Source organism: Paenibacillus popilliae ATCC 14706, assembly GCF_000315235.1.
Lineage (GTDB): Bacteria > Bacillota > Bacilli > Paenibacillales > Paenibacillaceae > Paenibacillus_B > Paenibacillus_B popilliae.
The window spans coordinates 1-46,069 of sequence record NZ_BALG01000024.1 but is presented as its reverse complement, the minus strand read 5'-3'; the positions used below and the strand labels follow the sequence as shown (position 1 = coordinate 46,069).

The 46,069-nt window shown below is 50.3% G+C and carries 42 protein-coding genes, 9 tRNA genes and 1 pseudogene; 7 read left to right on the top strand and 45 right to left on the bottom strand.

What is annotated here, in order from left to right:
• Positions 1-200: 200 nt before the first annotated feature.
• From pdxK to PPOP_RS02785, 4 genes are all read right to left on the bottom strand, one after another.
• Positions 201-1,025, bottom strand: a complete 825-nt coding sequence (gene pdxK, locus PPOP_RS02800) for a pyridoxine/pyridoxal/pyridoxamine kinase (protein ID WP_006284519.1) — start codon at positions 1,023-1,025, stop codon at positions 201-203.
• Positions 1,026-1,168: 143 nt separating this feature from the next.
• Positions 1,169-2,026, bottom strand: coding sequence for a DUF4097 family beta strand repeat-containing protein (locus PPOP_RS02795; RefSeq protein WP_006284518.1), 858 nt, complete (start codon positions 2,024-2,026; stop codon positions 1,169-1,171).
• The gene (locus PPOP_RS02790; protein WP_006284517.1) at positions 2,027-2,710 is read right to left on the bottom strand and encodes a DUF1700 domain-containing protein; all 684 of its coding nucleotides are present in this window, start codon (positions 2,708-2,710) and stop codon (positions 2,027-2,029) included.
• Positions 2,711-2,760: 50 nt separating this feature from the next.
• Positions 2,761-3,102 (bottom strand): PadR family transcriptional regulator, encoded by a 342-nt coding sequence (locus tag PPOP_RS02785; protein WP_422730610.1) that lies wholly within the window; start codon positions 3,100-3,102, stop codon positions 2,761-2,763.
• A 540-nt stretch (positions 3,103-3,642) separates the two neighbouring features.
• On the opposite strand from PPOP_RS02785, the gene PPOP_RS02780 reads away from it, so the two are divergent.
• On the top strand, positions 3,643-7,689 hold the full coding sequence (locus PPOP_RS02780) for a coiled-coil domain-containing protein (protein ID WP_006284514.1): 4,047 nt from the start codon (positions 3,643-3,645) through the stop codon (positions 7,687-7,689).
• A 351-nt stretch (positions 7,690-8,040) separates the two neighbouring features.
• On the opposite strand, the gene eno is transcribed toward PPOP_RS02780, so the two are convergent.
• The 7 genes and pseudogenes from eno to PPOP_RS19920 all read right to left on the bottom strand — a co-directional run.
• Positions 8,041-9,327 carry a phosphopyruvate hydratase gene (eno, locus tag PPOP_RS02775; protein ID WP_006284513.1) on the bottom strand — a complete coding sequence of 429 codons (1,287 nt, stop codon included), beginning with the start codon at positions 9,325-9,327 and terminating at the stop codon, positions 8,041-8,043.
• A 60-nt stretch (positions 9,328-9,387) separates the two neighbouring features.
• Entirely contained in the window at positions 9,388-10,929 is a 1,542-nt protein-coding gene (gene gpmI, locus PPOP_RS02770) for a 2,3-bisphosphoglycerate-independent phosphoglycerate mutase (protein ID WP_006284512.1), read from the bottom strand.
• A 1-nt stretch (position 10,930) separates the two neighbouring features.
• Complete coding sequence (tpiA, locus tag PPOP_RS02765) at positions 10,931-11,683, bottom strand: triose-phosphate isomerase (protein WP_006284511.1); 753 nt, start codon at positions 11,681-11,683, stop codon at positions 10,931-10,933.
• A gap of 60 nt (positions 11,684-11,743) precedes the next feature.
• Positions 11,744-12,925, bottom strand: coding sequence for a phosphoglycerate kinase (locus tag PPOP_RS02760; protein WP_006284510.1), 1,182 nt, complete (start codon positions 12,923-12,925; stop codon positions 11,744-11,746).
• Positions 12,926-13,178: 253 nt separating this feature from the next.
• The gene (gene gap / locus PPOP_RS02755) at positions 13,179-14,183 is read right to left on the bottom strand and encodes a type I glyceraldehyde-3-phosphate dehydrogenase (protein WP_006284509.1); all 1,005 of its coding nucleotides are present in this window, start codon (positions 14,181-14,183) and stop codon (positions 13,179-13,181) included.
• A gap of 35 nt (positions 14,184-14,218) precedes the next feature.
• The gene (locus tag PPOP_RS02750) at positions 14,219-15,274 is read right to left on the bottom strand and encodes a sugar-binding transcriptional regulator (RefSeq protein ID WP_006284508.1); all 1,056 of its coding nucleotides are present in this window, start codon (positions 15,272-15,274) and stop codon (positions 14,219-14,221) included.
• Positions 15,275-15,674: 400 nt separating this feature from the next.
• A pseudogene (locus PPOP_RS19920) lies at positions 15,675-15,971 on the bottom strand (transposase); the annotation flags it as partial.
• A 114-nt stretch (positions 15,972-16,085) separates the two neighbouring features.
• On the opposite strand from PPOP_RS19920, the gene PPOP_RS21605 reads away from it, so the two are divergent.
• From PPOP_RS21605 to clpP, 6 genes are all read left to right on the top strand, one after another.
• Positions 16,086-16,274, top strand: coding sequence for a hypothetical protein (locus PPOP_RS21605; RefSeq protein ID WP_006284506.1), 189 nt, complete (start codon positions 16,086-16,088; stop codon positions 16,272-16,274).
• A gap of 91 nt (positions 16,275-16,365) precedes the next feature.
• The gene (locus tag PPOP_RS02745) at positions 16,366-16,665 is read left to right on the top strand and encodes a hypothetical protein (RefSeq protein WP_042227178.1); all 300 of its coding nucleotides are present in this window, start codon (positions 16,366-16,368) and stop codon (positions 16,663-16,665) included.
• A gap of 591 nt (positions 16,666-17,256) precedes the next feature.
• A complete protein-coding gene (locus tag PPOP_RS22500; protein WP_006284503.1) occupies positions 17,257-17,427 on the top strand; it encodes a hypothetical protein in 171 nt (56 codons plus the stop codon).
• Between the two features lie 82 nt (positions 17,428-17,509).
• Positions 17,510-17,935, top strand: a complete 426-nt coding sequence (locus PPOP_RS02735; protein ID WP_006284502.1) for a S41 family peptidase — start codon at positions 17,510-17,512, stop codon at positions 17,933-17,935.
• A 291-nt stretch (positions 17,936-18,226) separates the two neighbouring features.
• Positions 18,227-18,301, top strand: a tRNA-Arg gene (locus PPOP_RS02730).
• A gap of 459 nt (positions 18,302-18,760) precedes the next feature.
• Positions 18,761-19,339 carry an ATP-dependent Clp endopeptidase proteolytic subunit ClpP gene (gene clpP, locus PPOP_RS02725; protein WP_006284500.1) on the top strand — a complete coding sequence of 193 codons (579 nt, stop codon included), beginning with the start codon at positions 18,761-18,763 and terminating at the stop codon, positions 19,337-19,339.
• A gap of 936 nt (positions 19,340-20,275) precedes the next feature.
• Here clpP and PPOP_RS02720 read toward each other — a convergent pair.
• From PPOP_RS02720 to PPOP_RS02565, 34 genes are all read right to left on the bottom strand, one after another.
• The gene (locus PPOP_RS02720; RefSeq protein WP_006284498.1) at positions 20,276-21,319 is read right to left on the bottom strand and encodes an ABC transporter substrate-binding protein; all 1,044 of its coding nucleotides are present in this window, start codon (positions 21,317-21,319) and stop codon (positions 20,276-20,278) included.
• Positions 21,320-21,384: 65 nt separating this feature from the next.
• Complete coding sequence (locus PPOP_RS02715; RefSeq protein WP_006284497.1) at positions 21,385-22,203, bottom strand: ABC transporter permease; 819 nt, start codon at positions 22,201-22,203, stop codon at positions 21,385-21,387.
• A complete protein-coding gene (locus PPOP_RS02710; protein WP_006284496.1) occupies positions 22,200-23,051 on the bottom strand; it encodes an ABC transporter permease in 852 nt (283 codons plus the stop codon). Before PPOP_RS02710 ends, PPOP_RS02715 begins: the two co-directional genes overlap by 4 nt.
• Entirely contained in the window at positions 23,048-24,019 is a 972-nt protein-coding gene (locus tag PPOP_RS02705; RefSeq protein ID WP_006284495.1) for an ABC transporter ATP-binding protein, read from the bottom strand. The genes PPOP_RS02710 and PPOP_RS02705 overlap by 4 nt, the downstream gene beginning before the upstream one ends.
• A 126-nt stretch (positions 24,020-24,145) precedes the next feature.
• Positions 24,146-24,307, bottom strand: coding sequence for a hypothetical protein (locus PPOP_RS22495; protein WP_159101803.1), 162 nt, complete (start codon positions 24,305-24,307; stop codon positions 24,146-24,148).
• A 102-nt stretch (positions 24,308-24,409) separates the two neighbouring features.
• Complete coding sequence (locus PPOP_RS02700) at positions 24,410-25,186, bottom strand: SIMPL domain-containing protein (protein WP_006284494.1); 777 nt, start codon at positions 25,184-25,186, stop codon at positions 24,410-24,412.
• Positions 25,187-25,630: 444 nt separating this feature from the next.
• Positions 25,631-25,897, bottom strand: a complete 267-nt coding sequence (locus PPOP_RS02695) for an HPr family phosphocarrier protein (protein ID WP_006284492.1) — start codon at positions 25,895-25,897, stop codon at positions 25,631-25,633.
• A 116-nt stretch (positions 25,898-26,013) separates the two neighbouring features.
• On the bottom strand, positions 26,014-26,946 hold the full coding sequence (whiA, locus tag PPOP_RS02690; RefSeq protein ID WP_006284491.1) for a DNA-binding protein WhiA: 933 nt from the start codon (positions 26,944-26,946) through the stop codon (positions 26,014-26,016).
• A 7-nt stretch (positions 26,947-26,953) separates the two neighbouring features.
• A complete protein-coding gene (locus PPOP_RS02685) occupies positions 26,954-27,895 on the bottom strand; it encodes a gluconeogenesis factor YvcK family protein (protein WP_042227183.1) in 942 nt (313 codons plus the stop codon).
• A 58-nt stretch (positions 27,896-27,953) separates the two neighbouring features.
• A complete protein-coding gene (gene rapZ, locus PPOP_RS02680; RefSeq protein ID WP_006284488.1) occupies positions 27,954-28,850 on the bottom strand; it encodes an RNase adapter RapZ in 897 nt (298 codons plus the stop codon).
• 28 nt (positions 28,851-28,878) lie between these two features.
• Positions 28,879-29,829, bottom strand: a complete 951-nt coding sequence (locus tag PPOP_RS02675) for an ROK family glucokinase (protein ID WP_006284487.1) — start codon at positions 29,827-29,829, stop codon at positions 28,879-28,881.
• A 272-nt stretch (positions 29,830-30,101) separates the two neighbouring features.
• Positions 30,102-30,770, bottom strand: a complete 669-nt coding sequence (locus tag PPOP_RS02670; protein WP_006284486.1) for an ABC transporter ATP-binding protein — start codon at positions 30,768-30,770, stop codon at positions 30,102-30,104.
• A gap of 11 nt (positions 30,771-30,781) precedes the next feature.
• Positions 30,782-32,074 (bottom strand): hypothetical protein, encoded by a 1,293-nt coding sequence (locus PPOP_RS02665; RefSeq protein WP_006284485.1) that lies wholly within the window; start codon positions 32,072-32,074, stop codon positions 30,782-30,784.
• Positions 32,071-33,033 carry a hypothetical protein gene (locus tag PPOP_RS02660; RefSeq protein ID WP_042227171.1) on the bottom strand — a complete coding sequence of 321 codons (963 nt, stop codon included), beginning with the start codon at positions 33,031-33,033 and terminating at the stop codon, positions 32,071-32,073. The genes PPOP_RS02665 and PPOP_RS02660 overlap by 4 nt, the downstream gene beginning before the upstream one ends.
• Positions 33,034-33,128: 95 nt before the next feature.
• Positions 33,129-33,617: a hypothetical protein gene (locus PPOP_RS19265; RefSeq protein WP_006284484.1), complete on the bottom strand. Its 489-nt coding sequence runs from the start codon at positions 33,615-33,617 to the stop codon at positions 33,129-33,131.
• Positions 33,618-34,052: 435 nt separating this feature from the next.
• A complete protein-coding gene (gene trxB / locus PPOP_RS02650) occupies positions 34,053-35,015 on the bottom strand; it encodes a thioredoxin-disulfide reductase (RefSeq protein ID WP_006284483.1) in 963 nt (320 codons plus the stop codon).
• 47 nt (positions 35,016-35,062) lie between these two features.
• Positions 35,063-36,988 (bottom strand): tetratricopeptide repeat protein, encoded by a 1,926-nt coding sequence (locus tag PPOP_RS02645; protein WP_006284482.1) that lies wholly within the window; start codon positions 36,986-36,988, stop codon positions 35,063-35,065.
• 98 nt (positions 36,989-37,086) lie between these two features.
• Complete coding sequence (locus tag PPOP_RS23260; protein ID WP_006284481.1) at positions 37,087-37,338, bottom strand: hypothetical protein; 252 nt, start codon at positions 37,336-37,338, stop codon at positions 37,087-37,089.
• Between the two features lie 94 nt (positions 37,339-37,432).
• On the bottom strand, positions 37,433-38,686 hold the full coding sequence (locus tag PPOP_RS02635; RefSeq protein WP_042227169.1) for a polysaccharide deacetylase family protein: 1,254 nt from the start codon (positions 38,684-38,686) through the stop codon (positions 37,433-37,435).
• Between the two features lie 174 nt (positions 38,687-38,860).
• Positions 38,861-39,385, bottom strand: coding sequence for an acyltransferase (locus PPOP_RS02630; RefSeq protein ID WP_042227167.1), 525 nt, complete (start codon positions 39,383-39,385; stop codon positions 38,861-38,863).
• Positions 39,382-40,032, bottom strand: coding sequence for a pyrophosphatase PpaX (gene ppaX / locus PPOP_RS02625; protein WP_006284478.1), 651 nt, complete (start codon positions 40,030-40,032; stop codon positions 39,382-39,384). Before ppaX ends, PPOP_RS02630 begins: the two co-directional genes overlap by 4 nt.
• Positions 40,033-40,036: 4 nt before the next feature.
• Entirely contained in the window at positions 40,037-41,137 is a 1,101-nt protein-coding gene (gene lgt, locus PPOP_RS02620; RefSeq protein ID WP_006284477.1) for a prolipoprotein diacylglyceryl transferase, read from the bottom strand.
• Between the two features lie 35 nt (positions 41,138-41,172).
• A complete protein-coding gene (gene hprK, locus PPOP_RS02615) occupies positions 41,173-42,111 on the bottom strand; it encodes an HPr(Ser) kinase/phosphatase (protein WP_006284476.1) in 939 nt (312 codons plus the stop codon).
• Between the two features lie 373 nt (positions 42,112-42,484).
• Positions 42,485-43,606: an ABC transporter ATP-binding protein gene (locus PPOP_RS02610; RefSeq protein WP_006284475.1), complete on the bottom strand. Its 1,122-nt coding sequence runs from the start codon at positions 43,604-43,606 to the stop codon at positions 42,485-42,487.
• Positions 43,607-43,709: 103 nt separating this feature from the next.
• Positions 43,710-44,816, bottom strand: coding sequence for a PucR family transcriptional regulator (locus PPOP_RS02605; protein ID WP_042227164.1), 1,107 nt, complete (start codon positions 44,814-44,816; stop codon positions 43,710-43,712).
• Between the two features lie 30 nt (positions 44,817-44,846).
• Positions 44,847-44,975, bottom strand: a complete 129-nt coding sequence (locus PPOP_RS25025) for a hypothetical protein (RefSeq protein ID WP_267879047.1) — start codon at positions 44,973-44,975, stop codon at positions 44,847-44,849.
• A 160-nt stretch (positions 44,976-45,135) separates the two neighbouring features.
• Positions 45,136-45,211 (bottom strand) — tRNA-Lys (locus tag PPOP_RS02600).
• A gap of 7 nt (positions 45,212-45,218) precedes the next feature.
• Positions 45,219-45,304 (bottom strand) — tRNA-Tyr (locus tag PPOP_RS02595).
• A gap of 10 nt (positions 45,305-45,314) precedes the next feature.
• Positions 45,315-45,390, bottom strand: a tRNA-Phe gene (locus PPOP_RS02590).
• A gap of 69 nt (positions 45,391-45,459) precedes the next feature.
• Positions 45,460-45,536: transfer RNA gene (locus PPOP_RS02585), tRNA-Asp, on the bottom strand.
• 9 nt (positions 45,537-45,545) lie between these two features.
• Positions 45,546-45,621 (bottom strand) — tRNA-Thr (locus PPOP_RS02580).
• 6 nt (positions 45,622-45,627) lie between these two features.
• Positions 45,628-45,703, bottom strand: a tRNA-Val gene (locus PPOP_RS02575).
• A gap of 9 nt (positions 45,704-45,712) precedes the next feature.
• Positions 45,713-45,789: transfer RNA gene (locus PPOP_RS02570), tRNA-Met, on the bottom strand.
• Positions 45,790-45,814: 25 nt separating this feature from the next.
• Positions 45,815-45,903, bottom strand: a tRNA-Ser gene (locus PPOP_RS02565).
• Positions 45,904-46,069: the final 166 nt, after the last annotated feature.

Sequence of the window (46,069 nt, the reverse complement as noted above, 5' to 3'; positions counted from 1 at the left end):
ATGAACATCCGTGGAAAGCTACGCTCAACGCTTCTAAGCGTAACACAAAACGCAGTACCTTCCAAGATGCGATGTACTCGCAGCACAACAGCTACAGAGGCCCCCTGGTGAAGGTGGCCTCCATTCGAACAAGTGACATTTTCATAGCACAGTTAGGGTGACATTTTCACAGATGATTGACAGAACCTTAACCGGCTTCCTTACTCCTGCTCCCCGTGCTCAATCTGACGCAGCGCATTATGCCGAACCGGACCGACATACTGGTTTAGGCGGAACGAATGGCGGATCGCCTCCGTAATGAACCGCTTCGCCGTATGGACGCTGTCGCGGATCGAATGCCCCTTTGCCATCTCGGCGGCAATCGCGGCCGAATACGTGCAGCCGGCGCCATGCGTGAAGGTAGTATCAATAACTTTCGCCTCAAGCAGCTCGAACTCCGAGCCATCATAGAGCACATCGACCGAGGTCGCCAGGCCAATCTTGGCGCCGCCCTTCACGAGCACGTACTTGGCACCCTTTTCATAGATCAGAGCCGCCGCCTGCTTCATCTCGTCCAGCGTACGGATCGGAGCCATGCCCGCCAATTGCGAGGCTTCGAACAGATTCGGCGTAACGATGGTCGCCTTCGGCACGAGAATGTCGCGCAGCGCGTCATTCGTTTCCGGATGAAGAGCTTCATCCGCTCCTTTGCAAACCATGACCGGATCTACGACCAGGTTCGGAACATTATGCTTCTCCATCGTCCGCGCAGCCAATTCAATGATATCAATCGAGCCCAGCATTCCCGTCTTCATACCTTGAATGCCTACGCTTAGAATCGTCTTCAACTGTTCTTCTATCGTAGATAGCTCGATCGGGAAGACGCGGTGCGCCCAAGAATCGTTCGGGTCCATCGCGACAATGGTCGTAATCGCGGTCATTCCGTATACGCCGCGCTCCTGGAACGTCTTCAAATCGGCTTGAATGCCTGCGCCCCCGCTAGAATCAGAGCCTGCCAATGTAAGTACTTTCTGAATCGGTTTCATCGTATTGCCCCTTTTCATGCCGCAAAGCAAAATGAATTCAATATAAAGGTTGTTCAAAAAATCGACATTTAACCGCAGCCGACCGCGGATATCTTGAACATTCGCTTATAACCGATTATAATCACATCTCTCGAGATCACAAGCTATTTTTCGACAATGGTAATCTTCCCAAGATCCGTTCGGGCCCGAATCATCATGTCGCTTTTCATTTTCGAATCCGGGGCTTCAATATCTCCCAGATTCGTACGCAGATCATATACACCGTTAAACTGAGGCGAAACCGAGATTTGAATGGCGCCGAGATTACTGCTGGCCGTTATCGGGTGCGGTTCCTTCTGATCGATGATAATTTTTCCGGCATCGGTCTTGGCCATGACGGATTGAGTCGTATGCAGCAGCTTGACTTTGCCCAGAGAGGAGCTCACGTCTACCATCGCATCCACATCCTCCGCCAGCACTGAGCCGGCATCCGAGGACAGCGTCACTCGATTCCCCTGTAGTTCCTTCACAATCACTTCCCCGAGATTGCTGTTCACCTCCAGTTCATCTACCCGGCCGCCGGTCATCTTAAATGTCCCCATAGCTATATTGGCTTTCAGGCGCTCCAGCGCCTGTGTCTCCGTCGCATGAATCGTGATGTCATGGTTCTGCTTCTGCGAGTTGACGCCGAAAAGCCGAATCCATCGCTCCGGTTCCTTGCTTCGATAGTCGAGCACAAGCGTACCATTGTTCACCTCCGTCCCGCCCAGGTTGGATATCACCTGATCCGGAGCCTGACCGTTGATCTCGATCGTGTTCCCCCCGTCGAACACCCAATTGACCTGAATATCGCCGAGGTCTCCTTCCAGCTCGATCCGCTTCAATTCGGTTCCGGCATCGATCGTATATTGATAATGCGGGTGCTGAGAAGTGGTCAGCGTCTCGGTCCCGAATGTAAATAGACCTAATACTCCGGCGGCAATGCAGCCTATTCCGACCATGTTCAAAATAGTTTTATTCATCTATCTTCTCTCCTTTCCTGCAACCCATCGGAAATAATTGCAATTTAGACGGCCATAGGCGCGGAACAACATACCTAGGCCTTGAATCATGAAAATCCCGATACCCAACATGATGAACATGATGGACATTTCCGCTCCGTAGAAGGCTCCCCCGAAGGCCAGCTTAAACGGATACAACAGCGGAGCGATCAACAGAGCGAACGTGACGCCAGCCAGGCCAACGCATAATCCCCATCCGCCAATAAGAAGCGGAACGGCGAAAAAACAAGAGAAGATAGCGCCGATAATGCTGATCGCGCTTCTCGATGGAGGGCCGTACCCATCCCTGTGAGGCATATCATACATCGGCGGCGGCATAGGCGGCGTTCCGTGCGGCATCCCGTGGGGGCCATAGCCTGCGCCCTGCATGTCCGGCCCCCGATGCATATCAGGCCGGAAGGTACCCGATGGCTGGTCCATTCCACCTTCGTTCCTTTCGGTTGCTCCCCCATCCCGAGTCCCTAGCAGCTCGACCGCCAACTCTTCCGGATCGCCAAGCTCCCGTGCAATCTCCTCTTCCGTCCGCCCTTGCTGCTCGCCAAATGCGAAATGCGCGCTGTACTCTTCCAAAATCTCGTCTCTCTCTTCGGCCGGGAGCGACATCAGTCCATACTTCAGCTTCAATAAAAAATACTCTTTATGCAATCCTTCTCACCTCTGCAATCAAATGTATTATTTTCTTACACCGAATGAATTTAGACGTTCCCTTCCGCTTCTGTACGAACGATCTCCCCGTTGTCCTCGTTATCCGGCTCCTGATCTCCATCAGCAGCCGTCTCCAACAGCCTTTGCACGCCGCCTACGAATTTCTCCCATTCGCTGACCAGCTCCATCATGTATGCCTTGCCCGCAGGGGTCAGCTTGTAATATTTGCGCGGCGGTCCTTCCGTCGACTCCTGTAGGTAGGTCGTGCAATGCCCATCCGCCACCATGCGGCGAAGTACAGGGTACAACGCCCCTTCCGCCACCTCCACATGCTTCGATATGTGCTGCGCCAGCTCGAAGCCATACCGATCGCGCTGATTGATCAGCACCATTACGCACAAGCCGAGCACGCCTTTTTTGAACTGAATGATTTCCTTCACTATCGTTCACCTGCCTTTATACCGCATACCGATGTTGTAAACAACAATCAGTATTATTTATTGATTAGTAGTTAATATACATTATATCTGCATTATTGGCCACCCGCAAGAGTTTACTGGTAAAACTAGTCCCAGATCCAGCTTATGCCTGAACTTTGCCGTAGTTATACTCTTTTCGATCCTTGGTATTCCATTCTACCCGAGCCTCGGCAGCTCAAGCGCTTCCCCTTGCTCGGATCAAGAGAAAAGCTTAGCCCAATCCAGCTTTTCTTCGACAATCTTGTTGCCGTTGAATTCGAACCCATGGGTCGCTAGAAGCGGAGCGCCATGGCAAGACTTGCCTGAACATTACGGCTCAGGGAAAATGGTATAACTCTCAGTAAATATTAGTAAAAGGTATTTTTCGACAAGAAAGAATTAATTCGGGGGTTGTAAAACTGATCATTATCATTAATATTAACATTGTAAGAATAATTTGGAGGAGGTAAATTTATGAAGAGGAAGATGTATTTAAAAAAAATTAGTAATACCAGTCTTATTGTATTAATAAGTTGCAATTTATTAGCTGTAGAAATCTGTTCTCCTTCTCTTTTGTATGCAAAAGGACAAACACCTGCTGCAGAGCTCAGTTCCCTATTAACCATAGGGGAAAAACAATTACAAGCAGTACAGCAAGAAAAACAAATGAAACTAGAAGAACAACAAAAAAAATTAATAGAAGAAGAGAAGAGGCTAGCTACAGAAATACAACAGGTGAAAGTACTTTATGAACAAGTGATGAAAGAAATAAGGGAAAATAGTACTGGGTATAATGTAGGAAAAATTAATGATATGAATCTATTAGGGCAAATCCTGCACGGGAAGAAACCTAGAGGCCGAGGAGCGGATAGGCGGGTAAAACAGCAAATACAAGCCATCCGTGAAGGCCAAAAACAAGTGCAGGCCATCAAGAACAGCATAGCCGATATTACCGCCCACTATAATCAGCAAATTACTTCGTTAGAGCAGCAGCAAGCTCAACATCAAGCTCAGCGGAAAACCCTGCACAACAATCAACAAGAGCTGCTGCAAGTTGAAAACAAAGCTGCACAAGCAGATGGTCAAGCGAAGCAACAACTTCTAGCATTCTATCAACAGAAAATACAACGCATCACAAATGCCTTACACACGATGATACAAGACTTGGAATCAAGCATGGCGATGATTTCGTCTGAAATAAGTACACCAGCAAATGACCATGTAAAAACAATGGTATCTACCCTACATGCGATAACCAATTATAAAAATATGGAACAAATCTCCTCTAGGTTAGAAGTTCTATTGGGTCACTTGCCACCTGAAATAAAAGAAGATGGAAGTACTGATTTCCTGCAGCCATTCCAAGCGAAACAACATGATTTACATACCCAAATGAATACAATAGTTACCCAACTAGCGTCGATCAACCAAAAACATGTTGAACCCCTGTTGCAGTTCTTCCAACAATCTCGATTAGAGGAGTTAGACATAGAGGAGTTAGCCGTACTTGAAAATCAATTACTAGCGATGATGAGGCAGCAAAATGCCGACATCGTGGCAGAAATTCAGCAGCAATTCAAAAGAGCAGACGAACGGGAACAAGAGGCCTATAACCAGATCGAGCATAGTGCTCGTGATCGTGTAGAACAACAAAGGCTGGATGGGAAAGTTTTACTAACAGATTTGTGGGCAAGCTGGTCAGAAGAGGGAGAGGAACGTGAAGCTGCAGAGCGGCGTGCCGAAGCGAAGACGAAACAACTGATTCAAGTCCTTAAAAACCGACAAAGGCTCCCTTATCACAGCCTGTGGCAGGCCATTCAGCCGGAACAAGGAACAACGATGCCATCCACGCAGAAAACAGAAAATAACCAAGCAAAACAACGGCTATATACCACCGTGGAGCAAGCTTCCCACTATGCAAGTATGGTTAATGGTTTGGGACAACAGTTGAAAATGATGATGGATGGGGTAGAAGGGGAGCATGCCAGAAAAATAGCCAATGAACCTACCTTTGCTAAACTTTTCACCAAGCTTGGAAACACGTTAGCCGAATCGCTCCAGCATCCTAGTCAACTCGTCAAATCGATATACGAAGGCAATAAACAAGCGGTGCAAGCCGTGGAGAATAGCTTGCAGGCCAGCTTGTTCGGCCCCGGGGAAGCGGAAACGAATGCGCATATCCGACAGCAAGTGGACAAGCAACAAGTGCTGCGAACGATGGTGTTGTTGGCGAAATTGATAGAGCATATCGATTCGGAAATAACGATTTCGGATTTGGTAGCTCAAGCGCAACTGCTTACCACGTTGGAGCGAGCAGCTTGGACAGAGGAAGGGCGTGCCACATATTGGAGTAATCTAGAGGCAGCAGCGGAGAACGTGCTCCAGGTCAAGCAAGCCAAAGAGAACATAACCGGGCAACGGCAAGCTTTACAACACCTATTTTTACCTATGGTTGAAATGATCGAGCATAACTTATTTGACAGTCCGGGGTGGCAAGCACAGATATTAGATAAACTGAAATACGTTCAGTTTACTGTGCTAGCCATTGAGCCGATTGGAAGTTTTGTGCCAATCAGTCCACAAGATGCAACGACCTTAGTTTTCAAGGGAATGAGTAAAGGAGCAGGCATTATATCAAGAACGGCCACCCAGCTTGAAATGATAAAGGACAGCGCGGTTGGGGCAGAAGAGACAGCGGTGAAACAAATCAGCGAGGAGATCGAAGAAGAAAGTGCGGTTGAAGAAACGGAGATACAAGTTTGCAGACCGTGCGGTATTGGAGGTCGAGCAAAACGCTCAGCAGTAGAATGCTGTGAAATGGATCCCCAACCGGGGACAAGCACGACAAGTGAACCGTCAGAGTTAGATGACAATATTCCAGCCCCGCCAACAGAAGAAGAAATCGCAGTGATGGAAGGGAGAGAACAACCGCCGCAACCGGGGACGAGTGATAACACACGTACACCTTCGCAGTTCAAGCCTAACGGTGAAGGTGTACGGTCAATAAGTGAACAATTAGATGTCAATAACATTAGTGCAAACGATAACAACAGTTTATCTAAAAAACCAACCCAATTAAGTCCGTGGTTTCCGACAGAAGAAGAAATATCACAATTTCCAACTGAAGGTAGTCCGCTTATTTTGAATGCGAGAGAAAGACGTAAATTAATTCATGTCCCGTTTAAAGAGGGGAACACGGTTCTTGGTGAACTATCCTTTAGTGAAAATTATTGTGAAATTTTAATATCGGGTTTAACCGAGGCAGATGCAAGTAGACTGCCTATAATATATGGTTTAGAAAATGCTAACTTACTCCGAACAAATTCACTTACGGAAAATCATTTTTTTAAATATAGAAATGAAGCAGGTGCCGTGTTACCTGTGGAGACAATGCATATCTCTGTTCATCCAAATCGATTTGCTCCTGTTATTCGTCGTGTAGGCCAGAAGTTTACACTTCAGTGGGATGAGTTGCAAGAGATGGGGATTGTAACGAAAACGGTAATCGGCAAGGTGTTGTCTCTTGGAGATCAACCCAATTCTTTTGTTCAAATTGGTGTGCCCTTATCTACAACAATCGAAGAATTTAGAGAATTGCCATTGAATATTTTTGTACGTATGGATGGTGAAGATCAAGGCACGTATAAACCGATTCAATATGTATATACAGACGAAATACAACAGAATAACCCCGTGGATGTCAATGAATCACCGCAGGAAACTGCGGTCGTGGTTGGACAAAAATTATCGTTTTCTTTACCAGAAGGTTCGATAGAAGGAATGGTAGAACATATTGATACCGTATTACGTTATCCCATTGTATTTATCCATGTTCCCGTATCTCCGGAACACGTACAATCTAAGAAACAACAATTGCAAGCCGTGTTTCAAGAACAGTGTCTCGATATACCAATGGAGTGGAAAGGACAACGGATAAATGCACCTGTCGTTTTTCGCATCGGAGATGAAGTTATCGGAGGGAGAATAGGCAATGTTGACGTTGAATGGGAAGAAGTTACTCATTGGCGACCCGTATCTTTGAGTGCGGAAAATGCGAAACAAGTTGTAAAATCTACCATAGAGGGAATTCAGGCACATCCTGAACGCTTAGGTTCAACAATAGAAATGCTAGACTTGTTCCCTTTCGATTTACAGGCAAAATCATTGCAAAAGTTGATTAAAGCACAGGTAGTCCCACAGCAGCAGCTAAAAAAGTTACACACAAAATTAGAAGATATTATGGTAAATACCGTGTTACCGAACATAACGAAAGAACTGGTTGACACTATCGTGCTAAACCATGCGATTTATGACTATAGTCCCTATCAAATTGGAAGTTCCGAAGAATATATAGTGAAACAAGCTGTTGAATTGGTTAAAAAATCGATAACGGAACTACTGCAAAATGATATAGCGACGTTTGGACTTTCTTTACACGAGAAAGTCAGAAAAGAAATGGATCCCGTTGTTATGGAAGTTGCCCGTGAAGCGTCGTATTATTACCACGAGATGAAAGAATAGCCCTGTTCAGATCCAATACGTTCCACCGCTGTCCCGTGCAACACGACCCCAGAGCCGTGCTGCATGGGCGTTCGCGATCGGCTGAGCCATCACATCACGTCGCGTGTAACGATCTCCATAATTAAGACACAATTCGTTCCCCGATGTAAAAATGGATATAGCGAACGATCCTTGGCGTAGCGCACGGGGGTTTTCGAATTCATTCAAATAAATGCATTCATACTGAGCGAGCGGAAGAATCGCTCTGTTCGGCTGTTGTCGGTTGCCCGGCCCTTGCACGCCCGCACAAAAAAAAACCGGACCCCTATTGGAGTCCGGTTCAATTAGACCTGCCGTTTGAATTGGCTCGTCTTATTTTTTCAGGTTGTAGAATGACTTCAGGCCATCGTAGCGGGCTGTTGTGCCCAGGTTATCTTCAATGCGGAGCAACTGATTGTACTTCGCTACGCGGTCCGTACGAGAAGGTGCCCCCGTCTTGATTTGTCCTGCATTCGTTGCCACGGCGATGTCGGCAATCGTGCTGTCTTCGGACTCGCCGGATCGGTGAGAGATAACCGCCGTGTAGCCTGCGCGCTTCGCCATTTCGATCGCGTCGAACGTTTCGGTCAGCGTACCGATCTGGTTCACTTTGATCAAGATGGAGTTGCCGATGCCTTTCTCGATACCCGTAGCCAGACGCTCGGTGTTCGTTACGAACAGGTCGTCACCAACGAGCTGCGCTTTGCCGCCCAGCTTGTCAGTGAGCAGTTTCCAGCCGTCCCAATCGTCTTCGGCGCAGCCATCTTCTATGGTAAGGATTGGATACTTGTCTACCCAGGACGCGAGCAAATCTACAAACTCAGCGGAAGTGAACGATTTTCCTTCGCCTTCCAGCGTATATTTTCCGTCTTTGTAGAACTCGGTGGAAGCGACGTCCATGCCGAGGAATACGTCTTGGCCCGGCTTGTAGCCTGCTTTTTCGATGGCTTCGATGATGGTCGTGATCGCTTCTTCGTTGGAGCTCAGGTTCGGAGCGAAGCCGCCTTCGTCGCCTACAGCGGTGTTCAGGCCTTTGGATTTCAATACCGATTTCAGGTTATGGAAAATTTCTGCACCCATGCGAAGGGCTTCTTTGAAGTTCGGAGCGCCTACCGGCAGAACCATGAACTCTTGCACATCAACGTTGTTGTCTGCATGCGCGCCTCCGTTCACGATGTTCATCATCGGCACAGGCAACTGCTTCGCATTGAATCCGCCCAGGTAAGTGTAGAGAGGCATGTCAAGCGCGTGTGCCGCCGCGCGGGCTACCGCCATCGATACAGCCAGGATCGCGTTAGCACCTAGCTTGCCTTTGTTCGGCGTGCCGTCCAGTTCGATCATAGTGCGGTCGATCAAGACTTGATCGAGCGCGTCCATGCCGATAATTTCAGGAGCGATAATTTCGTTTACGTTTTTCACGGCATTTTCTACGCCTTTGCCGAGGTAACGGCCTTTGTCGCCGTCGCGAAGCTCAACCGCTTCATGGGCGCCTGTCGATGCGCCGGATGGCACGATCGCATGGCCGAAGCCGCCGGACTCTAGCTTTACTTCGACTTCTATTGTTGGGTTGCCACGGGAATCAAGCACTTCGCGTGCGTATACGTCCATTATCATCGTCATGGGATACATCTCCTTTATCATTCATTCTCATATTCTTAGCTTTCACAATAGCTGTATTGATTATTTCTTGTCAATTAACGAAGTCCCGGTCATTTCTTCCGGCTTCGGAAGCTGCATCAGATCGAGAATTGTCGGCGCAATATCGGCCAGAATGCCGCCTTCGCGCAATTCGACGTTCTTGTCGGTAACGATGAACGGCACCGGATTCGTCGTATGCGCCGTGAACGGACGACCTTCCTCGTCGAACACCATATCGGCATTGCCGTGATCTGCCGTGATGAGGCAGACACCGCCCTTGGCCAGTACCGCTTCGACGACGCGGCCCATGCATTCATCCGTCGCCTCGACCGCCTTGATCGTCGGCTCAAGCTTGCCGCTGTGCCCCACCATATCCGGGTTGGCGAAGTTCAGAATAATCGTGTCGTGCACATCCGATTCAATCTCGCGCACAGCCGCTTCCGCAACCTCATACGCGCTCATTTCCGGCTTCAAGTCGTATGTCGCGACCTTAGGCGAAGCGATCAGAACGCGCTTCTCGCCTGGAAGCTCGACGTCGCGGCCGCCGCTGAAGAAGAATGTCACGTGCGGGTACTTCTCCGTCTCGGCGATGCGAAGCTGCTTCTTGTCATGCTGGACAAGCACTTCGCCAAGCGTGTTATCAAGCTCCTTGGGCTTGTACGCCACGAATCCTCCGACGGTCTCAGCAAACAGCGTCAAGCAGACGAAGTACAGGCTTTTCGGGAAATGAGCTCCCCGGTCGAAGCCGCGGAAATCTTCGTTCGTGAACACCTGGGACAATTGAATCGCCCGGTCCGGGCGGAAGTTCGAGAATATGACCGCGTCATTATCGCGCACGAGGCCGACCGGTTCATTGTTCTCGTCGACGATCACCGACGGCAAGACGAATTCGTCAAATACGGACTGCTCATACGATTCCTTCACCGCCTGCAGCGGATCGCGGTATCTCGGCCCGTCGCCGTATACCATCGCGCGGTATGACTTCTCCGTCCGCTCCCAGCGCTTGTCGCGATCCATCGCATAGTATCGGCCTTGCACCGTTGCGATGCGGCCGACGCCAAGCTCGTCGACTTTCGCCTGCAGGCGCTCGATATAACCAATCGCACTGTCCGGTGCGACATCGCGGCCATCGAGGAAGGCATGAATATAGACCTTCGTTAGGCCGGACTTCGCGGCCAATTCCAGCATGGCGAGCGTATGATCGATATGGCTGTGTACACCGCCGTCCGACAGCAGGCCGTACAGATGAAGCGCCGTGCCATTCGCTTTCGCATGGCTGACGGCCCCGAGCAGCGTGTCGTTCTCGAAGAATTCTCCTTCGCGGATCGATTTCGTAATCCGGGTCAGATCTTGATAGACGATACGACCCGCCCCGATGTTCAGATGGCCGACCTCGGAGTTGCCCATCTGGCCTCCTGGCAGACCGACCGCTTCACCGCAGGCAGTAAGGGTCGTATGCGGGTACGTATTCATATAACGATCGTAATTCGGCTTCTTCGCCTGCGCGACGGCATTGCCTTCCGTCACGTCGCGCAATCCGAAGCCGTCCATAATAATCAGAGCTACAGGTCTAGGTGCAGACATCTTACTTCGCCCCTTCCACCAGTTGAATGTACGAACCCGGCTGCAAGCTGGCGCCGCCTACCAATGCGCCGTCAATATCGCTCGCTGCCATATATTCACGAACATTCTCTGGCTTCACGCTTCCACCGTACTGGATGCGGACCGTTTGCGCCACTTCCTCATTATATAAGCCAGCGACGACGCTGCGGATGTAGCTGATCGAATCATTCGCATCTTGAGCCGTCGAAGATTTGCCCGTGCCGATCGCCCAGATTGGCTCATAAGCGATGACCATGCTCTTCGCCTGCTCGGGGGACAGGCCTTGGAATGCCGCTTCCGTCTGTACTTTGCACACGTCATTCGTCTTGCCGGCTTCGCGCTCTTCCAGCGACTCGCCGACGCAGACGATAGGCGTCAGGCCATGCCGGAATGCGGCATGCATTTTTTTGTTCACCATCTCGTCTGTCTCTACGAAGTACGCGCGGCGCTCGGAGTGGCCGATAATGACATATTCTACGCCGAGGTCTTTCAGCATCGCACCGCTGATCTCCCCGGTGAATGCGCCGGAATCTTCAAAATGAAGGTTCTGCGCGCCAATCTTAATGGATGTGCCCTTCGCCGCCTCCGCCAAAGCCGGCAAGTTCGTGAACGGTGCGCAGATGACGCTTTCTACGCCTTCTACTTCCGCCTTCCCTTTCACTTCTTGAATGAAAGCGACGGCTTCCGGAACCGTTTTGAACATTTTCCAGTTCCCTGCAATAATCGGTTGTCTCATGCAAGCTCAACTCCTTCTGCACAGCAGAAGCGACGAGAATGCCGCTGCCGCTTCACTTCTTTACTTATCGTTCAATGCCACTACGCCAGGCAATTGCTTGCCCTCCATGAATTCGAGGGACGCGCCGCCGCCGGTCGAGATATGATCCATCTTGTCTTTCAGCTGGAATTTCTCTACCGCTGCCGCGGAATCGCCTCCGCCGATGACCGTATAGCCTTCGGTCTCTGCACATGCTTGGGCGACCGCGCGCGTTCCGTGAGAGAACGGTTCGATCTCGAACACGCCCATTGGTCCGTTCCATACGATCAACTTGGAGTTTCTGATGACATCCACATAAATCTCGTTCGTCTTCGGCCCAATATCGATGCCTTCCCAATCCGCCGGAATCCCGTCAATGGAAACCACCTTCGTATTGGCATTGGCGCTGAACTCATCGGCTACGACGACATCGACCGGCAGATAGAATTTCTTGCCGAGCTGCTTCGCCTTCTCGATGAAGCCGAGTGCGACATCCAGCTTCTCGTTGTCGCACAGCGATCGGCCGATCTCATATCCTTGCGCCTTGAAGAATGTATAAGCTAGACCGCCGCCGATAATGACGTTATCCGAGATTTCCAGCATTTTGTTGATGACGTCGATTTTGTCTTTGACTTTGGATCCGCCGATAATCGAAGTGAACGGACGTTCCGGCTTGGACAACGCTTTGCCCAATACCGACAATTCCTTCTCCATCAGCAGGCCGGATACGGCTGGCAGATGATGTGCGATGCCTTCGGTCGAGGCATGCGCCCGGTGCGCCGCACCGAATGCGTCGTTCACATACACGTCCGCAAGAGCCGCGAACGCCTTCGCCAGTTCCGGGTCGTTCTTCTCTTCGCCTTTGTGGAAGCGAACATTCTCGAGTACAACAATGTCGCCGTCGTTCATGCGGTTGATCTCCGCTTGCACCTGCTCGCCGATCGATTCGTCCAGCTTCTTCACCGGCTTGCCGAGCAGCTCGTTCAGACGGTTCGCCGCAGGCGTCAGACGCATCGACTCGACCACCTCGCCTTTCGGACGTCCCAGGTGGCTCGCCAAAATAATCTTGGCGCCTTGCTCCGCCAAAAACTGAATCGTAGGCAATGTCTCGCGAATCCGGGTATCATCGGTAATCTTGCCGTCTTCCAGCGGCACGTTGAAGTCTACCCGCACAAATACGCGCTTGCCTTTTACATCGATGTCACGCACGCTTTTCTTGTTCATCTCGCGTTCCTCCTATCACTCACATGAACGGGCCTCTCTTCGAGAAACTTGCGTTCATCGGCTCCATACGCTTCTGTTCTCTGTCCGGTATACGGAGCTGCAACGGCAGCTACGCTCTGCACATCTGTCGTTTCCATCTTTTTTCAAGTATAATCGGGCTCTATCTATTTCTCGATATGCCATACGCACACGTATGCATGGATCAAAGAGGAGCCCTTGCGGTTACTCCTCTTTGATTGTCAATGCTATGCGATTACAGGCCTTTTTTTGCGATAAAAGATACCAGGTCGACAACGCGGTTGGAGTATCCCCACTCATTGTCATACCAGGATACGACTTTTACCATATTGTCGCCTACAACCATCGTCGACAGCGAATCGATTGTGGAAGAAGCCGGATCGCCATTGTAATCGCTGGATACGAGCGGCTCTTCGGAATAGTTCATGATGCCTTTCAGCGGGCCGTTTGCCGCTTCTTTGAGGGCAGCATTAACTTCTTCAACCGTTACGTTTTTGGACAGTTCAACGACCAGATCCGTTACGGATACGTTAGGCGTAGGAACGCGCATAGCCATACCGTTCAATTTGCCTTTCAGTTCAGGCAATACCAAGCTGACTGCTTTTGCAGCGCCCGTAGTAGAAGGAATGATGCTTTCGGCAGCTGCGCGAGCACGACGCAGGTCTTTGTGCGGCAGGTCAAGCACATTTTGGTCATTGGTATAAGAGTGTACGGTCGTCATCATGCCCTTCACGATGCCGAACTTGTCGTTCACTACTTTAGCGAATGGAGCCAAGCAGTTCGTTGTGCAGGAAGCGTTCGAAATGATGTTGTGGTTAGCAGCATCGTATTTATCTTCGTTAACGCCCATTACGATCGTGATATCTTCGTTCGTAGCCGGTGCGGAGATGATAACTTTCTTCGCGCCGCCTTTCAAGTGCATTTCAGCTTTTTCTTTCGCTGTAAAGATACCTGTCGATTCAACGACGATTTCGACGCCATTAGCGCCCCATGGCAGGTTTTCAGGGTTGCGCTCAGCGAAGACTTTCACTTCTTTGCCGTTAACGATAAGCGCACCTTCTTTGGCCTCTACCGTAGCGTCCAGTTTGCCGTGAGTCGTATCATATTTCAACAGATGAGCCAGTGTTTTGACGTCTGTCAGATCGTTGATTGCGACAATTTCGACTTCCGGATTGCCCAGAGATGCACGGAACACATTACGACCAATTCGACCAAAGCCGTTAATACCCACTTTCACCATGATGATTCCTCCCATTTCCTAAGTAGATTAGATTTTTATTGCTCAAGACGGCCCGTAGGCACATCGAGACCACTATGCTTCAATACTTCAACCGCCGCCGCTTCATCGATGACCAGAATGTCTTCATGTCCGTGGCGCAGCACGGCGGCAATGGCTTCTCCCTTGCTCTTCCCGCCTGCGACGGCGATCACCACCTCGGTACGCGTAATGTCCTCCAAGCGCAGGCCCAGAGACAACATCGTATGTACGACGCGACCATCCCGGTCGAAGTAATACCCCAGCGCTTCGGCAACAGCTCCCTTGCGCTTCAATTCTTCCCGCGTAGCTTCGTCCACCTTCCGGCGCTCAGCCATCACTTGGGCGACTCCGATGCCATGCAAGACAATGCGCGCTTGCCGGATTACCCGCACAATCTCCTGAATATTGGGCTCTTGCTTCAACGATTGGTACGCTTCTTCGCTCAACTGATCGGGTACATGAAGCAACCGGTATTGAGCTCCTGCGCGCTTGGCCATTGTCGAGGCAATCGTATTCGCCTGATACTCCAGGCTCTCTCCTAGCCCTCCTCGGGCCGGTACGAACCAGTTGCCCTTCCATGGTGTGGCGCTCGTTAATTGATCTGCCACCGCAGCCAATGTGGAGCCGCCGGTCACCGCGACCACATCTTCCTTGCCCATGACGCTGCTGAGAGCGCTGCATGCTGCCGTGCCTAGTTCATCCTTCACGGCGGGCGATACATCCGAATCGCCGGGCACGACGATGACCTGACTCAGTCCGAAGGCTTGACGGATGCTCTCCTCTAGATGGCGCATGCCGAGCAGTTCACCCATCAAGGGCTCCAATTGGCGGACAAGCTGCCTGCCTTCCTCGCTGATGCGCATGCCCATGCTATCGATCTCGATCAGGCCTTGCGCCTTCAGCAGATCCGTCTCCGCCCGCAGTACGCGCTCGGTCATCTGCAACGATGTGGCGAGCGTTCTCCTGCCAATACATTCAGACAACAGGATCTGATGCAGAATGGTGTAACGCTTCTTCAACAATTCGATGAGTTCGGGTAGCAGTCGCTTCTGCAATTGTAACCAATCACGCATTTCTCTCCACTCCTGCTCCGTAACCAATCATTGGACCAAAAAAGTCCCATTGTAACGATTTATGTCCCACCATTATTCTATCGAACAATCGAACAACTTGCAAGTATCCAGTCTCTATAATGGGCAAGGAAAGCGCAACTTATTCATTGTATTGCCCAGCAGACGGCCGATTATATTTTTCGCCTATCCTTTCCTTGCCCATTTGCAGCGCCTTTTTACCTTATTTTAACAAGACAAGGTCTAAATCCGGCGGAAACCGCATAGTTTTTTTGGGGGCAGTGTCAAGAGAATATTAAAAAAATATCCAAACTTTCTATTTTATTTCATGGGTATATATGGTATAATCGAAGTGTTACAACGTTTCATAAATTTTGAAAAAAGGAGGAGAAAATCAATGAGATTTAAAAAAATTACGTAGCTGGCGATGGTAGCTTTCGATCATGTTTGTCGTACAGATGAGCTTGCGGATCTCTGGTGGATACTTGAATAACGTAGCGAGTTCATTCCAGTTGGTACGCCATGAACGGATAATTAGTGGGTATTTGGGGGTCCACGTCTCTTCAAAGCGCTCAAGCTCTACAAGGGCCATTTCTTCTGTCGCGGCCTTGTAGATGGGCTTCAGGTCTGCCGTTGCTTTCTTGAGATCCTTATAGGACGCATAGCGCGTCGAATTGCGGATTTGGTGAATGATGCATTGCGATTAGAAATAACCATTTTTCCGTACGTGATCACCATTCCGCTTTGCAAATGGGTCAACAGTATGCTCATGGATGAAATATCCTATCATAATAATTGAATGGAGGAAAAGACAATGAAATCGAAAAAATTACTTACTGTAAGTTTAGCAGTTGCTTTAATGATGGTTATGTCACAATCAGCTTTTGCCACTAAAGTTACGATTACTGAAAAGGGTACTACAATTGATACAACTAATAATGGGAGTGGTCATAATAGAACCGAATATACATGTTATAGTAAATGTAAATTTATAGAGCCGTAAAATATTTTTGTGATTATTAGGTTTTTAGTGTCGGTTTTAAGGAACTAAAGGTTAAGTTGTTACAAACCATTGGATAGGGGTGGAAATTAAAGTGAAAATAAAAAAAATACTTGCTGTAAGCTTAGCAGTTGCTTCAGTGATGGTTATGTCACAATCAGCTCTTGCTACGAAGAGTGAGGTTGACGCGGTCGCTACAATTGATTGCAAAGATATTGTTATTGATAAAGGCGACGGGGTTACCGTTATTGATAAAGACGGTAAAGTTACTATCACTGATAAAGACGGTAAAGTTACTACCATTGATAAAGCTAGTAAAAGCACAGAAACTGATAAACCTAATTGTACACCGCGTAAAATTATCGTTAATTTTAAGAAATTAATTATATATTGATTGAGAAAAAACATTCCTTGCGGGCGCGCCATTAGCATCTATAATGATGCCTTTGATATGAAGCAACATATTTATGAAAAGGCTACAGATATTCAGGACATCTTGAACCGAACCTTCCGAAAGGGTGGCTGGGGATAGATGTTCTTTCGTATTCTTGAAAAAGGAAAGACGACCGAGGTGGTAATATCCCCTCGTGGTAGACATACTCTTCACCGCCTTATACAGCTCGACGTCGAGGCTGGAGATCACCGCCATATACAAGCCATAATCAAGGCATTCAAATATTCTATCGAATAATCGAGCAACTTGCAAGTATTCAGCCTCTATCATGGGCAAGGAAAAGACAACTTATTCATTGTATTGCCCAGCAGACGGCCGATTATATTCTTCGCCTATCCTATCCCTGCCCTTTTGTGGCACCTTTTCGACAAGATAAGGTCTAAAACCGGCGGAAACCGCATAGTTTTTTTGGGGGATAGTGTCAAGGGGATATCAAAAAATATCCAAGCCTTCTATTTTAATTCATGGATAAATATGGTATAATGTAATCACTGAAATGTTTCACAATTATTGAAGAAAGGAAGAGCGAAGATGAAATTTAAAAAGCTAATCACTTTGAGTTTAGTTGCGGTTTCAATTATGACTCCAACACAAGCAGCATTTGCTACCAAAGTTACAGTGGATACACGTAATAATGGCAAGGGCGGTGGTCAAGTTACAAAAGTCTATTGTCCAAAGACTTGTGAGATTCATATTAAGTAAAAAATGATGACCTTAGAAAACAGTTATATTTCTAAGGTCATCTCCTTACTCTTTAATCTTAAGGAAAGCGAGGAGAAGTCAAGTGAGAATTACAAAATTACTTACTTCGAGTCTGGTTATTGGATTAATGGCGGTGGTAACACAAGCATCATTTGCTAGTAACATAAAAGCTGATCACGTCCAAAGTACGAAAACCAATAAAGATTCAATTATTTGTGCTTGTGGCGATGATCCCAAAGAAATAACTATTGTAAAAAATGGAGTTGTCGTTGGAGAAGAAACTGAGGAATATAAAGAACTGCTTAAAGGCTGCGAAAAAGATATTATTGCCGCAGATAAAAGCTTAAAGGCTCTCGCAAAAGAATTAGGGGATGGGGATTTAGCAAAAGAATTAAAAGATTTAGTAAAAGAAAAAGTCATAGTTGATACACGTAATAATGGTGGTGGTCAAGTTACAACAATTAATTGTCCAAAGACTTCAAAGACTTGTTGTGTTACTATTGAGTAAGAATAAGATGAGGGTCTGTCAATAACTTTGTGTAAACTCATTTATACGCACCTCCCCCCTCAGGGGAGGTGGCCCCTCACGGCAGATGCTGGCCGCTGCGTTGCGAAATCACTTACCGGTGCATTGAAAAACATAGCGAGGTCCATCCCCGTTGGTGCTACATCGCGCCCCATAAGCTGTCACCTCTGATACACAAGTGACATTTTTACAGACAACTGAAAAATTTATTCATTTTTGTGCTTGCATTTCGGCGTTCAATCCCCTATAATAAATTTTGTGTCTTCTGATTGTGCGCCCGTGGTCCAATGGATATGACGTAGGCCTCCGGAGCCTGAGATCAAGGTTCGATTCCTTGCGGGCGCGCCATTAGCATCTACAATGATGCCTTTGATTCGAAGCAGCATATTTATGAATAGCCTACAGACATTCAGGACATCTTGAACCGCTCCTTCCGCATAGGGGCCGGGGATAGATGTTTTTTCGTCTTCTCGAAAAAAGGAAAGATTACCGAGTGGGTAATATCCCTTCATGGTAGACATAATCTCGATGACATCCCCCGACGTCGCACACCGTTCACACCTCGATCGTCCGGATACGTTCACTTTTTTGAGCCTTCTGTCCACCCTGCAAAAAAATGATACACACTTCCATCGGAATCGTTGCTCAAAAAAGCCGAACACAAAACAGTTTGACCATCTTTGACTTTTGACTAATAATCCGATATGATAAAGATACGGTTCTTGTCATTCCCGGCACATGCATATCGTGTTTAAGGGCCATGAATTGGTTAATATTTAATGTTATTGATGCTAAGGAGGGATTATCGTGAGTTACGTTCCTATAGTTGTCGAGCAGACGAATCGAGGCGAACGGTCGTACGACATTTATTCCAGATTGCTGAAGGACCGCATTATTTTTCTCGGCTCCCAAGTGAACGATATGGTAGCCAATTCGATCATCGCTCAAATGCTGTTCCTGCAGGCCGATGATCCGGACAAAGATATTCACCTGTATATCAACAGCCCCGGCGGCTCCATTACCGCAGGGATGGCCATTTACGATACGATGCAACATATCAAGCCGGATGTATCGACGATCTGCGTCGGCATGGCGGCGTCGATGGGTGCCTTCCTCCTGAATGCCGGATCGAAGGGCAAGCGGTTCGCGCTGCCGAACAGCGAGATAATGATTCACCAGCCACTGGGCGGTGCCGAAGGGCAAGCGTCCGATATCGAGATTCGCGCCCGCCGTATTCTGAAGTTGCGCGATAAGCTGAATCATATTTTGGCAGAGCGCACGGGCCAGCCGCTCGAACGGATCGAGAGAGACACCGACCGCGATTACTTCATGTCGGCCGAAGAGGCGCTTGAATACGGCCTCGTCGATAAAGTGCTTCACAAGTAATTCCGTCATCGTGCTATATCATCTTGAGATCAACAAGCTGCTCGTATCGCGCCTGCGCATACGGCAGCTTTTTCTATGTCGCCATGTTGAATTGGCGCTCGCTTTTATCGCATGATAAAATGATGAGCCAGAAGAGAAGTCGCAGCTAAGACGATTCCGCAGAAGAGGAGACGGGGGCTTGCCAACGGGAAGAGACATAACACGTGCAGCGGGTGTATCGCCGACGTCCGTACCTGCAGTAGCGCCCCCCTCGCTCGGCCCCGGCGACTCCGTATCGGCCACGTTCATGTTCGAAAAGAGTTGAAATACTTGATAGCCGGACTGATCGTTCACAGCGACCAAGGTTTCCCGTACACGTCTCATGCCTACCACGACATGCTCCCTACGGCTGGCGCCCAAATCAGCATGTACAGAAGGTGTCGACCTCATTGTAGCATACCGGGCATGAAGCCGATCCTTTTTCAAAAAAAAGAGCCGCATCGCAAGCGGCGCGGCCTATATTATGTTCTAGGGGTAAACTGTAACACATGAGAAAGATGAAACGGATTTCCTTATTCAACGGATGAAATCCGGCTGTCCAAGATTCAATCGATGCAGGGCAACCCTCCTTTGCAAGAACTCATCTGTCATTAGGTCCAAAATCAGAATACAATGGATATATTAAAGAAAACTGAACCGATCCTTAAATTTAGTTAAAAATGATCACGGCGCCAAAAATAAACGGAACCCCGGAGGCATTGAACCGTGGCCCGACAATGCGCGCCAACTGCAGCGTCTCCCGAATTCATTCCAGCTCCGTCCTCCGCCGATTCATCGGTTCCGCGCTTCAGATTGGCAAACTCGAGAAGATCGCGAATCGGGTAGTGCTATAGAAATGGGCTTCAAATTGTGTAACTATGTTCGATTGGATTGGATTGGATATACCGGCTTAAGGCATTACCGGCCGCTCTTCAGTTCAGTCCACAGGCGGTCGTACAATTGAATCGACTTGCCGACATCAAGCAGCCACTCCGTGCGCCCGAGCTCTTCATCCGTCAGATTGATCATCGGATTGTTCAAATATTCCTCGCTGTGGAATTCCTTCGCCTTCGTAACCGGGTTGCTGTAGCCGATGGACTCATAGTTGTTCGCACTGTTCTCCGGATCAAGCATGAAGTTGATGAACTTCTCAGCCAGTTCCTTGTTCTTGGCTCCCTTAGGGATGGCGTAGGTGTCCGCGAAAATCGTGCTGCCTTCCTGCGGAACGACATATGCAACATCCGGGTTCTCCGCCGCGATGAAGGCCGCGTCACCGGACCATACCGTCCCGATCCAGCCCTCTTCCTGGATCATCTTCTGCTTGATGTTGTCCGTATCGAACGCTACTACGTTCGGCACCAGCTTGCGCAGATCGTCCGCTGCCGCATTGATGTCGGCCTCGTTATCCGTGCTATTCGACTTGCCCGCTTTTTTAAGCGCTACCCCGATAATCTCGCGATTGTCGTCCAGCAGCAGAACCTTGCCCTTGTACTCGTCATTCCATAGATCAGCCCAACTTGTTGGGGCCTCGGCAATCTGCTTCTTATTATAGGCAATACCGGTTACGCCCCATGTATAAATGATGGAATGCTCGCTGTCCGGGTCATATTCTGGATTTTGGAAACGGCTTACTACGTATTGGAAGTTCGGAATGTTGTCCTTGTTGATCGTCTCAAGCAAATCCTGCTTCATCATGCTGGCCACCATATAATCCGATGGCTGTATGAGATCATAGTTCGCTCCGCCGGCCTTGATCTTGGCCAGAAGCTCCTCATTGTTCGCGAACACCGCCATATTTACCTTGACGTTATTCTCCGATTCGAATTTCTCAATCATCTCTGGATTGAAATTATCCGCCCAAGTGTACAAATTCAACGTGTCTTTGCTGGAAGAGCATCCGGCCAACACGGAGATGGTCAGCATTCCCGCCAATACGACAGCGAACCATTTCATTTTTTTCAATTCTTTCTACCCCTCTCTGATCCGTAGGATCCCATGGTTAAAGAAAATATCATGAAGCTGTTTGTTCAAAACGGCAGCATCGAGCTTTTCTTCTCGCCGTTGCCGCGGTTCAGCATCCACTGCGCCAGCACAATCAGACCGACGCTTAGCAAAATGAGCAGCGTGCATAACGCATTAATTTCCGGCGATATGCCGCGCTTGACCGAGCCGTAAATATAGATCGGCAGCGTCGTCGAGTTCGGCCCCGCCACGAAAAAGCTGATCAGGAAGTCGTCGATCGACAGCGTAAAGGCAATCAGCGCCCCCGCGATAATCCCCGGCCAAATCGACGGCAAGGTGATGTAGCGGAACGTCTGCCACGGCGTGGCTCCCAGATCCGAGGCAGCCTCTTCCAACTGTCCTCCCATATTCGCGAGCCGCGAGGAGACGATGACATATACATACGAGATGCTGAACGTAATATGCGCGATAATGACCGTCGTCTTGCCGAGCGGCATATTCAGTTGGCTGAACAGCACGAGCAACGATAGCCCCATAATGATGTCCGGCACGATGATTGGCAAGTAGAGCAGGCCGGCGATTCCTTTTTTTGCCCGGCTGAGTATACGCCGCATCGCAAGCGCTGCCATCGTGCCAAATACCGTGGACAACACGGTCGATACGAGCGCGATAATGACGCTGTTGCTCAGTGCCTCCATCACCTGCCGATTTTGGAACAATGATCCGTACCATGTGAAGGTAAATCCGCTCCAGCTTGCATTCAACCGTGAATCATTAAATGAAAAAACCATAATCAATAGGATCGGAATGTAAATGAACAGAAGCAGCAGGATCGAGTGGCACGCCAACAGTGGATGCTGCTTCGTTGCGGATGCTGTCTTCATGCCCTCGCCTCCTTCGATGCCTCATACTTGGAACGGAGTGCCCACTGGAACAATCCGATTATAATCAAGGCGCTGATGACGAACACCACCGACAAGGCAGAGCCGAACGGCCAGTTCCGCGCGCCGAGGAACTGGTTCTGAATAATATTGCTCAGCATCTGCGCCTTGGCCCCACCCAAAATATCGGTGACGACGAACATTCCTGTCGTCGTGACGAAAACCAGCACGCTTCCGGTCATAATCCCCGACTTCGTCTGCGGCAGCGTAATATGCCAGAACGCGCTCCAGCGGCCTGCACCGAGATCGCTGGCCGCTTCCAGCAGCCGCTTATCCATTTGCTCCAGAGCGACATAAATGGGCAGCACGATGAACGGGATGAACGTGTACACCATCCCAAGCAGCACCGCGCCTTTGGTATACAGCATCTGGAGTGGTTCTTGAATCCATCCGATATCCAGCAACACCTGGTTCACGATGCCCTGCGTCCGTAGCAGCAGCACCCAGGCATAGGCGCGGATTAAGAAATTGATCCAGAACGGAACCGTAATGAGAATGAGCCACATCTTCTGCCGCCCCAGGCTCGCTTGGGCAATGTAATAGGCCAGCGGATAACCGAGCAGCAGACAGATCGCTGTCGTCACAATCGAGAGCCATAGCGTATCCCGGTAAATGCCCAAATAGAGCGGGTCAAAAAAACGGGCATAATGTTCAAGCGTAAACGTAAATATGACATTGCCCAACTCGTCTCGTTGCATGAAGGATACGGCCAACACCGCGATCATCGGCACGACGAGAAATATCATCAGCCACAACACGACCGGTGCAATGATGCCGAAGGAGCGTCTCATAGGCCGATAATCACCTCGTCTCCCGCGCTCCAGTGAACGCCGACACGCTGTCCGGTTTGCCATGGACGGGTGTCCGTAAAATCAAGCACAGCCGTCACCGTTGTCTGTTCATTTTCCATATGAACAATCAATTTATGAATATTCCCCAAATAGACAATATCCTGTATAATTCCTGCCCTGCACGCCCCTTCTGGATCTTCCGATATGCGAATCTTCTCTGGACGAACGGTGAACATGTTCTCTTCATGGAACACATTATTCTCCCCGACGAACGTAGCTGCAAACAACGTCTCCGGGCGTTCATAAATTTCCTTAGGCGATCCAACCTGTTCGATGCGCCCGTTGTTCATGATGACGATTCGGTCTGACATCATCATCGCTTCTTCCTGATCGTGGGTGACATAGACAAACGTAATCCCCAAGTTCCGCTGCAGTTGCTTCAATTCTCCCTGCAGATTTTTGCGAAGCTGCAAGTCAAGCGCGCCGAGCGGCTCATCCAGTAGCAACACCCTCGGCTTGTTGGCGATCGCCCGCGCAATGGCGACACGCTGCTGCTGTCCGCCGGATAACTGATGCGGATACCGCGCAGCGAGCGGAGTCAGCTGTGTGAGCCGAATCGCTTCGGCAATGCGCTCACGCTGTTCCGCTTGCTGAATTTTTTTCATTTTCAAGCCGAATTGAATATTTTGCTCCACCGTCATATGAGGGAACAGAGCGTAATGCTGGAATACGAGATTCAAATCCCGTTTGTTCGGAGGCAATTGCGTCACATTCACGCCGTCCAATCGAATCTCGCCTACCGTAGGCAGCTCGAAGCCGGCAATCATACGCAAAATCGTGGTCTTGCCACAACCACTTGGGCCGAGCAGCGTTAGAAATTCTCCCTCATCAATCGTGAGTGACAAAGGATGTACTACGGGTTGCCCGGCAAAGTGCTTCTCCACATGTACCAGTTGTATCAAGAGCATCAACCCCTTATATCGTCAGCCTATCCATGGGATACGGCAAGCCGCACCGGTCAGGACGACACCGCCGCGAATATCGGATAATTATGCGATAAGAATGCATGTGCGCATACCTTGTTCCCTTATCCATTAAGCAAAAAAAGCCATATCCCTTGGTATGGCTTCCCGTTCGTTCACGTTGGCGTTTTTGCATATCCAATATACATCGTTTTGCTTGGTGATACAACTATTTTTACGTAATTTCGACAATTGCATACATTCATCTTCAATGGATTGACTCATTTCCTCCATCTACAGGGCTCCCACCCACATTTTTGTAACCTCACGCGAAAGCCCCACGCCCGTCCGCGAATCGTCGCGGTATCAGGAAGGGGCCTTCCGTCTCTTATGATCTTATTTCATTTCGAACAGAACCTGCACTTGCGCCCGTAGCTTGACCTGGCCGCCTTGAGGAGCGGAACCGGCTGCTTCAGCGGCGGAAGTGTTCAGTATCGATAGCTTCTCGCTCATGACCCGCATCGGTTGCCAATCGACGCCAGATTCCACAATCGCAAGCGCGGGTCCGAATTGGCGATTGGCTGCCTTGGCCAGCACGCCGGCCTTGCTTGCCGCATGCTTCACAGCCTTTTCAAGCACCTCGGACTCAAAAGCGTCGCGCTTCTCGATATCGAATTGAATCTGCTGCACGCGCGTCGCATCGGCTCCGGTCACGGTGTCCACCAGATTGCCCAGCTTCTCGAGGTCACGGTACGTCACGCGAACGGCGTGGCGGGCTTCGTAACCGACGACCTTCGGTTCGCTGTTCTCCGAATACTTATATACCGGGTTGACGGAAAAATTAGTTGTTTTCACTTGGGGATCCGTAATTCCATATTTCAGCAGCCCCTGCTTCGCCTTATCGAATGCCGCGGCATTCAGCTTTTGGGCTTGCGCCGCCGTATCCGCCTTCGATTCTGTAACAATATCGACATAAGCAATATCCGGCGTAACCTCCAATTCTCCTTGTCCCACGACCGCAATTGTGTTTTTATCCATGGTCGGAGCCTCCCCTGCGGCCTGTGCCGACTGCGGAGCCGCGGCTCCCCATACGCCGAACAGCAGTGCGCCGATGACGACGGTTGCCACCGCCGTCCGCCGCCACTTCCGTCCATGTGAGTTCACATTTATCATCCAATCCCCTCCAACGCTCATATGTTTAGATAATCAACTTGCTTACGTTTTAAAACGAGGGGATGACCAAATAGGTTGCACCAACACATGAATTATTTTCCGGTAGCCTGGATGTCCTTCATGGGGGTGCCGCTTTCAATCGACCAATTTAATGTTTTCTATTGTCATTTGATGTAACTTGTGTTATATTCTAGTTGTAAATGTTCTATTTATTAAAGGATGGCGAGTGATGCCGCATCCGGAGCAAGGTGAAGGGTACCGCTGATGTATACAGCCTATGGCAATCCTTGGCTGTATATGGTACAGGACCTGTGCGTAATGCTCAGGTCCTGCCTTGATTCCGGGCTCGCCGGACACTCGGTATGGAGATGGACGGCAGCCACAGCCGCTGCTTTTGTATCATTTGCCTTCTACCGGGGAGATGCATCCGGCATGCAGGTCCAGTTAGTTTTCCAACTCTTCCTTGCTGATTAAGGAGACTAAAGCGCTTACAGCCTCTTCTGCGTCCGCACCATCCGCCGTGATGGTAATAGACGTACCTGAGCCGATTGCAAGACTCATGATCCCCATAATGCTTTTCGCATTTACCTTTTTATCTTCCTTTTCCACGAAGATATCCGAAGAATATTTATTCGCTTCTTGAACGAACAAGGCTGCCGGTCGTGCATGCAATCCTGTCTTCAAACGTACCACAACTGGTTGTTGAGCCATGCCGGATCATACCCCCTACATTTCCTATATAGTTTACTATTTAATTCACGTTTACGCTTTTTTCCTCGGTTTATCACATTATAGCATTTTAAACGATGGTACACTAGGAACAAAATTCATCCGTTTCTTATTCTTTCGGCCATTTCATCAATTTTCCGCAGCCGGTGATTGACTCCGGACTTGCTGACCTTCCCCTTGAGCATCTCACCGACTTCCTTCAGATTTAGATCGGGATGAGCCAAGCGCACCTGCGCCACTTCGCGGAGCTTGTCCGGGATCTGTTCTAGTCCAATCTCCTTCTCAATCAGGCGGATATTCTCGATCTGGCGCACGGCCGCGCCAATCGTCTTGTTCAGATTCGCTGTCTCGCAGTTGACAATCCGGTTCACGGAGTTCCGCATATCCCGCATGATGCGAACGTCTTCGAACTTGAACAACGCCTGATGTGCCCCAATGATATTGAGGAACTCAATAATCTTCTCGCCTTCTTTAATGTACAGCACGAACCCTTTTTTGCGTTCAATGAACCGGGCATTGAGCCGGAATTGATTGGCCAATTTAACAATAGCCTTGCAATGCTCTTCGTACATCGATGAAATCTCGAGATGGTAAGAGGATCCCTCCGGATTGTTAACCGATCCGCCAGCAAGAAACGCCCCCCGCAAATAAGCCCGTTTACAGCAATTGTTCGCGATAATCCGCCTATCTATTCCATCGGTGAACTGGAACCCTTCGGATACGATATGCAGATCATGCAAAATCTCTTGTACCTGGGAAGGAATACGTACGATATACACATTATTTTTCTTCAAGCGCATTTTTTTGCGCACCAGCAGTTCCGTATGCACCTGATAAAACTTCTTGATAAACGTGTATATCCGGCGGGCAATCGCCGCGTTCTCCGTCGAAACATCCAGAATGACCTTGCGGTTCGAAGAGAGCTGGACGGAGCCGTTCATACGCATTAACGCCGCCAGCTCTGCCCGTTCACAGCATGCATCGGACTCAATAAACGTCAATTCCTTTTTCGTCTGCGCTGCAAAGGACATTCTCCGCTCACCTCTTTCGTAACATCCAATTCTCCACCAGCTGATAAATGTGATGGCTCAGCTTTTCCGCATCATGTCGCAAATACGTGCGGAACAATACAAGGGAATCGGCGATCACCTTGTAACCTCTATTCGTCACTTCATCCAAATCCAAATGCACTGCACGGGCCCCCTGCTCGGCGTAAAGGTCCTGCACTTGAGGCGGTATCTCTCCGTCATTGACGATGACATAATCGAATAGATGCTTGCCTACATGCTGCTGGATGGCTTCGAGATGATCACTAACCTTGTAATTATCCGTCTCTCCCGGCTGTGTCATGACGTTGCAGACGAAGATTTTGATGGCGTCCGACTCCTTGACCGCCAGTGCGAGCTTCGGTACAAGCAGCGTCGGGATAATACTCGTATATAGACTTCCCGGGCCGATCAGGATCGCATCCGCCTCCTGCAGCGCCTGCACGGCCTCAGGAAGCGCCTCCACCTGCTCCGTCTCGAGGAAGACCCGCTTGATGCGCTGGCCCGCCTGCGGTATTGCAGACTCGCCCTCCACGATGGTGCCGTCAGTCATCTCCGCATTTAGCACAATCGCCTGGTTAGCAGCCGGCAGCACGCGCCCACGAACGGCCAGCACCCTGCTCAATTCACGGATGCCCGCGACGAAGTCGCCCGTAATATCCGTCATGGCCGCCAGGATAAGATTCCCAAGGCTGTGCCCGGCCAATCCGGTTCCATTCGGGAAACGGTATTTCAGCATCTCCGACAACGAGGGCTCCACATCCGCCAACGCCGTCAAGACGTTGCGAATATCCCCCGGGGGCGGCATTTGCAGTTCCTGGCGCAAAATACCGGAACTTCCACCATCATCGGCGACCGTGACGATAGCCGTGATATCCAACGGCTTCTCCTTCAGGCCGCGCAGCATGACAGATAGACCGGTTCCGCCACCCATAACGACGATGCGCGCCAGCCCGCGCTCTTCTCCTGTCCGCACTTCAGTATCCCCCCCATCAATGCCGATCGCGTTCGGAATCCCGATGGCTTACGCGAACAACCTCCGTCTCGCTGGAACCGATCGTGCGGCCCAAATATTCCGCGACGGCTACGGAACGATGCTTCCCGCCAGTACAGCCGATGCCGATGACGACCTGGCTCTTCCCTTCTTTGCGGTATTGAGGAAGCAAAAATTGAAGCAAATCGAGCAACTTGCTCAGAAAGGTCTGCGTCTCCGGCCATTTCATGACATAGTCATAGACTTCGATAGCTTGACCGGTATGCGGGCGCAACTGCTCCACATAATGAGGATTCGGCAGAAACCGCACGTCGAAAATGAGATCCGCATCGATCGGAACCCCATATTTGAAGCCGAATGAGGTAACGTTAACCGACATGCGATTCTGATCGGCCTGCGTAAATCTCGAGACGATGCGTTCTTTGAGCTGCGCCGGTTTGAGACTGCTCGTGTCAACCACCTGATTGGCCCAGCCCTTCAAATCCTCCAGCAGCTTGCGCTCCATTTTGATGCCTTCCAGCGGCATGCCGTTCGGCTTCAATGGATGGCGGCGCCGGCTCTCCTTGTAGCGTTGGACGAGGACTTCATCCGTTGCATCCAAGAACAAAATTTCACAATTAATTGTATAATGTTCTCTAATATAATTCAAAGACTCCGATAACGCCGTGAAAAACTCTCGCCCGCGCAAATCGATGACGAGCGCGACCTTTCCGATCCTCCCTTTGGATTGCTCAATCAGCTCCGCAAATTTGGGAATCAGAACGGGCGGCAAGTTATCTACGCAAAAAAATCCGAGATCCTCTAGGCTTTGTACTGCGAGAGTCTTGCCGGCGCCGGACATCCCCGTAATAATGACTAATTTAGCAAGCGCTGCCGTTTCTGTTGAATCGATCATCGTTCGTCATCTCCCTTACCAATGCCGATTACGAACGCAAGAACAATCCAGCCGCACCAATCATACCAGCATCATTGCCTAGCTCAGCTGGCACGATCAATACGCCGCGCGTAACCGGTTCAGGTGATAGCTTCTTGAACGTTTCACGGATTTGCTCGAATAAGAACTCGCCCGCCTTCGACAAGCCGCCGCCGATAATAAACCGCTCTGGATTCAAGGTGACCGCCACCGCAGCCATCGATTTGCCCAAGTAGAAGGCTGCGCGCGCGATAATGCGGACGGCAACCTCGTCTCCGGCCTTCGCCGCATCGAACACATCCTTCGCCACGATGTCCTCCAGCAGCGACAGGGACGTGCGATCGCCGCGCTCTACCGCATCCTTCGCCATGCGGATGATGCCGGTTGCGGAGGATACCGTCTCCAGGCAGCCCATCTTGCCGCAGCCGCATTGAATCGCTTCCAGATCCGGAATGACGGCGATATGGCCCAACTCTCCGGCCAACCCGGAAAATCCTTGCACAATCTTCCCATTGATGATAATGCCACCGCCGACGCCAGTTCCCAGCGTATAGCAGACGCAATTGTCGATGCCTTTGCCCGCACCGCTCCACGCTTCTCCCAAGGCGGCCACGTTGGCATCATTGTCAATCTTGACCGGCTTGCCTAACCGTGCTTCCAATATGGCGCGAATCGGCACATCCTTGAAGCCTACATTGGGCGCCAACAAGATAACGCCTTCCTTCACATTCGTAAACCCAGCGACCCCTGCACCAATTCCAGCCACCTGGCTCCAATCGTAAGAAGATTCCTCTACGATTCGGCGAATATAGTTCTCGATGTTGTCTATGACGGTATCGTGTCCCTTGGCAACTTCAGTCGGACCTTCAAACGTTTGCAGCAGCCGGCCTTCCGTATCACAAAGGCCGACCTTGATAGCCGTTCCGCCCAAATCGACACCCACGTAGATTTGCTCAGACATGCGTCATCCACCTTTATACTTGTAATCATATCCTTGATCGTATGTTACTTCAGTACCCACTATACGCGAACGGTGTAAACAGGTCAAGGCGTGCGCGGCCAGCCCGCAGGAGCGATCAAGGCTCTTCCCAGGCCGACTCCACACGAGCGCGGCTGCTCCTTCCGCCAGATCAAATACGGAGCCCGCAGGCTCCGTCCAGGTTGAAGAGAATACTATTTTTCTCCCTGTATCGTTGTCACAATTCAGTAATGCTTCCCACTATATTCACACGATTAACCCACATTCTTCAAGCTCTTCTGGTGAAGCTCATAAATATGCTGACAGCGGCTTGACACATTATCATCATGGGTAACGATCACCATTGTCATTCCTATTTGATGAAGTGAATCAAATACGCTCAATATAGACTCTTCGGTTGTCTCATCCAATGATCCAGTAGGTTCATCAGCTAATAGTATTGACGGATTTTTTACGATGGCTCGGGCTATGGCAACGCGCTGACATTCTCCGCCTGATAGTGAAGCGATATGTTTTTTTGCATGTATTTCCATATTTAGATTATACAAAACTTCGTCAACTCTATTTTTTATTTCTCCTCTAGACACGCCGAGATATTGAAGCGGCAGCGCAATATTTTCAAAAACATTCCGATCATCGAGTAAATGAAATTTTTGCGTTATGTATGCAATATGATTCCTGCGATATTCAGCCATCTGACTTGTTGAAAACTTGGAAATATTCGTTCCGTTAAAAAACATATCCCCTTCTTCGAAGGGAAGCAGGCCGGCTAAAATATTAAGTAACGTTGATTTTCCACAGCCACTTTTTCCTCTAATCGCTACAGATTGCCCCTCATTGACAACAAAATTTACATTTTCTAATAGGATCGTGAATCGCTTCCCGTCGATAAAACCTTTTTTTATCCCTGCAAGTTCAAGCATTGATTTCCTCCTTATTCCCCTGCATTGATTTCTTTCGTCAGTGGGCGGAACCAAAGATTGATTGCCGGCACGAGGCAAATGATTATGCTTACAAAAATACATAGGAATAGCATAATAAATTGCGTCATACCGCTTCCGATTTTAAGGATTTTATTTAGTATAATGAAACTAGTTATATATGCAGCCACCACGACCATCAAGATTTCGAGCCATTGCCTCTTTATCAAATCCACCTTCGTGGCCCCGTTCATATAATGAATGGCGAGAGCAGAGAGTCGCTTTTTTTGTTGTAATAGCAGCATCATGATAATAATCATTAGGTGTAATAACGCGGTAGAGAGAAATACCGTGAGAACCAACCCTCTATTTTCTTGGAGTATGGTCATTACTCCCCTGTATTTTAAGAAATGCGGATTGAAGCGAATAAAGGAATAACTCCCGATCGCCGACTTTCGCGCAATGGTATCGACCCGTTGCATCATCGATGATCCGCTGGCGGGGGAGCCGTCAGTTACGATGTACCCATTAATCATGGCAAAATAGCTAATTTTCTGAAATGACTCATCTCGTTTGGAAAGAGGCTTACGATCATACTCCTGATGAGGAAGCAGGATATGTTCGTCCAAATAAAATTCTGGATCACCATTATAGTAAATCTTACTGTTTGCTTGTAAAAAACCAATCACCTTGATCGTAAACGGTTTAAAATAATAGTCGATGACGATCTCATCGCCAACCTGGAATATATGTCGATAGGAGGCCCCTAACAAGGCGGGTAATGTATCCCCCTCGCCCGCCTGAACATCTTGCTCGCGCCAAGATGCCCCTTCCGCTATGGTTAATCCAAAAAAGTCGAAAGCTTGCTTATTCATTTGAAATGATTTCACAGCGGTAAAGGTTTCATCCCCTATTTGTTGCTGACGTTTCTTGTGCCCTTGTTCGTATCCTTCATTAAAGTGTTCGGGTAACCCCGTATCCTTGACTAGGATATGATGACTGTCCATCGCGAGGTATTGAAATTCGCGTGTATGGGTTAAGTCATGGTAGAAATTTTTTAAGCGCTTGAGGTAGCCTGGTTGGCTTGTAAAGTGCTCAAACTGTGTGCCATCATAATAACCATCAAGTAAGTGATAGATGGACTTTCCTTGATACTTGTCTTGCAGACCATTGCTTTCATAGTGTAGCTGTACGACAAAAGCAAGAAAGGTGCCCATAATGATAAAAAAAAGGCTAAGTTGTAAATAAATAAACAGGGTCATGATTTTATGATGTTTTACATAGAATTTCAGTTCATTCCAGTTCATTTGCTGATTGCACCTCCTGTAGGAGAAGTCGACTTGATTAATAAGCTGGTTACCGTACAGGCGCTAATCAGAAACAGAAGCATGATCCAGAGGAGTTGATGCGAAAATAAGCCGGAACCAAGCAGCGAAATGACCAAGTAAAGAATTGCCCCCGGAACTGTAATAAACACCAATATTTTATAGAACATAGCTGTAGAAATCGTAAACGTCGAGATGCCCAGAATAAATAGAATATGCAACTTCTTCCGTTCTGACTCATACCAAAACCGGATAAAGGCGAACGTACTCAGGAGTAAAAGGAGGTAAAACTCAAAAAGCAATAACCGGTAGAGAAAAGGGAGATTCGCCGTTCGCGCTAACCCTTTGTGGCTACTTTCCATTCGTGTAACCGCAGGTTTTTGGGCGATCACACTTTCGGTGACTTCAGTAACCGTTGCTTTGCGCTCACTGTCGATAATAATACGCATGTCAGGCAATCTAGGGATGTCGTTAGGTTGATAGAGCAAAATCAAATAGTCAATCGGACTTGCGAAGGGCGCGCCTATCATTCCGACGACTTCATAATCTTCTCCATGAAACGATACGTGCTTTATCCCGTTACTAACTCTAATCGTGTCTGCCATTTCCCTGCCTACAACCGCTACCGGCTTCGTTTCTTCCGCCCCAAAAAAACGGCCCGATTCCATAGGAGGAGACCATTCACTATGATGATCGATAAAAAAACGGTAGCTATCATTATATTCAAGAAAAAGCCGGTAGCCCGCTGGTGAAAACGGCGTGTTGACCCAATCGCTAGCACCGTGATCAACCAGTACTTGATGATGAGTTGTATACAATCGATTGGATATTTCATTGAACTTTTCCTGCTTATCGACATATAGCAGAAAAAAATAATATACGATATAAAGCAATAAAAACAGGAGCATGAAAATGATATCTTTGCGCCTCAGTGTATGCATCTGACTTCCTCATTTCTACGAAATAAAGCCTATCGTAGAGGCTGCTTTGCTCTTGTTAGCAAGATGAAGCAGCCTCCCCACCATCGATTTCCTGCCTATCGATCCTTGCACTGGTTTCCGCTGCCCTCGTTCCCCCAATAGGTACGCGCTTCCGTGTTTTCAAACAATTTGGGAGTGTACCAGGGGGATTGTGCCGTTGTAAAGCCAATTCCCCATTTTCTGCCACTCGTTGTAAGCATATGTCCTTCGGTATCTTCCATTCGAGCCGTTGTATAATGACAAGTATCTTTCCATGTCGTTTCCCCATATGCGGCATATTCGAAATCACCGCCGTGTGAGAATTCTCGAGTTAGACGTTTACCTTCATGCTTACTTGGAGAATTTGCCCCTCTTTTCATTCTGGTAGAAGAACTTGATAAAGCATGCGTCCAGCCATTTGGGGCATGGATATAATATCCTTCGGACTCACTCCAGCCGCCTGAAACCTTCTGCTGTGAAGACGAGGCAAATCCGGGAACTGCGGTAACCATAACAAATGCACTTAAAACGGTTGCTCCTAACATGAATTTCATCCTCTTGTTCATACCATTACCTCCCTAGTTTCGAAATAAAGAACTTAGCTACAGGGTAGATGCAGGGTAGCTATGCTCGCTCCTTTCCCCTTGGATTTTTTTTGTTACCCATATTATACCATAATAAACACACAGTAAAAGAGTGGATTGATAAAATATTTCTATTTATTGAAATAATTTTTAAGTTACTTTGAAACTAATGCTAACAGTGGGCTGGAATATATTAGAGAGCAAACTCGAGAAATAGGTGCGTACACGTATCCATTAGAAAGAGACCGTCCTGAAAGAACGGTCCCCAATTGAAGGTAAACTCCTGGGAAGTACTGCAGCCGCAGGAGTTCTTATTGTTTATTATCCCTATTTTAAATACGAAAATGAAAGTATACTTTTATCCGTACCGGGCATACCTGGCTCCCGACTCCCGGTATGCCCGTCACCACGGAACGGTTACCCCAACGTCACGCTCCAGTCATGCACCATGCTGCCTTCTAGAAATTTCTCACAATCAAGCGCTGCCTGACAGCCGGAGCCGGCTGCAGTAATCGCTTGGCGGTATTTCATGTCCTGTACGTCGCCGGCCGCGAAAATGCCCGGGACGCTCGTCTCCGTCGTGCCCGGCTTCACGATAACGTAGCCGTTCTCGTTCAGCTCGACCTTGCCGCGCAGGAAATCGGTATTTGGCTGATGCCCGATCGCGACGAACAGGCCGTCCGCCTCGATGTCTTCCACTTCCCCCGTCTCGTTGTTGCGCACTTTGAGGCCGGTAACGCCCATGCCCGATGCCAGCACCTCGAGCGGCGTCCGGTTCAGAGCCCAGGAGATCTTCTCGTTCTCGCGCGCCCGGTCCTGCATAATCCCGGAGGCGCGCAGCTCATCACGGCGGTGCACCACCGTCAGCTCCGAAGCGAAACGAGTCAGGAAGTTAGCTTCCTCCATCGCCGAGTCGCCACCGCCAACGACGACGATTTTTTTTCCCCGGAAGAAGAAGCCGTCGCAGGTAGCGCATGCACTGACCCCTTTGCCGATATTATCTTGCTCTCCAGGGATGTTCAAATATTTCGCGCTGGCTCCTGTCGAAATAATGAGCGTCTCGGCCCAGATCTCCTCCAGACCTTCCCCCGTCAGCTTGAACGGACGCTGCGACGTATCGATCTCCGTTACCCAGCCGGTAACGAACGTCGTGCCGAAGCGCTCCGCCTGCTTGCGCATGTTCTCCATCAGTTCAGGGCCCATAATCCCGTCCGGGAACCCCGGGAAGTTCTCTACATCGGTTGTCGTCGTAAGCTGGCCTCCCGGCTGCGGACCTTCGATGACGAGCGGATTCAGATTGGCGCGCGCCAGATATATCGCCGCCGTGTACCCAGCAGGTCCTGTACCGATTACGATCGATTTATATACCTTCTTCTCCATAATCAAAGGCCTCCTTCACGAGTAAAATTTTTTGAAAAACGTGTCGTCTATTGGTAGATGTTCTCCTCGGTTGCCTCTGCGCGGAATGCCGCTTCCATGCGCTTGGCATGCTTGGCGACCGTCGCGGCGGATACGGCGTACCATTCCCCCGCCTCGCTGTAGGTGATCGGGTGTCCGCGCTTCTTCGCGACAATATATTCAATCGCCGCCGCCCAACTATGCGCCTTCGCAATGCGCGGCACTTCATTAGGATATGACCGGCGGAGAAATTCAATCCAGAGCTTCTCCGCATCATACATCTCAATCATGTCATGCCGGCCGTTCATCCCGGTCCGAATCGCATCGATCACCTGCTGCCAGTCCGGTTCCCAGCTCGGGAGCCCGCTCCCCAGATGATACCCTTCCACAAGCTGCTTCTTGCCGCCCCATTCCACTTCAAGCGCGTCCTCTACGCCGAGCAGACGCAGCACATAAACGGTCAGTTCCTTCACGTTGCCATCCTGCTCCGGATCGAGCAGCAGCCCACGGAGCGCCTGCCTCGCCTCTTCGTCATTGATCAGGCTCATCGCCTGAAGCGCCTGAAGCTTTGTCGCGGAGTCGCCCGAGCGCAGCGCCCAGAACAAGGACGAGCGAACGAGCGGATCCGACTTCAACTGCCGTTCCCATTCGGTGGCCGCCCCCGGTTCTCCAGCTTCGTGCCGAACATTCCGCTCCGCTGCCGCAGACCGCTCGGACCTCCGTCCGGAACTTGCCTTCGCCTCGTAAGGAATGCGGTAATGATAGCTGGGCATCGGATCTGGATGACCTCCCGCGATCCGCTGAAGCAGCTCCAAGTAATACGACCCGATGCCGCTCTCCGGATCCAGGCGCCGGCAAGCCGCCCACCAGCCGGCCGCTTCATCGTACCGGCCGAGATGGAACGCTGCGACCGCCGCACAATGATAGACCCCCGGCTCGACAGGCGATCCGGTCGCGAGCAGGCGCTGCAGATGGCGGTAAGCCTCCTCATGCCGACCGAGAATGCCCAGCGTGTTCGCCAGCTTGAAGGCCGGCTCCCGATGGAACGGCTGCAGCTTCGCCAACCGCTCGATCACCTCCCGCTCCTGTTCGTTCCGCCCGGCCTGACGCTCGAATATGGCCAAATTACATAGGGCGTGCAAATGACCGGGATCCAGCGCGAGCACCTGGTAAAGCATCTCGCGGGCTTCCTTGAAGAAGCCCATATAATAATAAGCTAGTGCCAGATTATTCCGAGCAGGCAAATCGCCGGGATTCGCCTGCATCAGCCGCTCCAGAATGCGCCCCGCCTCCACGAACCGGCCTTCTTCCATCATCCGCCGGGCTTCTTGATGTTCGGCTTCCTGTCCGCTCTGCGATTCCCAGGCTTGTCCAGATGGATTCGCCGGCTCGTCGCTTCCTTCGGACTCCGCCACCCGGCTCAAAGCGGCAGCGGCTTCCTTCAAGCCTCTTGCCGCTTCTTCGAAGGCCGCTGCATTGGCAGGGGGACGGGCTCCAGGGTATAACCCGGGTCGGTTCATCTCGTCATGAAGCATTTCCTTCATTTCCAGCGCCTCGCTGCCGTAAGCTCCTTGCGGATCCAGCGCCAAGTAAACATCGAGCGCCGCCTCCGCTTCCTGATAACACTCAAGATGAGCGAAATTATTTGCCATATAGTAATAACATTCACTCATGGATGGATCGAGCTCATTCACAATATGGCGGAGGATGAGATTCGACTCCTCGAAGCGTCCCGTCTCTGCCAACGCCCCAGCCAGATTGCACTGGTGAATCGCATCGCCGGGATCACACTCGACCGCTCTGCGGAAATACCGCAATGCCTTGTCATATTGCAGCCGATCCAATAATTTTACCGCGCGATCGGAATACGCGACCGCATCTACCGGGAACATTACAACGTCGCCATGTGTATCCGCGTTGTCCCTGCCGGTTCGATGTGGCTTCTCTCCTGCCATCGCCAAGGCACCTCCTGCCGCATCATTGTTGTATACATAAGTTTCAGTATACCATAATGACACGTCTTCCCCCACCCCTTCGTCGAGCCGTCCCAGAGCTACAGCAGAGCCTTCAACGGATCCAGCCGCCCGGCATCCAACCCCAGCAGGCTTGCCTGCGCCCGGTACCCGACCACGTCGCGGTGCATAAGCAGCTGCTTCAGACGCAGTTGGTTCTCCTTAGCCCCGGGAAGTGCCGCCAAATCAACCATATCTACCGTTGCCTGCGATGTGGAATGCACGCTGATGACGCCAATCATGGCCAGCGCCCGTACAATAGGAATGGCAGTAATGTGCTCTTTGCGGCTCATTGTTCTTCCTTTCCGACACCTGCCGGTCAGCAAGCAGGCAGGCGCGGCCAATCTTGTAATAGACCGGCAGCGCCTGCTCCTCAATTTTATATTTTTATATCCCCTTATCCGAATATTGCCCCGGGAATAATTCAATACTGCGATCTGCATCTCTCATCTCGTAGATCAACCGGAAATGATGGTTCAAATCTTTGAGTGCAATATACCATTTCCCATTCTTGACGAGAGGAGGGACAGATAGTACCATCTCCGCGCCGTTCCAGGTAACGATTCGGCTCGGCTTGACGCGGGCCACCTTCGTATGCGCGCCCCGGTTGCGCATCTTCTCAATAAGCTTCGGCGTCGCAATCAACTGATTCCCCGCATTGATTCGGAACCCGTTCCGGTTGTTCCGCCCGTTAATCCCAGGACGAACCGTGAATGTAATCGGGATATCCAACTCACGGCAAATCTCCAGCACCTTGCTGTTATAGGCGCCGAACGGGAACGCCAGCAAGCTGTTCGCATTGCCCAGCTCCTTCTTCAGCACCTTCTCTGCCTTGACCAGATCTTGGCGAACCCGCACTTCATATTCCTCATCGGTCTCTTTGCGTTCTTCCTTCTTCAGATATGTTTTCCGGGTCAGCGTCGGGCGAAGGAATCCCCGATCATTCACCGGGCGGTACGCATGCGAATGGAAAGTGTGGCTGTAGAAGCTCATCCCGTGCTGCTTCATCTCCCGCATTTGCGCCCATGACAGCTTCATGTGCTTGGTCTGCCTCGGATTGTCAATCGTCTCGACGATAACGAAGTTCGTAGCGGTAAGATGGTATTTCCTTAGCACCGGATACACTTCCGTATAGAACGACTCATACCCGTCATCGAAGGTAATCAGTACGGCATTCGGCGGAACCGGCGCGCCGTTCAGCATATAATCAATATATTCATCCATGGATATAAAATGAAACCCGTTGCTCATCATCGCCTGCAGCTGCTCCTCGAACTGCTCCGGCGAGATAAACGTGATATGGTCCGGGTTCTTCATCACATTATGGTACATTAGCGCAATAACCTGATTCTCATAAAAAACCGGCTTATAATCCCACTGCGATTCCGGCCTCGTCGTCGGGTACAGTTGAAGCTCTTTCCCTTCATCGACGATATGTACATTCACCCCATATGCTTGCTGCAACGCATTAGCCGAGATATACCATTCGCCGCCCGCCTGGAGCGCATATTCCCCTTCGTCCACTTGCCCCTTCCAGACGAGAGGGCGGCTATCGCTATGATTCCTGTCGATATCTATGAACAGCGCGACGCACAGCAAGGCAATCAGGAGAACCGCGCCTGCGGCCCGTCTCATGCCCATCCCCTTCATCCTCTACACCATCTTTTTGTTGTATCTATCCCACATTGGCAAGTTTCTCAATGCTTGCCGTTTCTCTCTTTTCTTATTTAGCCGAAAAATAAATAGCGAATATCGAAGAAGCGGCCACGTCCCCCCCAACAGGAAAAACCGGCAGCCTGTCATATGACTGCTGATTCATGAATCGTCGCCCAATCCGCCTGCCCCGTTGGAAGCCGGATCCGCTGCCTGGATCACCTGCATCGGATTGCCGGCAACCATTTGGCTAGGCAACACATCCTTATATACGACCGTTCCAGCCGCAATTACCGCATGATCGCCAATCGTCACGCCCGCCAAAATGGTGCTGTTGGCACCAATCATCACATGACTGCCGATGCGGACTTTGCCGAGACGATATTCCTTCGTCAAATATTCATGGGCCAGCAGCGTCGTATTGTAGCCGATAATCGTGTTGTCCCCAACCTCGATATACTCCGGGAAGAAGACATCGACCATGGCCATTAGCCCGAAGGCCGTATGGCGTCCGACCTTCATCTTCAATATATGCACATAAATCCATCGCTTGAGCTGCACCGAAGGGCAGTAACGGGCGAACTGAACCCAGATGAAGTTCCAGACGCCCTTCCACGGGCTTACCGACCGGTATATTTGCCACAGGCTATTCGGCCCTTCAACAGGATGCCGCTCCACATCTCTCACTTGGATTCCCGCTCCCATCCGATGAGTGTCAATATATCGCGCATATCATGAATGATATGGCGCGGTTCGTATTGGCGAAGCACCGCTTCGCCCTTCAACGACCAGGCGACACCGCAGGAGATGGCGCCGGCCGCATTAGCCGACTGGATATCGGCCGGGCTATCGCCGACCATGAGCGTCGTCGCCGGGTCAGCCTTCAGCTTCTCGATGGCGAGCAGCACCGGCTCCGGATGCGGCTTCGCATGCTGGACATCGTCGATCGTAACGACGACGCCCATCTGATCCAGCAAGCCGAACATGCGCAAGGCCCGCTTCGTCGTCTCGCGCATCTTCGTCGTGACGATGCCGAGCCGAATCCCGCCCTCATGCAAGGCGCCGATAACTTCCCTCACATGAGGGAACTCGCGCACCAGCTCATCATGCCGGGATATATTGTAGCGGCGGTAAGCGGCTTTAAGCTCCTCCACATCGGCCAATCCGCTGAACTTCCGCAGCTGATATTCGAGCGGCATTCCCATGCTCGGAATAATCTGCTCCCGTGTCAGCGTCGGCGTGCGTTCCAGCAGCACATGCAGGAAAGTTTCGATAATCAGTTCATTGGTATCGATAATCGTTCCATCCAGATCGAACAATACGGTACGAATCATGATGCTATTTCTCCTTTATGTCACGTTTCTCTTCCGCAGCCGCAGGCAGCTCCGCCGATTCAGGCTTTTCCTCGGCCCCGTTCCGGGAAGAGGGGGCTTCCCCAACGGACTGCGGCTTCGCAGGAGCTTCCGCATCCGTCTTGCTTCCGGCGTCGTTCGCGCTGTCCCCCGCCGCTTCGATAACCTGTGCGGCCTTCGTAGATACAATCGGATCGTGATACAGCCCCTTCGAAGCGCCGGTTACCCGGCGGAAGACGATAAGCGCGATGCCGACGACGATCAGGAAAAGGGCCACCAGTTGCGAGATCCGCACATTGCCGTAATTCGGATCGAGATACCCCGGCTCGAATACGATCTGCATCGGTGACCATAGCGTGCCGATAATCGATTCCACCCATCCGGATCCTTGGTAGGCCAGACTGTCGGTACGCAGCCCTTCAATGAAGAACCGGCCGATCGAATACCAGATCAGGTAACCGATAAATACTTCCCCGCTGCGCACACCGCGCAGCCGGCGGAAGCCGAACAGCAGCAGCAAGCCGATGAAGCTCCACAGCGACTCATACAGGAAAGTCGGATGATGGAAGGTTCCGATCACATTCATCTGGTTGACGATGAAGTTCGGCAGATGCAGCGTGTTGCGCAGGAACGCTTCCGTTGTTGGACCTCCGTACGCTTCCTGATTGACGAAGTTGCCCCACCGACCGATCGCTTGTCCGATCAGCAGGCCCGGCGCACAAATATCCGCGATGCGCCAGAAGGAGTACTCTTTTTTTCTGACATAGATAAGCGCGCAAATCACGGCGCCGATTAATGCGCCATAAATTGCAATTCCCCCATGCCAGATTTTAAAGATTTCCAACAAGCTATCTTTATAGTCATCCCATTTGAAGGCAACGTAATAGATACGAGCCCCGACAATGGCGGAAGGCACACCGAACAACAGCAAATCCATGAAAAAATCTTGAGAAATTCCAAATCGTTTGCCTTCCCGAATTGCCAGCAGCAAGCCGACCACCGCGGCTGTGCCTAATATAATGCCATACCAGTGCACCTTGATCGCGCCGATCGAAATTGCAACCGGATCCAGCAGCATCGTTGCCATCCATCTACACTCCTTATGGGTTGAGAATACGAGTCTCAATCAAAATCTTCCATATCCTCGGCGATCGTCTCGGTCAGCTTGTTCGTGAATTGAAGCGCCGCATTGTAGCCCATCCGCTTCAGGCGGAAGTTCATCGCAGCTACCTCGATGATCACGGCCAGGTTCCGTCCGGGACGCACCGGCATGGTAACGAGCGGTACATCGGTCTCAATAATGCGCGTCGTCTCCTCATCCAGGCCAAGACGGTCATACTGCTTATCTTGCTGCCAGTTCTCCAGGCGAATGACAACACTGATCCGCTTGTTGTTGCGGATCGCGCCGGCTCCGAACAGCGTCATGACATTAATGATGCCGATGCCGCGGATCTCCAGCAAATGCCGAATAAGCTCCGGTGCTGATCCATGCAATTGGTTGTCCGATGTCTGCCGAATCTCGACCGCGTCGTCGGCGACCAGACGATGGCCACGCTTGACCAGCTCCAACGCCGTCTCGCTTTTCCCGATGCCACTCCCCCCGGTAATCAGCATGCCAACGCCATACACATCGACCAATACGCCGTGGATCGTCGTCGTGGGCGCCAGCTTCTTCTCCAGGAAGCTCGTAATGCGGCTGGAGAGAATTGTCGTCGCCAGATGCGTCCGCAGCAAGGGCACGTCTTCTTCCTGACATACGTCGATAATCTCTTCCGGCACATCCAATCCCCGCGTCACAATAATGCAGGGCATCTCTTTCGAACAGAAATGATACATCCGATCCCGCTTCTCCTTTGGAGTCAGCGTCTCAAAAAATGCAAGCTCGGTCTTGCCGAGGAGTTGAACACGCTCCTTCGGGTGGTATTCGAAGTAACCCGCCATTTCCAGGCCGGGGCGATGCAAATCATCCACTGTGATCAGCCGCTTTACCCCCTGTTCCCCGGCCAGTACCTCCAGATGGAACTGCTCCACCATCTCGGCCACTTTTACTCTCTTGGCCATTCTCTGTTCACTCCTTCGTCTCCCGCACTCCAACTGTTCCCGCTCTTCGTCTACGCAGGCAACGAAGTGCCTATTCCCCATTGTAACCATCGTATCGAAAATCGACGGTCAGATCAATTAGCGCATGGGGGTGCTTGCCCTTTGATCGGGATTTTTTTATTTTATCTCCTAAATATAAAGATTCAACGACAAACAATTTGTGGGGAATCATTTTCCGCCACATGCTGACGAATGCAGCCCACCTTTCCTATCTTATATCGGCATGCCCTATCTTTACCTTTTGCTGGATCGGTCGTTACGGAAATGCTTTCACCAAGATATACTAAAAGCGGAGGCTCCCAGATGGAAACCTCCGCTTTTCCTTTATACCGACTTAGTTTTCGAATACATTCAATTCGGACTCGGTATCGAAAACATGCACTTTGTTCATATCGATAGCAAGCTTGACGTTCTGGCCTTCTCTCGAGTTAGAGCGGCCGTCTACACGCGCGATAACCGTCTCGGCACCAATACCGGTCAGGTACAGGAACATTTCATGACCCATGTTCTCCGTAACTTCGATCGATCCGGTAAACACCGTATTCGGCGAAGCTTCCAGGAAGACAGGCTCTTCATGAATGTCCTCTGAACGAACGCCCAGAATGACTTCTTTGCCGAGATAACCTTTTTCCTTCAGCACTTGAGCCTTGCCTGCAGGCACGGCAACGTCCAGACCTGTCGCTCTGAAGCGGGCAGTGCCGTTCTCTTCCACGAGAGAGCCCTTGATGAAGTTCATCGTAGGGGAACCGATGAAGCCTGCAACGAACATGTTGACTGGGTTGTTGTAGAGCACGTCAGGTGCTGCCGCTTGTTGAATGATGCCATCCTTCATAACGACGATCCGATCGCCCATCGTCATCGCCTCGATCTGGTCGTGCGTTACATAGATAACTGTCGTTTGCAGACGCTTCGACAATTTTGTAATCTCGGAGCGCATCTGTCCACGAAGCTTCGCGTCCAGGTTGGAAAGCGGTTCGTCCATCAGGAACACTTGTGGTTCACGAACGATTGCACGGCCGAGAGCGACACGCTGACGCTGACCGCCGGACAATGCCTTCGGCTTGCGATCCAGCAAATGCTCGATGTCGAGGATGCGAGCTGCTTCGCGCACGCGCTTGTCGATGTCTTCTTTTTTGAATTTACGCAATTTCAAACCGAACGCCATGTTTTGATATACATTCATGTGCGGATACAACGCGTAGGATTGGAACACCATCGCGATGTCACGGTCTTTTGGAGCCACGTCATTAACAAGGCGGTCGCCAATGTACAATTTCCCGTCTGAGATTTCTTCCAGTCCTGCAATCATTCGAAGCGTTGTAGATTTACCGCAACCGGATGGACCAACCAATACGAGAAACTCTTTGTCCTGAATATCGAGGTTAACATCTTTTACGGTTGCATTATCGGATCCCGGGTACTTTTTGTAAATATGCTCTAAGCGAACGCCTGCCATGTGCGTTTCCCCCTTAATACATGTATTCCTGAAATCGGTTACTCTTATTGTATCGGAGCCCTGTACAAATAACTATACACAATATGCACAAAAAACAATCGTCTTATTTTGTTACTTTATACAATAGCAATATCAGCTTCACTATAACCGCGTCGGAAAATTTGCGTACATCGAGCCCGGTTTCGTGCTTGATTTTATCCAATCGGTACAAAAGGGTATTGCGATGGATGTACATCCGCTTGGCGGTCTCGCTCACGCTGCAGTCGAAGTGGAAAAAATGCTGCAGTGTCGCCATCGTCTCCGAATCGGCAAAGCTGTCCTCCTTCGTGACAACCCGCTGCAGGAACTGCTTCCGCACCTCGTCGGGAATGCTATTGACCAGCCGCTCCAGATGCATCCCCCAGGGCAGATGAATATTGCTGCTCACGTGAAAGGCCCATCCCAAATACAGCGTCTCCCTTAATTGGGATACGATGCCCGGAATGCCCTTAACCGGCATGAACGGGTATCCGATGGTCAGATGGCACTCTCCGACCCATTCGCTCGATAACAGCTCATAGAGTCCGAGACAGTAGGACGTGAGCAGCTCTTCCATCGTCTCGCGCTCTTCGCTCTCGTCTTCTCCGGAGCCGAAGTGGGTCAACTGCTCGGGGCACAGAATAAGCCATTCCTTATCCGACAGCGAAATGAGATTGACCTCGACGCCGAAGTAGGAGCAGAGCAATTTGTACAATACTTGATAGGCAGACGCCTCCTGGTGGGCATGCTCGACCACGAGCAGGAACGGCACAACCTGAATGAACAGCTTATTTTTCCAGGAAAAGCTGTCCGGCACTTCCGCATTCGACTCGCCTTCCTTCACCCGCTCCGCAATCCATTGCCCGAACAAGTAAGCCTGCTGCTCGTCGTTGATAAGCGCCGCGGCCAGTGAAGGCTTCGGACGGTGCTCCATCCGCAAAATAAGCTGAAGCCATTGCTGCTCCTGTCCGGCAAGCTCCCGGCCTTCCAGCTTCAATACTTCCGTCGCCGCCGTTCCCGGCTTCCATAGCATATACCAGGCGTTCCCCTGCTTCGCCAAGACAGCCGACTGGCCGTTCGCCAGTGCATCTCCTCCCGTCCATTCCCTCCATGTCGATGAAGGCACGGACAGCTTCTCCAGAGAGGCATCCAATATATGTTCGATTTGCTGCTGCAACGCTCGCTTATCCATACTGAATCTCTCCAACCGTCTTATTTTTCTTTATTGTCCCCATTGTATCATATCTGACAGTCCGTCTTCATAAGCGGAAAAGCAGCCGGTATATCGTCGGATGTCGCATACGAAGGAGTGAGCCATCAACGCCTGATTCCGCACGATGCCCGTGCACAAGCGGCAGTTTCTCCTGCTTTCGCAGCGTATGGAACTGGTGGTAAGAGAGAAGCAAGCCTTCCCTCTCCGCATGCCAATCGCAAAAAGGCCGGGCTTGATAAGATCAAGCCCGGCCGAAAAAAAACTTCAGTTCATTTACTGAAGTCTTGAATTTAGAAACTGGTGAGCCATGAAGGACTCGAACCTTCGACACCCTGATTAAAAGTCAGGTGCTCTACCAACTGAGCTAATGGCTCTTATAAATGGTGGAGGATGATGGATTCGAACCACCGAACCCGTAAGGGAACAGATTTACAGTCTGCTGCGTTTGGCCACTTCGCTAATCCTCCATGTGCTTCATGGTGGCTCGGGACGGAATCGAACCGCCGACACGAGGATTTTCAGTCCTCTGCTCTACCGACTGAGCTACCGAGCCATGTGCGACTTATCCAAAAAAAAATAAAGTGGTGCACATAATGCGTTGCCACTCTCACGAAAGTTAAAATGGCGGAGCTGACGGGATTCGAACCCGCGTTCTCCTGCGTGACAGGCAGGCATGTTAGGCCTCTACACCACAGCTCCTTGGTTACATGGTGCCGGCGATAGGAGTCGAACCCACGACCTACTGATTACAAGTCAGCCGCTCTACCAACTGAGCTACACCGGCGAAATATGGTGGACGCTGACGGGATCGAACCGCCGACCCTCTGCTTGTAAGGCAGATGCTCTCCCAGCTGAGCTAAGCGTCCTTATGGTATTGGTAGCGGCGGAGGGGATCGAACCCCCGACCTCACGGGTATGAACCGTACGCTCTAGCCAGCTGAGCTACGCCGCCATATAAATAAGGTTGTAAATCACTGTGGCGGAGAGAGAGGGATTCGAACCCTCGCGGCTGTTACACCCTAACGCTTTAGCAAAGCGCCCCCTTCGGCCTCTTGGGTACCTCTCCACATTGCATGTAAAATACCTACCCACCGTATTATACGCGATTCACATACGCATATCAAGACCTTGTACCTTAAAAACTGAATGCGAAAGTAAAATCATCAAACCATCTTCCTTAGGATAAGCCCTCGACCGATTAGTATTGGTCAGCTCCATGCATTGCTGCACTT

Excerpts from the sequence above, each read along its gene's own strand:
- pdxK (WP_006284519.1), bottom strand. The coding sequence starts at position 1,025 with ATGAAACCGATTCAGAAAGTACTTACATTGGCAGGCTCTGATTCTAGC.
- PPOP_RS02795 (WP_006284518.1), bottom strand. The coding sequence starts at position 2,026 with ATGAATAAAACTATTTTGAACATGGTCGGAATAGGCTGCATTGCCGCC.
- PPOP_RS02785 (WP_422730610.1), bottom strand. The coding sequence starts at position 3,102 with ATGGTGCTGATCAATCAGCGCGATCGGTATGGCTTCGAGCTGGCGCAG.
- PPOP_RS02780 (WP_006284514.1), top strand. The coding sequence starts at position 3,643 with ATGAAGAGGAAGATGTATTTAAAAAAAATTAGTAATACCAGTCTTATT.
- eno (WP_006284513.1), bottom strand. The coding sequence starts at position 9,327 with ATGACGATGATAATGGACGTATACGCACGCGAAGTGCTTGATTCCCGT.
- gpmI (WP_006284512.1), bottom strand. The coding sequence starts at position 10,929 with ATGTCTGCACCTAGACCTGTAGCTCTGATTATTATGGACGGCTTCGGA.
- tpiA (WP_006284511.1), bottom strand. The coding sequence starts at position 11,683 with ATGAGACAACCGATTATTGCAGGGAACTGGAAAATGTTCAAAACGGTT.
- PPOP_RS02760 (WP_006284510.1), bottom strand. The coding sequence starts at position 12,925 with ATGAACAAGAAAAGCGTGCGTGACATCGATGTAAAAGGCAAGCGCGTA.
- gap (WP_006284509.1), bottom strand. The coding sequence starts at position 14,183 with ATGGTGAAAGTGGGTATTAACGGCTTTGGTCGAATTGGTCGTAATGTG.
- PPOP_RS02750 (WP_006284508.1), bottom strand. The coding sequence starts at position 15,274 with ATGCGTGATTGGTTACAATTGCAGAAGCGACTGCTACCCGAACTCATC.
- PPOP_RS21605 (WP_006284506.1), top strand. The coding sequence starts at position 16,086 with ATGAAATCGAAAAAATTACTTACTGTAAGTTTAGCAGTTGCTTTAATG.
- PPOP_RS22500 (WP_006284503.1), top strand. The coding sequence starts at position 17,257 with ATGAAATTTAAAAAGCTAATCACTTTGAGTTTAGTTGCGGTTTCAATT.
- PPOP_RS02715 (WP_006284497.1), bottom strand. The coding sequence starts at position 22,203 with ATGAAGACAGCATCCGCAACGAAGCAGCATCCACTGTTGGCGTGCCAC.
- PPOP_RS02710 (WP_006284496.1), bottom strand. The coding sequence starts at position 23,051 with ATGAGACGCTCCTTCGGCATCATTGCACCGGTCGTGTTGTGGCTGATG.
- PPOP_RS02705 (WP_006284495.1), bottom strand. The coding sequence starts at position 24,019 with ATGCTCTTGATACAACTGGTACATGTGGAGAAGCACTTTGCCGGGCAA.
- PPOP_RS22495 (WP_159101803.1), bottom strand. The coding sequence starts at position 24,307 with ATGGAGGAAATGAGTCAATCCATTGAAGATGAATGTATGCAATTGTCG.
- PPOP_RS02700 (WP_006284494.1), bottom strand. The coding sequence starts at position 25,186 with ATGATAAATGTGAACTCACATGGACGGAAGTGGCGGCGGACGGCGGTG.
- PPOP_RS02695 (WP_006284492.1), bottom strand. The coding sequence starts at position 25,897 with ATGGCTCAACAACCAGTTGTGGTACGTTTGAAGACAGGATTGCATGCA.
- whiA (WP_006284491.1), bottom strand. The coding sequence starts at position 26,946 with ATGTCCTTTGCAGCGCAGACGAAAAAGGAATTGACGTTTATTGAGTCC.
- PPOP_RS02685 (WP_042227183.1), bottom strand. The coding sequence starts at position 27,895 with ATGGGTGGCGGAACCGGTCTATCTGTCATGCTGCGCGGCCTGAAGGAG.
- rapZ (WP_006284488.1), bottom strand. The coding sequence starts at position 28,850 with ATGATCGATTCAACAGAAACGGCAGCGCTTGCTAAATTAGTCATTATT.
- PPOP_RS02675 (WP_006284487.1), bottom strand. The coding sequence starts at position 29,829 with ATGTCTGAGCAAATCTACGTGGGTGTCGATTTGGGCGGAACGGCTATC.
- PPOP_RS02670 (WP_006284486.1), bottom strand. The coding sequence starts at position 30,770 with ATGCTTGAACTTGCAGGGATAAAAAAAGGTTTTATCGACGGGAAGCGA.
- PPOP_RS02665 (WP_006284485.1), bottom strand. The coding sequence starts at position 32,074 with ATGAACTGGAATGAACTGAAATTCTATGTAAAACATCATAAAATCATG.
- PPOP_RS02660 (WP_042227171.1), bottom strand. The coding sequence starts at position 33,033 with ATGCATACACTGAGGCGCAAAGATATCATTTTCATGCTCCTGTTTTTA.
- PPOP_RS19265 (WP_006284484.1), bottom strand. The coding sequence starts at position 33,617 with ATGAACAAGAGGATGAAATTCATGTTAGGAGCAACCGTTTTAAGTGCA.
- trxB (WP_006284483.1), bottom strand. The coding sequence starts at position 35,015 with ATGGAGAAGAAGGTATATAAATCGATCGTAATCGGTACAGGACCTGCT.
- PPOP_RS02645 (WP_006284482.1), bottom strand. The coding sequence starts at position 36,988 with ATGGCAGGAGAGAAGCCACATCGAACCGGCAGGGACAACGCGGATACA.
- PPOP_RS23260 (WP_006284481.1), bottom strand. The coding sequence starts at position 37,338 with ATGAGCCGCAAAGAGCACATTACTGCCATTCCTATTGTACGGGCGCTG.
- PPOP_RS02635 (WP_042227169.1), bottom strand. The coding sequence starts at position 38,686 with ATGGGCATGAGACGGGCCGCAGGCGCGGTTCTCCTGATTGCCTTGCTG.
- ppaX (WP_006284478.1), bottom strand. The coding sequence starts at position 40,032 with ATGATTCGTACCGTATTGTTCGATCTGGATGGAACGATTATCGATACC.
- lgt (WP_006284477.1), bottom strand. The coding sequence starts at position 41,137 with ATGGCAACGATGCTGCTGGATCCGGTTGCAATTTCGATCGGCGCGATC.
- hprK (WP_006284476.1), bottom strand. The coding sequence starts at position 42,111 with ATGGCCAAGAGAGTAAAAGTGGCCGAGATGGTGGAGCAGTTCCATCTG.
- PPOP_RS02610 (WP_006284475.1), bottom strand. The coding sequence starts at position 43,606 with ATGGCAGGCGTTCGCTTAGAGCATATTTACAAAAAGTACCCGGGATCC.
- PPOP_RS02605 (WP_042227164.1), bottom strand. The coding sequence starts at position 44,816 with ATGGATAAGCGAGCGTTGCAGCAGCAAATCGAACATATATTGGATGCC.